Raw genomic sequence first — 57671 nt, forward strand, 5'->3', positions numbered from 1 at the left:
CTTTGGATGTGAAACTACTCGTCCTTCTTCATCTATAACAAATACTATATTCTTTAATTTTTTACCTCCGTTGTTTAAAAAATTAAAGAACAATACTCTCTCATCCACATTTACCCGTAATTCACCTAGGGATTCTTCATGATTAAAATTCTTAATTTGTTTTGAGATGGTAAAAAAATTTTTCTCATGGGAAAAAAAATCATCTTTTATATTTAATATAGATATCCAATTATTAGGATTTGTCTTGCCTTTTTTTATTAACCTTAGCCACTTAAAATTCTCATCATCCTTAACTGAGATTATATTTTTCATACCATAGGTAGTCATTACAGTTTTTATCTTTGGAATATATATATAAATAGAGTCTATGTATCTATATTTCTTAGCCGTTCTAGAATATTCAGAAGACATATTCATTAATTCCTTTTTACGCGTTTCTTTATCAGCTTCTATAACAGTTTGGATTTCTTCTATGGTTTCATTACTAGAACTCAATCTAATGGCCAGATAATAAGTTTCTGTTAAACAATTTTCCACAGCTTTAACATCTTGTTTTAAATTAGTTATCATTATTTGGCCAGTCTTTTCTTGTAATATATTTACAGATTTTATATATAATACACTGCCTATAATAGTAGATGGGCAAATTATAAGTATTACAAAGGCTAAAATAAGCTTACTTCTAACACTTTTAAAATTCACCATTAAAAGCTCCTTTCTTTTTATTAGAACTTAAATATCTCACTAATTAATTTCTATAAAAATTCATAAAAATCCTTTTAAAATACAATAAGTGATGTATATTCTGTCTAGAATTCTACACCACTTATTGTATTTAAATTTATTAAAGAGCTAATATTACATCTATAGCATTCTTCGACGAGTTAATAGGTTCTAACTCAAATCCTATAATTCCTTTGTATTCTAACTCCCTAAGGGACTTAAATATATTATTATAGTTAAGTTCTCCTGTTCCAGGTTCGTGCCTACCAGGAGCATCCGCCACATGAATATAGCCTATTTCATTTATATGTTTTTTAATATTATCTATTACATTCCCCTCATTTATTTGCATGTGATATACATCATATAATATCTTTATGTAAGGAGAATTTACTGCCTTTATTAAGTTTGCACTATCCTCTGTATAAGCCAAGAAATTTCCCACATGGTCTACTATGATATTTAAAGCCTCTAAAACTAGAGTTACCTCATTTTCTTCTGCGAATGCTTTTAACTCATTTAAAAGCATTCGCATATTATCATATTTCACCTTATGATCTATTTCCTTATAATCATTTATTACTATTCCACCTTCCCCTAGGGCATTTGAATGAATGACTAAATTGTCACACTCTAAAAACTTTGCTGCTTTTATAGATTTTTTTATAAAATCTATATAATCGGCATTTTCTCTCTCATCTACCATGGAAAAGGCCTTATCTCCTGAAAAACTACCTATTTTAAGATTATACTTATTGCATAAATCCTTTATTTTATCTAGGTCCTTATCATCCCAAGACCAAAACTCCACATATTCAAAGCCAGCTTCCCTTGCTAGCTTAAATCTTTCATAAAATGGTGCTTCTGTAAATATCATTTCTATACATGCAGATTTTTTCATATTTCCCACCTCCAATTAAAAAAGTTCTGATAACTTAACTGTCCTTTTTTCCTTCATGGATTTATAAGCTGCCATTCCTATTAATACAGGTTGTAATCCATCTATACCCACTACAGGTGGGGTTTTATCCTCCGCTAAGGCATTTACAAAGGATTTAAACTCTTGAACGTAAGAATCATAATATCTCTCCAAGAAGAAAAATAGAGGTTTATCAGTGGATACATTTTCATCTGTACTAAGTCTTACTGTGTCAGGATAGTCATTATTAGCTACAGCACAACCCTTTGATCCAAATACCTCCACCCTTTGGTCATATCCATAAACAGCTTGCCTGCTATTATCAATTATTCCTATGGCTCCATTTTCAAATTTAAGGGTAATTACAGCCGTATCTATATCTCCTGCTTCTCCTATCTTTTCATCTACTAATACAGTTCCCACAGCATGCACTTCCTCTACTTCACTACCTGATAAATAGCGTGCCATATCAAAATCATGTATAGTCATGTCAAAGAATAGTCCACCAGATACTTTAATATACTCAATTGGAGGAGGAGCTGGGTCCCTTGAAGTGATTTTTACAATATGTACATCTCCAACCTTATTTCCGTCTACTAATTCTCTTACCCTTCTAAAATTGTGATCAAATCTTCTATTAAATCCAATTTGTAATTTTACACCTGCATCTTCCACAGCCTTGAGGGCTTCTTTTATTTTGTCTATGTTAAAATCTATAGGTTTTTCACAGAATATGTCCTTCCCTGCCTTAGCAGACTCTATTATTAAATCAGCATGAGTATCTGTAGATGACGCTATAATTACACCTTTAATTTCATCATCCTTAAGTATTTCCTTATAGTCTTTAGTAACATTTTCAATAGCAAGTGAACTTGCCCACTCTATAGTTTTTTCATCTGCATATACCTCTGCCACTGTTTTTATCTCTGCCTTTGGCACATGATAAGTTATTATTTCACCATGAAGTCTTCCTATTCTTCCTGCACCTATTAGTCCAAGTTTCATAATCTATACCACCTTTCATTAAATTCTGTATTAAGGGTGTCTTAAGATTAGTCTCAAGACACCCCCTTTAGGGAATTTTCTATGTATTTCCGTAATTTGCTTATTTTAAATATTCATTTACATTTTCTTCTGTTATTAAATCTGTTCCTGTATCAACTACCTTAGGAACATCTTCTTCATTAATATGTTTAACTGCATTTTTAACAGCTTCATATCCCATATTATATGGACTTTGAGCAACTACAGAGTCCATCTTCCCGTCTTTTATTGCATTTAGTACATCTGTCTGAGTGTCAAAGGCTATTATCTTTATATCTCCAAGTTTCCCCTTTGCATCAATAGCCTCCATGGCACCTAATCCCATTAAAGCATTTGTACAAAATACTGCTTTTAAATCTGGATTTGATTGAAGTATATTTTCCATAACTGTCATAGCTAGGGCAGATTCACTATTAGCTGGTTGTTCTGCCACTAATTCTATATTAGTTCCCTTTAAAGCTTCTTTAAATCCAGCATTTCTATCTCTGTGCGTTTGTTGACCAGGAACACCTGTTATTAAGGCAACCTTACCTTCTCCACCAATTATTTCAACGATTCTTTCACCAGCCATCTTTCCGCCTAGAGTATTGTTTGTACCTACAAATGCTACCACATTAGCATCTGCATTTGTATCAACTGTTAATACGGGTATTCCATTAGAATTTGCTTCCTCAATGAAAGGAACTATCCCTTCAGAATCGCAAGGTGCTACTGCCAGAGCATCTACCTTTTGTTGAATCAAGTCTTCAATTATTCTAAATTGTTGTTCCACATTCGACTCTTTGTCTGGTGCTAATACAACTACATCAACTCCCGTTTCTGCTGCTGCATCTTCTGCTCCCTTTTTAACAGTTAGCCAGTGCTCACTATCAAGGGCCTTTACTACTACTCCTATCTTTGACTTTTTCTCCACATCATTGGAAGTCTCTTGAGTTTGTGTTTCCTTTGCACCACATCCCACTACCAATGTTACCATCATAGCAATGACGAGCATAAGAGCCATAATTTTTTTTAGTTTTTTCATTTTTCATCCTCCCTTATTTTTTATTTTGCAACTTGTCAATGGCAACTGCTCCTATAACAACACATCCTATAACAACCTGTTGCCAAAATGAAGACACATTAAGAAGATTTAAACCATTTCTTAAGACACCAATTATTAAAGCACCTAGTAAAGTACCTTGTGCTGTTCCTTCTCCTCCTGAGAGACTAACCCCTCCAATAACAGCTGCAGCAATGGCATCAAGTTCATATCCTAATCCTGCTATTGGTTGAGCCGAATTCAATCTAGCCGTCAGTATTATTCCAGCTAGTCCAGCCATAGTTCCACACCAAGTATACACTAAAAGTTTTGTTCTTTTTACATTTATCCCTGAAAGTCTTGTAGCTTCTTCATTTCCTCCTATGGCATATACATATCTCCCGAATTTTGTATATTTGAGTAAAATATAGGCTATTACAAAGACTATAAGAGTTATAAGAACCGGTACTGGCATACCCATAAACTTACCTCTGCCTAAAATTCTTAAAGATTTAGGCATTCCAGATATGGGATATCCCTTAGTGATAACTAAGGACATTCCCCTTGCTATACTCATCATTCCTAAAGTTACTATAAATGGTGCCAAGTCTAATTTTGTAATTAAAAATCCATTCATTGCTCCTGCTAAAGTTCCTATTAATAATCCCAGTAACACTGCTGGAATAAGGTCTATACCGTTGCTAATGGCTAAACCCATAGATACAGAAGATAAGGCCAATATGGAGCCTACAGATAAGTCAATGCCTGATGTTATTATGGCAAAAGTTATACCAAATGCCAAAATGGCATTTATTGATGACTGTAGTGCAATATTTAAAGCATTACTTAAAGTTAGAAAATACGGTGACATGAAACTTAAAAATATACACATTATTAGTAACCCTAGTAATGTACCTGCCGTCCTTAAGAATCCCTTAATTTGAAAGGATTTTTTATTTGTAATTGCTTCCATTTTAATCCCCCTTAAAGTTATACTCCAATTTTTCTGTTATGGCTTTATTATGTTAAATTAATACTTAAGCTAGGCTATTCACTTCATTTAATGTTCCTGTAGCATACTTGAGTATTTTGTCTTGGGTAGCTTCACCTCGATCTAACTCACCTGTTATATGCCCTTCATGCATCACATATATACGATCACTCATTCCAAGTATTTCCGGTAATTCTGAAGAAATCATAATAATAGCCACACCCTGTGATACTAATTCATTCATAAGTTTATATATTTCAACCTTTGCCCCCACATCAATTCCCCTAGTTGGTTCATCAAATATGAGTATCTTGCAATTTCTGTTAAGCCATTTTGCTAAAACTACCTTTTGTTGGTTTCCTCCACTTAAAAACTTTACCTTTTGACTTATGGTAGGTGTTTTAACCTTTAAATCTTCCACATACTTATGACAAATGTTTTTTTCATCATTTAGGTTTATCAGTTTAAATTTGTTTAACACCTTATCTAGGTTAGTTAAACTAATATTATCTCTAACGGACAACTCTAAAACCAACCCCTGATTTTTTCTGTCTTCTGTTAAAAAACCTATACCTAAGTTGATAGCTTCTCCAGTTTTGTTAATTTGTACCAATTCGTTTTCTATATAAATTTCTCCATCCTCTATTGGATCTGCTCCAAATACAGCTTTCATAGTTTCTGATCTGCCCGCCCCCATTAAGCCTGCAAAACCTACTATTTCACCTTTTTTTACATGAAAATCTACACCTTTGACCATTTTTCCTGCTTTTAAATTTTTCACTTCCAGTATGGTTTCACCTTTTTTTACATATTTTTTAGGAAATTTATCGTTAAGCGTCCTTCCAACCATCATTTCTATCATTTCATCCACCGTCGTATCTTTGACATTCACTGTTCCTATATATTCACCATCTCTCATGATAGTTACACGATCACCAATGCGTTTAATCTCCTCTAACCTGTGGGATATATAGACGATTGATACGCCCTGACGTTTCAGGTTTTCTATAGTTTTAAACAGCTCATCTATTTCCCGGCTAGTTAAGGCAGCGGTTGGTTCATCCATAACTATAATATCCGCATCCACAGATAGGGCCTTAGCTATTTCTACCATCTGTTGTTGTGCCACTCCTAAATCTTTAACGTTCATTTTAGGATCTAAGTTAACCCTTAATCCTTCTAATATTTTCTTCGTATCATTTTTCATTTTCTTCCACTGGACTATTCCACCTTTGACAGGTTCCCTCCCCAAAAAAACGTTTTCCATAATGCTCAAGTGAGGAATTAAGTTAAATTCTTGATAAATTATGCTTACTCCACTTAACTGAGCTTCTTTAGGGGTTCTGAATTCCACTTCTTCATCCTTATATATAATTGTCCCTTTATCCTTTTCATATATTCCCGTCAAAATTTTCATTAAGGTAGATTTACCTGCCCCATTTTCTCCTAGCAAGATATGTACTTCTCCCTTTTTAAGATTTAAGTTTGCCTTATTAAGTGCCTTAACCCCAGGAAAAGACTTTTCAATGTTTATCATTTTTAAAACAGAATTCATATGCCTCACTCCATTATTCTAAATCTTTTTTAACAATACTTAACCACCTCTTCTTCTTTGTAATAATTTTCTCATAGACAAGGCACTAGTATAAGGGGGAAAGATTTTAGATAAGGTGTATATTTTTTGGAATTTTCTGTTTATTTTTCGCAATAAAAAACCTAAAGCTAAAATTAGCTTTAGGTTTTTGGTGATTTTTTGCTATTTCTACCCTGTTTGCTTGAAAACTTTTTGCTTACCGACATTTATTATATACAAATATTTATTATCTTTCAAGCGTTTAATTATTTTTTATTATTTTGATTTCATTTTAAATAGTAAAAAAAGCATAATAAAGAGTATTAATCTCTTTATTATGCCTATTATTTTTTAATTTTAATTAAGCTTTAATTACGTTTGCAGCTTGAGGTCCTTTTTGTCCTTCAACTACTTCGAATTCAACTTCTTGACCTTCTTCTAAACTCTTATATCCATCAGTTTGAATAGCTGAGAAATGTACGAATACATCATCTTCACCTTCTACTGAGATAAATCCAAATCCTTTTTCAGCGTTAAACCATTTTACAATACCTTTTTTCATGTTGTTTCCTCCTAAAATCAATAATTAAAAGACGACCCCTATACAAACATCGAAAAGATAACTCAAGAGCCTTTTTCTTGATTCCGTATTCTTAATCTTTGTTCCTTTGGAAAAGTAACTAGACTTTTCAGTATAGTTAAATCACCCTTCTTGATAACAATACTATAAGTTTACATAGTTGTCAACTACTAACAGTAATTCTACTTTTCTTTATATTTTAGTATATCTTTTATTATACTATTTCTTAGTTTATCTATTTTTTCAAAATCCACATTAGAAACATAGAATTCCTCTAATTCATCATGTTTTGCCTTAGCTCCTTCTATACATTTAGTACCTTTATTTAAAAGAGTTTCAATTAATTTAGTATCCTCTTTAATCTTTCCATTTTCATCCTTTAAAATTTTCTTATCCATATAAATCATAATATCGATTTTCTTAAAGTGACTCTCCTTATATTTAATATGAGAGGTCATGGAAATATTTAATTTTGGTATTACAATTGTTTCTATATTCTTTTCATCTAATGGTTCATAGTATACTTCCACATCGTAAGATTTCATTATTGCTTCCTCTACTATTTTTTCCATGAAATATGACGATTTATTCACACTTTTGCTATTTATATAATATGTTTTATGTTTATTTTCTATTATAGTATTGTAATAATCTATTAAGCCATTAGGAGTTAATGCACTTCCAAATAAATGTCTAACCTTTCCCATATGACCATTTCCTTTTTTGCCTTTAAATATTTCATTTTTTATAAGTTCAATTTCTTCTAATAATTTAAATTCATAAGTAGATTTATCATAAATATATTCTAAGTCGTCTCTTAAGATTTTAGCAGCCTTAAAAAACTTATAGGCTCTTTTAAAGCTTTCCCCAATAAATTTAGTCATTTTAATAATTTCTTCTTTACTTTTTTCTAAATTATTACGATTCCAAAACTCTCCAAAATTTAAAATTTCGTCATAGGCACCAGGATATATAGGATCAACAACATGGCCTGATGTGGCATTAAACTAATTTTTATTTTCAAAGTAATATTTAACCATTAGTATCATATCTTTTTATTAATGCTTTTTTATTTCTTAAAGTTTCTTTAAGTAAATATTTTTTAAAAAAGTAGTAATTTTAATCAAGCTTCGTGCATATTATTGAAAATGTGAACTGAAAGAGTGAACTAAATTTTATTAATACTACTTTTATTTCTCAAGATTTTTTCAGCAAATAATTTTTTTAAAAAGTAGTAATTTTAATTAACCTTCGTGCATATTATTGAAAATGTGAACTAAAAGAGTGAACTAAATTTTATTAATGCATATTTTATTTCTTAAAATTTTCTTAGCAAATAATTTTTTTTTAAAAGTAGTAATTTTAATTCATCTTCGTGCATATTATTCAAAATATGAACTAAAAAAGTAAACTAAAAATTTATTTATTATTATAAAGGAGGACACACAATTGATAAAAGACATAAAATTTGAGGACATAACCATAGGGCTTAATGATAGCTTAACTAAAACTATTTCAGAAGATGACATTTCCACTTTTGCACAAGTATCAGGTGATTTTAATCCTATACATTTAGATGAAAATTTTGCATCTAAAAGTATATTTAAGAAAAAAATCGCCCATGGTATGTTGACTAGTTCTTTAATCTCATCTGTATTAGGCACTAAATTACCGGGGGCTAATACTCTTTATTTATCTCAAAGCTTAAAGTTTTTAGCACCGGTTTATATTAACGATACTATCACTGCCACCGTTACAGTTATTGACAAAAGAGAAGACAAGCGACTTTTAACACTAGAAACTAACATCTTTAAATCAGATGGTACTAAAGTAGTAAGCGGCAGTGCCATAGTAAAAAAAATGTAAAAAAACTAAGGGGGATTCTCATGTATACACAAAAACACTATGAAAATTTTATGGAAAATGTATTTGACTCTCAAAAGAAAATGTTTGATATGTGGAAAAACACTGTAGTACCTTGCTCTACGGAAAAAGAAAGTTTAAAAGATCCTAGTTTTATTGACTCTTCTTTAGAAATGATGAATAAGTGGAACGAAGTTAATTCTAAGTTCTTTGAAAATATAATGGATTTTTCTAAAGAAAATCCTGTTTACAGTACTTATGACAAAATGTTCTCAAGTATGAACTCATACAATACTCTATTTAACATGTGGAAAGATTTTCAGGATAAGGCCTTTAACACTAATCCATTTGACATGAATTCTTTCATGGACTCTTGGAAAAAGCAATATTTTGATATGGTAGGTACTACTTTTTCTCCTGTATTACCACAAAAGGTTCAAAAATTGTATAAAGATAGCATAGATATCTATAAGTCACACATGACTAATGCTAGTAACTTATTTAAGCCTTGGACTGATAATTCTGCCCCACTTAATGAACTTTACACAAAGACACTTATGGGGGATGCCAATGCCTTTGTAGAGTTTACAAAACTTTTGAAAGAAAATTATGAAAGTAGCTATGGTAAATTCTTTGACATACCTACTTTAGGTCTTAATCGCAACTATTTTGAAGTAAATTTAAAGAGTATGGAATCTTATATTAACTACATTAATACTACAAATGAATTTACTTCTACTTTATATAAAGTAGCCTATGAAACAATGGAGAATATAATCTCTGAATCTTTAAATATGGGTAAAGAAAATAAAGAACCACAATCTTTTAGAGAATTTTATGAATACTGGTGGAGAAAGAATGAAGAAGCTTATAATAACTTGTTCAATACAGACGATTTTGCTAAATTATTATCCCATGTAGTAGATTCAGGAGTTAATTTTAAAAAGGATTTTGATAATGTATTAGAACAACAATTTAGTTTTTTACCCTTTCCGTTAAAAAGTGATTTAAACAGTTTATATAAAACTGTTTATGACTTAAAAAAACAAGTAAGAGACTTATCTAAAAAAATAGATTAATAACTTAAGAAAATTAGGAGGTAAAAATATGTTCCCTTATTTAAATATTGATGTGGAGAAATCTATTGATGAATTTATTGAGACAAATAAAAAACTATCAAATGGTGTAAAATACATGATGGATATAAAGGATCTAGAATCTGATTCTACACCTAAGGATATATCCTATACAGAAGATAAGATGAAATTATATCATTATAAATCCCAGTGTGAAAAAGTTAGTAAAACACCTACATTAATAGTTTACGCTTTAGTAAATCGCCAATACATGATGGATATTCAACCTGATAGAAGTGTTATTAAAAAGCTTCTAGAAAGTGGATTAGATATATATATTATAGATTGGGGATATCCAAAGCAAGAAGATATGTATCTTACTATGGACGATTATATTAATGGATATATTAATAACGCAGTAGATCATATATTAAAAACTAATAATGTGGATAAGGTAAATCTTATGGGTATTTGTCAGGGAGGTACTTTCTCTAGTATTTATTCTTCCCTATATCCAGAAAAGGTTAAAAATCTAGTTACTATGGTAACTCCTATCGATTTTGGTGTGGATGAAGGACTACTTTTCAAGTGGGGAAAACACTTAAATATAGATAATATGGTAGATGCCTATGGAGTATTACCTGGTGACCTGATGAATAGTGGATATTTAATGTTAAAGCCTTTCCAATTGATGCTAGATAAATATGTAAATCTTGTAGATAATATTCATAAACCTGATATTATGACCAACTTCATCAGAATGGAAAAATGGATATTTGATAGTCCTGGCCAAGTTGGTGAAACCTTAAGACAATTCGTTAATGATCTTTATAAAGGTAATAAATTGGTAAAGGGTGAACTAAAACTTGGAGATAAAGAAGTTAATCTTAAAAATATCACCATGCCTCTTTTAAATATTTACGCTGAATATGATCATTTGGTTCCACCTAGTTCTAGTGCAGCATTAAATGATTTAGTTTCTAGTACAGATAAAGAACTTGCTTCTTTCTCTGTAGGACATATAGGTATGTACGTTAGTTCTAAATCTCAAAAGGAAATTGCTCCTAAATTAGCTAATTGGTTGTTAGAAAGAGACTAAGTAAAAGGGCTATGAAAATTCATAGCCCTTTTAATTCATTTACTATATCTTCTCTTAAATTAGCTAGCTTGTCAAAATCCATACTTTCCACATAAAACTTTTCTAAGCTCTTATGTAGCCTTTTAGCAGCCTTAAGTTCTTCTATACCAACTTCAATTAAGTCCTTTACATAGGATCTGTCTTCTTTTAATTGATTTTTATGTCTTTTTAATATATCTTTATCTAAAAATTTATCTAAATTTATAGTCTCATGATTTTCCTTTTGAAATTTATGGCTAATGGTAAAAGCCATATTCATATTTTCTATTATTATAGTTTGTACTAGATTTGGATTTAATGGATTATGATAAAATACTACTCCATATCCCTTTCTTTTAGCAACTCTCCCTATTTCCTTCATATAATTACTAGAAGCCTCTGATAAATGACTTTTAATATATGTTACCCTTGTACCTTTTAGGAGATTATCATAAAAATCTACTATTCCTTCTGATGACAAAGCACTGCCAAAATAGTGTTTTTCTTCTCCCTTCTCATCTAGATTAGAGGTCATGATTTCTTCAATTTTATCATCTAAATTCTTATAAAAATCCTTGTGCTTAAAATATCTCTTTAAAATCTCTTCACTGGAAAGACTTATTGTTTTAGCTCCATTAAAGTACTTGTATGCCCTTTTAATTGAGGATGATATTTCATTTTTAGTACTGATAATTTCATTTTGTGATCTTTGAATTTCATCTTCACTCCAAAATTCACCAAAATTTAATATTCGCCCCACTATGCCAGGATACATGGGTTCTACTGCATGTACTCCTGTTCCATCTAAAAACACGATTTTTAATTTTGGGATTACTAGTCCATCTAGGGAGTCTTTGTCAAAAGAACAGTGGTGATATTCCACATCATATTCCATATCTATCATAGCCTGTCCAATTTTTTTCATAAAGGATGATTTACCAGTTCCTGGCCCACCCTTTATTATATACACTCTTTTAGGATCTTTACCTATCATATAATCAAAATATGAGTAAAATCCGTCACCTGAATTAGCAGCTGGAAATATATGCTTAATTTTTACTTCTTTCATATTCTAGTTCTCCTTTTTAATCATCTCCTTTTATTTTTTACAAAATTTCCTTTATATATTAGGCTTTTCATTAATTATTCTATAAAGTTCCATTTAATTTCTATTACCTGTTTTTTATTTGTTTTATCTACTTTATATATTTTTATAAAATCTATCAATTCATTAATAATAAAATGATTTAACTTTTTAATTTCTTCATTAAAAGTTCCATTATGATTTTCTTTTACATCTTTAATTTCTTTAATCTTATATTCAATATTTTCCACATGGTTTAATAACTTATTCCTATCATCCATAATCACTTCTTTTATGATACTGAATTCTCTTTCATCTATTCTCTCCTCTATTTTATCTATATAGAGTTTTTTCAAATTCATTTTAGTTTTATTTAATTCAACCATAATATTTTTATATTTTTTTTCTAATATTTTCAACTCTAATTCTTTTTTTTCATTGTTATTGCAAATAAAAAAAAGTCTATCCCTATCTACTTTCCTTAAATGAAAGTTTATTCTATCTAGTATTATTTTTTTTAACTTATCAACTCTTATACTAGTACTTTTCTTTTCATTTAAGCATCTTAAGTATTCTTTTTCACCAACTTTAACATAAGTTAGTTTCCCACCACATTCACCACATATTACTTTTGAAAAAAACATATGGCTTTTACCCGTCTTAGTTATCCTACTTTTTTCATCTAATTTTTTTTGTACAAATTGAAAATGATTTTTGTCTACAATAGGTTCATGTACATTTTTTACTACTACCCAGTTTTCTCTTGGTATATTAATGACTTTACTATCCTTATAATTAATTTTCTTCCGTTTCCCCTGTACCATATTTCCTATATATACTTGGTTTCTCAAAATTCTCTTTACAGTAGTCTTATTCCACTTACTAACTTTTGAAGGATTCCTATAGTTGTATCCACATTTTATTTTGTACCTACTAGGGCTTAGTATATTTTTTTCATTTAATATTTTTGCAATTTTATTTGTACTATTACCTTCCATATATAATGTAAATATATTTTTAACGGTCTGTGCTGCCTCCTCATCAATTATCAACTTATTTTTGTCCTTCATGTCCTTTTTATATCCAAAGGGCGCAAATGCCCCTATAAACTTCCCATCCCTTTGTTTTACATGAAGGGTTGCTTTAATAGCTTCACTAATATCTTCTGAATACCATTCGTTCATTAAACTATTTATTTGCCTTGTTTTCTTATTTTTTTTATCCCTTGTATCCACATTATCAGTCACACTTACAAATCTTATATTCCACTGTATGAACTTGTTATGAAGATATTTTTCTATAGTCTCTATATTTCTAGAAAATCTTGATTGATGTTTGCAAAGGATTATATTAAAATTTCCTCTCTTTCCATCTTCAATCATTCTAATAAAATTAGGCCTATGATCATTAAGGCCTGAATAGTCATCATCTATGTAAATTTTATATATTGACCAATTTTTATCTGTAGCATATTGAATTAATAGTTTTTTCTGATTCTCTATACTTTCACTAAATAGGCCAAATTTATGATTATCTTCATCACTTAATCTACAATATATGGCAACCCTATCCATAAAATCACTCTGACTCTCCCATCTTTTCTCTCTCTATCCTTTCTAAAATTACTGCAAAGACTTCTTCCTTAATTCTTTCTTCACCATATTTATCCACTACTATATATTTTATATCTTTCATATAATCCCCCTCATAAATTATATGAAAGATACATTTTGTCCTAGAAGAAATGAAAACATAAAAAAGTTACCTGAAAATAGATGATTTCCATGTTGTTAACAAAATATATAAATTTATAACTATAAAAAAGTCATGCGACCTATGATTCGTTATGGAACCCTATGTTTCCCTTCGACGATTGGTATCGCAATCTGAACACCCTCCTTTAAAGAGGCAGGGGATGTTCCCCTACAACCCCTTCTTTTTTTACTTATCCACAGTTTTTAAAATTTATAATTTCCTAGTAAGTAAAAAAATGGCTAAGTTCATAGAACCTAGCCATCTTAAATATAATTCTTTCCAGTAAAATTATTAAATTTTAAATTCCTCTAAAAGGTTTTCCAATTCATGTGCCAATTGTGATAACTCTCCACTAGAGATTGCCATTCCTTGTACAGATGTACTTTGCTCTTCTATAGATGCAGATGCTTCCTGTGTTGAAGCAGCATTTTCTTCAGCTATGATAACTAAGTTATCCATTATAGTTAAAATTGTATTTTTCCCGCCTTCTAAGGTCTGTCCGGAATCATTTAATCCCTGAATTGCTCCTTTAGATGTTTCTACACCAGATGTTATTTTATCATATCTTTCTTCTATATTTTTCACACTTTCAGATTGCTTTTTAACTATTTCATTTACAACCTCAACTGATTCAGAAACAATCTCAAAATTAATCATAAGCTCCTTTATTACATTATCTATTTCTTTAGTAGAACTTGTAGACTGTTCTGCTAATTTTCTAATTTCTTCAGCCACTACAGCAAATCCCCTACCATGTTCTCCTGCACGAGCCGCTTCTATAGCTGCATTTAATGCTAATAAATTAGTTTGTTCTGCTATTTGAGCAATAACGGCACTAGCTGCCCCTATTTTCGTGGAGCTCTTATTAGTTTCTATACTAGCTTTATGTATATCATGTGCTGCTTCCCTTGTGGCTTTAGTTTTTTGAACTAAATCATTTAATGCTTCTAATCCTTCTTCTACATTTTTATCTATCTGGTTAGAACTCCTATTTAATTCATCTAAATAACTTTGATTCATACTTACAATATTTCCTAAGATAGATGCATTTTCTGTACCCATTTGAGTATCTTCCGCCTGACTATTTGCATTAGATGCAATACCTTCTATAGTTTTAGCAATTTCTTCTGTCATAGATGAAGTTTCCTGTGATGAGTTTGATAGTTCTTTAGATGATTGGATCACTTTAGAAGAACTTTGTTCTATTTCTTTTAAAATTGTTCTTAGGTTATCTGTTATAGATTGAACTGCCCGTCCTATTTCACCAATCTCATCTTTCCTATTAGTTAATTTTATATGTACATTTTCTCTGATATCTAAATTAGCAACTCTATTTGCCGCTTTAGATACTTGTATCATAGGTGATTGTATATGCTTTGCCATTAAAAATGTTATCATAAGGCCAAATATTAATGATGAAGGTATAATTATAACCATCCTCTTCTCTATCTTCTTTAATAGTAAGAGGCCTTCTGACTCCTCTACTATATCAGAATCCCCATTTTTATCTATATCCTCATGGACTACTTCATTTAGTTTATTTTCATTTATTACGTCCTTTTTAATGGTATAGTAAAAAAATCCAGATATTAATATTATTGGTATTAGTCCTGTGACTATAAACAATGTTATTAACTTATATTTCATTTTAAAATTTTGCACCATATCACTCCTTAAATTTAAATACATAATGCATAAATAATGAGGATTTTCAAATTCCCCTTATTCTTTTCCTCTTAGCTGACTAATCTACAGTATTTTTTAAGATAAAATTTCCGGCAATTGTAATTAGAAGATATACATACGCCATTGCCATGTTGATAATGATTATCATTTCCGCATTTTATTATATACCTATACTTTTATTTTGTAAATATCAAATTGTAATTTATTTCTATTTTTTGTAATCTTTATTAAAATTATAGATTAAATAATCATAAATTTACTACCCCACACTTATATAAATGTATACTTATTAGTTATTTTTTTAAGTTCCATTTAATCTCTATTTCCTATTTTTTATTTATTCTATGGAAAAAGAAATAAAAACTGCTTCCTTTACATTAGAAGCAGTTTTATAGTTTTAAATAAATTTATTTTTCTATTGGTGTCATTATATTGAAGTCTGGATCAATTTTATCTTGTACCCATAAGAATAGGAGCCACTTACAAATATCTCCCTTTACTATAATTGATGAACTATCTGGTTTGTTATTTGTTGTTGCTAGTTCATATAATGTGTCCTTTGACATTGTAACTGTTACATCAGCATCCTGAGCAAGCTCATTACTTAAATATCTAAAAATTCCTCGTTTAACTTCAGTAGATGCCACTTCTTTTCTATCTGGAATTATGAAGTTTATTTTGTAATCAAAGTCTCCAGCCTTTAATCCATCTATTCTAATAGACAGTAAATACAAAACGTTCTCAAGGGGTAATGCATTTAAAACATCATCTGTTATAAAAGTACCTGCCATTGGAATCTTGCCAAAACGTAGTTCCCAAGCTCCCATTAAATATTCATTTCTCCAAGGTCCTGATTCAGCTATATATCCAAGTTGCTCTAATGCATCAGCACACAAAAGCTTTGCATCCCTATTATTAGGATTTGCATAAATAACTTGTTTTGTTACTTCTGCCACCCATTGATATTCTCCATCCTGGAATGATTTCTTTGCCTTTTCTATAACAGAATCTTCTCCTCCCATATATTCTACGTATTTTTTTGCTGAGTCCTCTGGAAAAAGTTTATTTAAATCTACTGGATTTCCATTATACCAACCTATATACCTTTGGTAAATAGCCGTTACATTATGATTCACCGTTCCATAAAATGGACTATTGTACCATTCCTCACTTAAAGTCTTTGGAAATTTAACCATTCTTCCAACATCATCTATAGTATACCCTTGATTTATCAATCTTAAGGTTTGATCGTTCATGTATTGATATAAATCCCTTTGTTTTTCTAAATAGTCTATACAGTACTTATTCCCATGTCTAGGCCAGTTATGGACTTCAAATACGGATTCTAGACTACTTCCAAATAAATCTATTGCCTGTTGTATATACTTAGCCCAGGCAACTGGATCCCTAACCTTTGCTCCCCTTAGTGTGTATATATTATGAAGGGTTGCAGTACAATTTTCTGCAATACATAGAGATTTTTTACTTGGAATATATATATTCATTTCTGCTGGTGCTTCCGTATTTGGAGTTAATTGAAATTGCATAGTTACTCCATCAATTGTTTTCTCTACATATTCTTCATTTCCCTTTAATGTTATCTCTTCAACGTTCTTTGTAAGGGTATATGTTCCTAAAGAGGCATATTTACCAATTCCACAATCGATTTGGCCTTTTTTGTCCCGTGGCAATATTTCACCATACATATATATGCCACGACGTGACATGGCAACTCCAGCATTAACATTTTCTTCTATTACTGCATCGGAAAATCCACTTGGTACATATACTTTTATATCTTCTTTTGTGCAACTATCTAATACACCTAAGACTCCTCCGTAATGGTCCACATGGGAATGGGTAATTATTATGGCACTAATAGGTATATCTCCAAAGTGTTTATTAACCAAACTTATAGCAGCTTCTGCCGTTTGCATTGAAGTTAAACATCCAATTACAATCCATCCTGTACTTCCCTTAACTAAACTCATATTGGCAAGGTCAAAACCTCTAACCTGATATATACCATCTGTAACTTTAAATATTCCTGAATTTAAGTTTAACTTTCCCTGCTCCCAAAGCTTTGGATTAGCAGTATAAGGCATTTTATCCTTAAGTAAAAAAGCATACCTCTCTAAATCCCATACAGGTATCGGACTATCATCTCTTCGGATTACAGGTAACCCGGCATTAACAACTACATTTTCTTTTGCCAGCTCTTCCTCTATTTTTAATTTATCAAAATCTATATTCTTATATACCTCTTCATTTATTAACATGGTTTTGAGAGTAGCATCTTTTCTAGAAGGGTTAAGCTTTTTATTTTTATCCATAATGTTACCTCCTTTATTCCATTACTTTAGTTTATGTCCATGTCCTAGTACATGTTCCTACTTTTAAAATATATAAATATATCGCTTCTAATTTAAACATACATAGCCTATTACCTATGAGGTGAAATAAATTGAAAATACTTGAGAGTGTGGAACATGACAACATACTATGATGCAAACAGCTGTGAATCTTCTACCCTAAATATAATCTACATAGTTTATAAAGTCATAGTGACTTCACTCGAAAGATTTTTTGATTTATTGAACTGAAATAGGTCCACAAAAGTTAATTTTACACATAGCTTTTCTATATTTATCTAATAAAAAAACTATGTTGCTGGAAGAATGATTTTAACCAAATCTTCCAGTAACATAGTCCTTAGTTTTTTCATTTGTTGGATTATTAAATACCTCTTTTGTATCTCCGTATTCGATTAGTTCTCCCATTAAAAAGAATGCCGTATTGTCAGATATTCGTGTAGCTTGAGCCATGTTATGAGTAACTATTACTATGGTGTAGTTTTTTTTCAGCTCTTTAATAAGTTCTTCTATCTTTAAAGTGGCAATAGGATCTAATGCAGATGTAGGTTCATCCATTAACAACACATCAGGTTCCACAGCTAGAGCTCTAGCTATACATATACGCTGTTGTTGTCCTCCTGATAGTCCTAATGCATTTTTATTTAATCTATCCTTTACTTCATCCCATATTGCTGCCCCTCTTAATGACTTTTCCACTATTTTATCTAATTCTTTTTTGTTTGTGATTCCATGTATTCTAGGTCCATATGCTATATTGTCATATATGCTCATTGGAAATAAATTGGATTTTTGAAATACCATTCCAACCCTTTTTCTCAGATCTGTAATGTCAATATCACTAGCATATATATTTTCTTTCTCTAATAAAATTTCTCCATCTATTTTCACATTATTAACTAGGTCATTCATTCTATTTAAAGTCTTTAAAAAAGTAGACTTTCCACAACCTGAAGGACCAATTAACGCAGTTACCTTATTTTCAGGTATTTCTATATTTATATCTTTTAATGCTTTAAAGCTACCATAATGTAAATTTAAATCTTTTATAGAAAATTTAGTATTCATGAAAATCCCTCCCTTTACTTAGCATATTTAAACACTTTAGTTATTTTATGTGCCATTATGTTAATAAGCACTACTAGCATTATTAATAGAGTTGCCGTAGCAAATGATTCCTCAAAGGAAACTCCTTCTTTAGCTAGAACATATAGGTGAACAGAAAGACTTCTTCCAGAACTAAATATGCCCTCTGGTACCCTAGGAACCATTCCTGCTGTTAAGTATACAGCTGCCGTCTCACCTACAATTCTTCCTATAGTTAAAATTACAGCTCCCATGATTCCAGGTATTGCACTTGGTAGCACAACCTTTCTTATGGTAGTTAATTTAGTTGCACCTAATGCTAGAGATCCTTCTCTATAAGCCATAGGTACAGATTTTAAAGCTTCTTCTGAAGTTCTTATTATGGTAGGTAATACCATAATACTTAAGGTTATGGATCCTGCTAATATGGAAAATCCAAACTTTAAAAAAGTTACGAAAAATATCATACCAAACAATCCAAATATTATGGATGGTATCCCTGCTAAAGACTCTACTGCAAATCTAATAAACTTAATAAATTTTCCTTCTTTAGCATACTCTACTAGATATATGGCAGCACATATTCCTATAGGAACAGATATGCTTATGGATGATAAAATAATATAACACGTACTAATTACCATTGGAAAGATGCCACTTAAAAAGTGTAAGTTTATGGCTCCTATCCCCTTTGATACTATATAACCTATTATTGAAAGAAATATTGCACTAGTTAGCAAAGCTCCTCCAATCACCACATTTTTCAATATTTTATCCTTAACTTTTTTCATTACGCTTCACTCCTATATACAGTAAAAGTAATTAAACAATTCAGTAACATTATGAACATGAAAAGTACAGCTCCTGTAGCAAATAAGGCTTCTTGATGTAATCCAAAGGCATATCCCATTTCTATGGCTATATTAGCCGTTAGTGTACGAACTGGTGCCACTATGGATTTAGGAATAAGAGGTGTATTTCCAGCTACTAGGATTATTGCCATAGTTTCACCTACTGCTCTTCCTATACCTAGTATTACAGATGTTAATATTCCTGACTTTGCCGCTGGTAGTATAACTTTAAAGACAGTCTCCATATAAGATGCTCCCAATGCAAGTGATCCTTCTTTATAAGCTTTTGGCACTGCTTTTATACTACTCTCAGAAATACGAGTAACAGTTGGAAGTATCATAATCCCTAGCACTATACCACCTGCTAATAAACTATTTCCTCCTCCAGGACCACCTAATGTATCGTTGATGAAAGGAACTATAACCATCAGACCGAAAAATCCATATACAACAGATGGAATAGCACTTAATAACTCTACTATGTTTTCAACTACTTTAGCATACTTCTTATTTCCCACTTCTCCTATATAAACAGCTGTACACACTCCAATTGGAACTCCTATTACAATTGCTAATATAGTTACTAATATAGAACCTATAATCATAGGAAATATTCCGTATAAATCTGCCGATGGCATCCACTCTCCACCTATGAAGAAGTTTTTCACTCCAATTTCATAAATTGCCGGTAGACCTTCTACAAAGATATAGGCACTTATAATGAAGACCCATAGAATACTTACTACTGCACTGAATTTAAATAAATTTGTAAATACATATTCTATAATATCTTCCTTTTTAATCGAAAGTCTTTTTCCTTTTATTGTTTTTCTATCCACTAATCTGCCTATAAACTCAGACATTTTAATCAGCTCCTTTATTTTCTTGACCTAGTTTTATTTTAGACCCTTTTTATTATGTTATATTAAATTCAATGTAAAGTTTTTGTTAAGTTTTGTAGTATTTTTAATAAAAAAACATAATATAGCTTTGGAAATTTATAGTCTTCTAGTAATTAAAAAACACTATTAAAGGTTTTTCTACCTTTAATAGTGTTTTTTACTTCACAGAAAGTTTGTATCCTACTCCCCTTAAAGTTCTAATATAAGAGGAAACCTTACTACCTTCTAATTTTTTTCTTAAATTTCTAATATGTACATCTACTGTTCTAGTTTCGCCATAATAGTCATAACCCCATATTTTCTCTAAAAGACTCTCCCTAGTAAATACTTTTTCCTTGTTTTTAACTAATAATAGTAGTAATTCAAATTCCTTCTTTGGAAGATCTATCTTCTTATCATCTATACTCACTTCACGAGATTCTTCATTTATTTTTATATCTTCTATAATTATTTCCCCAGTTTCCTCTTTCTTTTCCTCATACGATTCACTTCTTCTTAAGACGGCTTTTATCCTAGCTATTAATTCTCTAATCCTAAAGGGTTTAGTTATGTAATCATCTGCCCCCACTTCCAGTCCAATAACTGTGTCAATTTCTTCTCCTTTTGCCGTAACCATTATAACTGGAAGATTTTTTTTCTTCTCTTTAATTATTTTTAAGGTCTCTATTCCATCTAAAATAGGTAACATTACATCTAAAAGGACTAAATCTATATTTTGATCTAATTTTCCTATGGCCTCTTGCCCATCTTCTGCAGTAACAACTGAAAATCCATTGCTTTCTAAATTATATTTTAAAAGTTCTAGTATATGAATTTCATCATCAACAACTAATATATTTTTTTCTTTCATGTTCTCACCGCCTCTATATTATTAATTCCCACTTACTATAATAATATAATAATATTAAATCCATGTTAAATTCCGGTATTTTTAAAGAAGGTTCAACCCTATTAGGGTTGAACCTTCTTTTATCTATTTATTCACAGATATATATTTTTTAGCCACTATTTCTTGTCCCTTTTGGCTCATGATAAAGTCTAAATAAGCTTTTACTTCTTCACTAACTTCTCCGTTAGTTAACATAAGTAGTGGTCTAGATATTGTATATTCTCCACTTTTAATAGTTTCAACAGAAGGCTCTACACCATCAACATTAACAACTGAGATACTTTCATCTACATATCCTAGTGAAACATATCCTATAGCATATTCTTTGCTAGCCACGTTTGCCTTTACTGCACCATTACCTTCTGCTACTAGGGCGTCCCTCTTTACGATACTTACTTTTTTACCTTCTGCATTTTTTTCTTGTAACTTAGCTAATTCTTCAAAGGCACCTCTAGTACCAGATCCAGCTTCTCTACTTACAACAATGATGTTAGCATCGTCTCCACCAACTTCACTCCAGTTAGTGATCTTTCCTGTAAATATATCCTTCACTTGATCCTTCGTTAACTCAACCTTATTTTTAGGATTAGTTACAACGGCAATTCCATCATATGCAATAACATGTTCTGTTAAATTCCATTCTTTTTCCTTTTCTTTTAATTGTCTTGATGCCATACCTATATCTGCACTTTTATCATACGCTGCCTTTACTCCTGCTGATGAACCTATTCCCTGTACATTTATTTTAATATTAGGATTTTCCTTTTCAAATTCATCTGCCACACTTTGTGCTACAACTGTTACTGTAGTAGACCCTATTACTTCTACTTCTTTATTTTCCACTCCTGCTTCCTTCTTAGATCCACATCCTACTAATGTTGCCATTAAAAGGCCTATAATTAATACTGACTTCATTATTTTTTTCATTTCTTATTTTCCTCCCTTTATTTAAAGCTTTTATTTGCAACTTTTTTTTACTACACTAATAAATTAACATCCTATTGTTAGGCTAAAATAAAGGAAATGTAAATTCTATGTTAAGATGAAGATTAATTTTAAGAAACACTAGCATGTGGTGCTGTTCCATCTAAAAACGCAACCTTTAACTTTGGAATAACTAGACCATCTAAAGAATTGTTGTCTGAAGAACACTGATGAAACTCCACATCATATCCTAGGTCTACCATCTCATATCCTAATTTCTTCATAAAAGATGACTTGCCAACACCAGGCCCACCTTTAATAACATATTTTCTATTAGCAGATGTATCTATTATATGGTCATAATATGAGTAAAAACCCTTTCCTGTATTGCCCCCTGGAAACACACGCTTTATATGGCCTTTTTTTACCATAATACTACCTCCTTAATAATATATTTTTCCTCATACTAATCAGATTATTTAGTTTCATATAGTATGGTGCAAGTCCTGTCATAAAAATATATAAAATACCAAATAGTTTCCTATATATATGCTTTTTTATTTGACAAAGGACAATAATAGTAATAATATCATTTACAGACTACTATTATTAGTACATTTTAATAGGAAAAGGAGTTTATTTATGAATTGTAAATTTCTAATAATTCAAGAAAATATAAATACTATTAATTTTTTAAAATCCATAATATTAGATGAAACTTTAGGAAACATTGTAGAAATACTACAAAAGGGCAAATATGCTTCTGAAGAAATATTATTTTATAAACCAGATATAGTAATCATTGATTATCGGATAGGTAAAAAAAATGCTCTCGAGATAGTAAAGGAAGTCCATTCACAAGAAAAAAATATTACCTTTGTATTATTTTCCTACGAACATGATGAAGAGATCATTTCAAAATCCTTTAAATCAGGAATCAGATTTTTCATTAGGAATCCTATAACTTATACGGAAATGTACTATACCTTAAAAGAAATATGCAATCACATACAATTGGAAAAAACTTTGTCCATAATTAAGGGAGCCCTTTCTAATACTACAGAAAAACCGCCTACTCCAGTTTTAGATTTACCAACACAAATTTCTAATATCTTAACCGATTTAGGAATAATTAGTGAAACTGGCACTAGGGATCTTATTCGTACTATAGAAATAATCTGTGAACATAAAAGGCATGGTTCTAGCATTAAATATCAACTACAAGATATATACCTGGAACTAGCTAAAGAAAAGTCCGAGGCAAATAGTCAATCTATAAATACCAAATCAATAGAACAACGAATTAGGAGATCTGTCTTAAAAGCTCTCCATTCCATAGCTCAATTGGGAATTGATGACTATTATAATGCCAAATTCAATGAATATGCCACAAGATTATTTGACTTCAAACAAGTAAAACAGGAAATGTTACATATAAATGATTCTAATCAAAGTCGTGGAAAAGTGAATATCAAAAAATTTATTGAAGGAATTATATCTTGTTTGAATTTTTAGATAATTGAATGCACTTATTCATCTTCCCACTTTCTATTGAATAATTTAAATTTTATGTGTCAGAAAGTGTAGGATTTTGTTATTTTACGTATATTTCCAATATAATAGGATATGTAAGTAACAACAAAATTCAAGGAGGTTGACAAAATGATATTTGAACTAGATATGATACAAACTACGGCACTAGCTGTTGTTGTATTACTTGTAGGACAGTTTATAAGAAAAAGAGTTAGTTCTCTAGAAAAATTCTGTATTCCTGCCCCTGTTATAGGTGGACTTATTTTCGCAATACTTTCTTTAGTTTTAAAACAAGCTGGTATTTTAGAATTTAACTTTGATGGTACTCTTAAAAAAGTACTAATGACTGCATTCTTCACTACAGTAGGTTTTACTGCTAGTTTTAAATTATTAAAAAAGGGTGGAGTTCAAGTTCTTATGTTTTTAGGACTAGCAACTGTACTAGTTACACTTCAAAACATCGTTGGTGTTAGTTTAGCTAAGGTTTTCGGACTTAACCAATTATTAGGTCTTTCTACAGGTTCTGTTCCAATGACTGGAGGACACGGAACATCAGGTGCATTTGCTCCTTTATTTGAAAATGCAGGTGCAAGTGGTGCTACCACTGTAGCCATGGCTTCAGCTACTTTCGGACTTATCTGTGGTAGTATGCTTGGAGGACCAATTGCAAAGAGATTAATCGAAAAGAACAATTTACTTAAAGCCTGTAAAAATTCAGATGGAAATGAAAAGGTTTCCACAACTGAAAAAGTGGCATCAACACTTATTCCAGAAAATTTATTCTCTGCAGCAATGCAAATTATAATAGCAATGGGATTAGGTACAGTATTATCATCTTTATTACAAAAGACTGGTATGACATTCCCATCTTATATAGGTGCCATGTTCGCAGCAGCTATAATGAGAAATATTTCAGATGCAGTAGCTTCATATGAATTACCATCTGAAGAAATTGATATACTTGGAAACATATCTTTATCATTATTCTTAGCAATGGCTCTTATGGGATTAAAATTATGGCAATTAGCTGACTTAGCAGGCCCAATGCTTGCAATGTTAGTAGCTCAAGCAGTACTTATGGCTACATTTGCATACTTCGTTACATTCAACTTAATGGGTAGAAACTACGATGCTGCCGTATTAGCTGGTGGTCACTGTGGTTTCGGAATGGGTGCTACTCCAAATGCAATAGCAAACATGGAAGCTATTTCATCTAAGTATGGACCAGCTCCAGCAGCATTCTTTATTATCCCTCTAGTAGGAAGTTTGTTCATAGATTTCTTCAATGCAGGTATAATAACATTCTTTATGAATTTAGTTAGATAATTTCAAAAAAAATTTTAAAAAAGCTTTGTCTAATTAGACAAAGCTTTTTTTAGTATGGTTTTTTTCACCTTCGGAAATACTATTTTTGAGGTGATTATATGTTTAAAAGCAAAAACTTTTTTGTTTTCATATTAATAACTGCCATGTTATTCACATCAACAGCTTGTACTAAAAAGGCCAAGAAACCTAGTCCCGAAGAAGAAGAAGCAAAAAAAATACCTGAAATTATAAAGGAACTAGAAAAACAAATTTTGACAGTTACATATATGGCAGATTTAGTGCCATATTATGAAAGGTCAGTTAAACAAAGGGAGGAATTAGCAAAAAAAGAACTGCAGGAAGAAATTTTAAAAAAGGGTTCTACCTCTAAAGAATCTAATTCTAAATCTTCCGAAGAATCTGGTGATAGTAAGGAATCTGGCGGCTCTGAAGAAGGCGGTAAAGAGGGAGGAAAATCACCTAATCAAGTCCAAGATAAACCTGATCCTTTAATGTTTCAGGAAATGCTATTAGCTGATGTAATAAAAGAAGAAAAAGTTTTAGAAGAAGATAAAGATGCTAAAAAAGTTCCTCAAGATTTAAATGAAGTTTGGAAGAAAATAAGTGATACGGTTATAAAGCTTCATCAAACTTGGAATACCTTAGAACCTATGCTATTATCAAAAAATGCCGCTTCTGTGTCTATACTTGAGTTTGATAAGAATCTGGAGTTATTAACTAAACATTCATTGAACCATGATTATTTTAATACTATTTTACTATCTAACAGATTGACTTATTGTCTTGCTGAATTTACGGCCTATGGTAAAGCTAAAATTCCACCAACCGTATATTCTCTTAAATATTTTTTACGTGATTCCATCTTAAAGGCTGCTAAGGGAGATTTTGCAGGGTCTAAAGAGGATCTAGCAATCATAGAAGCTCAAAGCGTTAATGTGAAAAATAAACTAAAGGGAAAAAATGCTAAGATAATCATTGAAAAGTTTGAAGCTTCTATAAAAAATTTAAACGATGCCATTGATCAAAAGGATGTTAATCTAATCAAAATAAACGCCAGTATAGTAATGAAAAATGTAATTTCCATGGCTAATGATATAGAATCTCAAATTTAAAAAAGTCTTCCAAAAGGAAGACTTTTTTACTTACTAGGGAACCATAAGGTCGCATATGAAGTATGCTTTTTTATTTTTCTGGTGCAGGTGGCATTTTTCTTTTATGTTCTGTTTTTCTATGTAGATTTTCTATAACTTCTCTGTCCTTTTGTGGAATTTCTTTTCCTTCTATTAAATCATCTATCATATCGTACGTTGTACCCATTTCCTTTTCGTCTGTTTGTCCTTCCCATAGGCCAGCTGATGGGGCTCTATCTAATACACTCTTAGGTACGCCCAATACTCTAGCCCACTCATATACGTCTCTTTTTAATAGGTTAGCAATCGGTAGTATATCTACTCCACCATCTCCATATTTAGTAAAATATCCTGTATATACTTCAGCAGCATTATCAGTTCCTGCCACTAAATAATTTTTAGTATTAGCAATAGCATATATAGTACTCATTCTAAGTCTAGCTCTTAAATTAGCATCACTTAATCTTGCTGGTGTTTTATCATCTATAAGATTTTTGTCCATTAAATTATTTGTAATTTGGTCGAATAAACTTTCATGAATTTGAGTTAAGTCCACTTCTACAGAGTCAATGCCACAACCATTAACCACAGCTAATGCATCTTCTTTGTCTTTAGGATTACTTTTACAAGGCAGTATTACTCCTATAGAATTATTAGGGCATGCCTTTTTAATTAAATAAGCCACTACTGCAGAATCTATACCACCAGAGACCCCTACTATTAACCCTTTAGTCCCCGATTCATTAACCATTTTTCTAAGCCACTGTACTACTTTATCAATATCTTTTTCTATATGTTTTTTCATCATGAATCTTTCCTTTCTTTTTTCCTATATGTTGAATTATACCATACAAAAAAGATTTTTTAATAGGGTTTTTAGTTATTATAAGAGAAAAAGCATGGGCCTATTCACCATGCTTTTTCTCTTATTATCCTTCATATAACGATGTACTTAAATATCTTTCCCCATAATCAGGTGCTATTACTACTACTTTTTCTTCTTTCTTCATGTCCTTAGCAACTTTAATAGCGGCAGCTATGGCTGCTCCTGAAGAAATCCCTACTAATAGACCCTCTTCTTTCGCAACTCTTCTTGCCATTTCTATAGCTTCTTCATCTCCTATCTTAACGATGGAGTCGATGACAGACATATCAAGTATTTTAGGGATGAAACCTGCCCCTATTCCCTGAATCTTGTGTGGTCCTGGCTTTTCTCCTGATAGCACTGCTGAAGCAGATGGTTCTACTGCTACTACGTTTAACTCTTTTATTTTTTCTTTTAAAGTCCTACCTAGACCTGTTACAGTTCCACCAGTTCCTACCGCTGATACTAAGGCGTCCACTTTCCCCTCCATCTGTTCATATATCTCAAGGGCCGTAGTTAAAGAATGAGCTTCTGGATTTCCAATATTCTCAAATTGCTGTGGCATGTAATAATTTTCATTTTCCCTTACTAACTCTCTAGCTTTGCTTATAGCTCCATTCATTCCAAGAGCTCCTTCTGTAAGAACCAATTTAGCCCCAAAGGCCTTAAGTAACTTTCTTCTTTCTATACTCATGGTATCAGGCATAACTAATATTACCTCATAACCCTTTGCAGCTCCAATCATGGCTATACCTATACCTGTATTTCCACTAGTAGGTTCTACTATTACAGCACCTTCCTTTAAATGACCTTCTTTTTCTGCTCTTAATATCATATTTAAAGCTACTCTGTCTTTTACACTACTTCCTGGATTGAAAGATTCTAGTTTTACATATATATTTGCACCATTATTATCTACTATATTGTTTAATTTTACTATTGGTGTCTTTCCTATTAATTCTGTAACATCTTTTACTACTCTCATATTATACACCCCTTTTTATTTCATTGTATTCCTATCGGAATTATTGTATTTATTTTATACTATTTTCTTTTTTAGGTCAATATACTCATAAAAATATTTTAATAGTTTAGACTAATATTAACCCTAGATTATTCATAAAAAGTTCAAAACTCTGCTACGTCCTTTTGATTCTAATGCATTCATCAAATTCTCCACGTACTGTCTTTATATGCCTTCGAACTTGATAAAAGCCTTATAAACCAAAACTACTTGCATATTTTCAAACTTTCTACAAATAATCTAGGTTAAACATTTGTATAGGAGATCATATGAAAAAAAACATATTATTTAGATTAATATTATTAGGATTTTTTGCTGGTTTAGTAAACGGCCTCTTTGGTTCTGGAGGAGGAACCATATTAGTGCCAGGCATGTTTTTCTTAACAGATATGGGACAACACAAATCTCATGCCACAGCCATATCTATTATTCTTCCTCTAACCATATTAAGTACATACATATATATGCAAAATGGAGACATAAACTGGCCTATTGCAATTAAAATTATATGCGGAAGTGTCATTGGAGCATATATAGGTGCAAAATTATTAAATCATATTCCTGGTAAAATACTCAGAAAATCCTTTGCCCTATTTATGTTAATTGCAGCCATAAGGATGGTGTTTTAATTGTTTTATATTGTAGTAGGTTTATTCTCTGGAATAATGGGAGGAATGGGAATAGGCGGAGGTACCATATTAATTCCTGCCCTCATAATATTTACAACTTTAAATCAGCAACAATCTCAAGGGCTAAATTTACTTTGCTTTATTCCTGCAGCCATAGTAGCCTTCATAACCCATTTAAAAGGTGGAAATATAGAAACTAAGTTCTGCATACCATTAATAATAGCAGGCCTTCTAGGAGCTTTTTTAGGGGCTAATATGGCCATTAGAATCTCATCTGATCTCCTAAGAAGATTATTTGGAATTTTTTTATTTCTCATGGCCCTTTATGAGTTTTTTTACAAAGGAAAAAAATAAAGGGGCTATCTCAGAACAATTTAGTTACATGAATAAATAGAACCAACAAAAAAGAGCTTTAAAGCTCTTTTTTCTGTAATGTTATATCATCTTTATCTTCTTTAACAGAAATTTCGAGTCCTCCAAATTTACCTGCTAACGCATTATATAGTACTGCAAATAAAGCTCCAAAAACACCATATATAATAGCCATAAATACAGACATAATAATGTATGCAATACCAAAAAATGAAACTCCACTTTCACCTATTGCGGCACCCACTATGCTTGCACCAATTCCAACTATTAGCATAATTATAATAGGTATAATAGCAAAGTATAAAGTCGTTTTAAAAGCACTTTTAGGTTCAACTCTTTTAATTTCTAAATGTTTCATTTCTATTCCTCCTAACTAATTATTATTACTATATGCAATCCAATGATTTTAAATTCTGAAAAAGCTATCTCAAAATAGAAATTACTTTCTATTTTGAGATAGCTTTTTTATAATTTATGGTAATTCAACTAATACACACTTATCATATACAAAATTTAGTTTCAATTCTTTAGCTATTTCTTTAGTTTCTTCATTAAAGGCGCCAGGCTGTGCCCATATGTAATCAATATCCATGTCCTTAATATTTTCAAGGGATTTATTAGTTATTTTAGGATTAACTATGATACTTACACATTCTACCTTCTCAGGAAGAGAATCTATAGAATCATAACACTTATTTCCTTCTATTTCATTACAATTAGGGTTTACACCATATACCTCATACCCCTTGTCCTTTAATCTTTTGTACACCTTATATCCAAATTTGTTCACATTGTCAGAAGCTCCTATTACTGCCCAACTTTTCTTACCTAGCATAGTATTAACTAACTTTTCCATAATATAACCTTCCTTCTCATTTTTTTATGTAATACCCCTGTTCTTTAAATTTAATCTCATCTTGTAGTTTATCTAAATATAAAGTATCTAATATCTGAGTTTTAGTTTTTCCATTTGTAACATTTTTTACTATATTATCTAATTTTTCTGTTTCGTCTACTTTAGAATATACATATATGTTCACACCATCATCAAATTCTGTATCTTTTATAATATAGTTATTGTTCATAATCTCATTTTGCATTTTACCTAAAAGAGTATATTCTATTCTTATCTTTACAAAGTCATGTAACACCTTATTGATCACTTGACTCTTGTTTATCCCTAATTTAGCAGTACTAGTATAAGCTCTTACTAGCCCCCCTGTACCTAATTTAGTTCCTCCATAGTACCTCGTTACTACAATGGCCATATCTTTTATTTCTTCCCTTTTTATCATATCCAAAATAGGAAGTCCTGCCGTACCTGATGGTTCTCCATCGTCACTATATCTCTGTACTTCATAATTTTGTCCTAGTACGTATACGGGCACATTGTGAGTTGCAGTTTTATGTTGTTCCTTTATGCTATTTATAAAGGTGATGGCTTCTTCTTCAGTCTTTACAGGTTTTGCATAGGCTATAAACCTTGATTTTTGTATTATTTGTTCATCTTCTCCATATTCATATATGGTTTTATATTCGTTTATCAAAGCAAAATCCTCCTTGCATCTTTCTACATATAAATTAGTAAAAAGAGTAGTTTTCACTACTCTTTTACAATTATACCATCATTTCTTCTACAACTAAGGATTTAAATTTATTATATGATAAATGAACTAATGATTTATCTTGACTATACGTAATCATATCCAATGCTTTATCTATCTTAAAAAAACCTACATCTATAAAATCTAGTTCTTCATTCAAAACACAATCTTCATGTAGCGCTTTCATCAAATACCAATTAATTTCATTGCAAACGGGCTTTTGTCGCGAAATAGAAAAAAATTCGTAACAAGTATCTCCCACTGATGATACTATTTCCGCGTCTATTCCAGTTTCCTCTTTAACACGGTCAATAGCAACATCACAGGAAAGATCCCTATTACGAATTACACCTTTTGGAAGTATCCATTCACTTTTTTCATTTCTCAATAGAAGCACCTTATCATCTGAAAATACAACTCCACCAGCACAATTTCTAAACAGCATTGGAAACGCCTCCTTTTTATTTTATTATATAATATTATTGACAGAATTGATATAATTTTCTCAATTTTCTTTCAATTTTGTTATATTTATATTATATAATCTTTCTCTTCTTTATTTATATTATTAACTCTTTACAAAAAAAAATACCAAAAAACGGCTTAATATTTATTAAGCCGTTTCTATTTATTGGAATTTATTCACTTATCCTTTCTTTTCTTATTCTTTGGTCTATTTGTTGCACTGACTCTAATATGGCTCTTTTTACATAATTCTTCTCTTTGGCATTTTTTAGAATCTCATTTAATACTTCTTTTGATCTTCCATCTCCTATATGAGCTAATCCTTTCACCGCATATTGTCTTACTTGAGGATTAGAATCCCTTAAAAATTTCATTAAATAGGGTCTACTTTTTTCATGTTTTAACTTGCCCATGGCAGAACATGTAACTCTCCTAATATTCACAAAGGGATGATTTATCTCTCCATATATTAATGGAAGTAATTTTTTTATTCCAAGTTCTCCTATTATCCAGATTAAAGTCAATTTATCATCATAATTCTTAATATTAGGATAAGCCATATATATATCCTTTGCTAAGGATTTCTTTTCTTCCTTTGAAAGATTTAAAATTATTTTTTGCCTTTCATCCTTAGACATTTCAAGTAAATAATCTAATAATTTTTTCTCTTCCCTTTTATTGGAGCGAAATCTGGCCTTTGCATTTACTAGTTGTTTTTTCACTTCATTTAATCCAATATTTCTTATGCGACCTATGAGTTCTAAACTTTTGCCTTCCTTGTATAATAAATATGTTATAGTATCATCATCTAAATCTTGTATATTAGACCAGGAAAATTTTATTTTTTCCATTGTTACTCTCCTAACCTTCTATGATGTATTGGTTATATTTATTATAATCTATATTATCAAGTCTCGTCTTTACTAAAGTGCCATTTTCCACGTACTCTTGATTAGAAACATTAGTCTTATCGCATAAATAAGAAAGTACATTTCCCTTATCATAAGGTATTAATAAAGTTACTTCCTTCATATGTGAAAATATCTTTTCTTTTATCTTTTCTATTAGCTTATCTAATCCAATTTCTTTTGTCGCAGATATTTCTAGTGTATCATCATTGTCCTTTAAGATGTTATTATGCTCTAGTCTGTCTATCTTATTATAAGCTAATATAGTAGACTTATCTTCCACATCTAATTCCTTTAATACGGAATTAGTTACTCTCATTTGACCCTCATAATCTTCATTTGTACTATCTACCACATGGATTAATAAATCTGAATCTTGAACCTCTTCTAATGTAGCCTTAAATGCATCCACTAAGTCATGGGGTAATTTACTTACAAAGCCTACCGTATCAATTAAAATGAACTCATCCTTAGAAGGTAAGGTAATCTTTCTATGGGTAGTATCTAGTGTGGCAAATAGCATATCCTTTGCAAAAACACTTTTTTCAATATCCTGTTCACAAATTTCTAATATTTTGTTCATTAAAGTTGATTTCCCTGCATTAGTATATCCTACTAGGGCCACTACAGGAATTTCATTTTTTTGTCTTTGTTTCCTTTGAACTTCTCTATTCTTTTTAACTTCATCAATTTGCCTTCTTATATCAGTTATTCTTTCTAATATATGCCTTCTATCTAATTCTAATTTCGTTTCTCCAGGGCCCCTAGCACCTATACCAGCACCTGTTCTAGAAAGGGATCTTCCAAGTCCTACTAATCTTGGCAACCTATATTTTAATTGGGCTAATTCTACTTGTAGTTTACCCTCTTTGGATTTTGCCCTTTGAGCAAATATATCTAATATAAGGGCCGTTCTATCTAATACAGTAACTTCCATTCTTTCTTCTAAATTTCTAATTTGAGCTCCTGATAATTCTTCATTAAATATTACTAAATTGGCATCTAGCATATCACATAGTACTTTTATTTCATCAGCTTTTCCCTTTCCAATATAAAATGTACTATCTACTTTAGGCCTTTTTTGTATGATAGTATCTATTACTTCACCACCTGCTGCTTTAGTCAATTCCTTTAATTCTTCTAAGGAATTTTCCATAGTAAGTATTTCATTTCTTTTTCCCGTATCTAATCCTACTAATATGGCCCTTTGCTTCACTTCTAAAATAACTTCATTATTTTCATTAAATTGCATACGTTCACCAACCTCAACTATTAAATTGTGAATAGATTATTTAATAATCCAATAATATTATTATAATCAAAAAAAGATTAATAAAAAGCAAAAAATAAAAAAATCGGGAAAATTTCCCGATTTTTTTTATGTTAATGAACGTACAAACACTACTAAGATAGCTACAGGTCCTACATATTTAATTAGAAATACCCATAAGCCTCGAAGTTTAAATTCTAATGTTCCATTATTAGTAACTTCTTTTATAGCTGCATCTGTTCCCCAAATCCAACCTACAAAGATACATAGTAATAATCCACCTAATGGAAGTAACCAGTTACTTACTATATAGTCATAAGTATCAAAGAATCCTCTATCTCCTAATAGATGTATATCTGCCCAAGGACCCATTGATAATGATGCTGGCACTCCAATTGCGAAGATAAGTCCTGCAAGTGTCCATGTAGTCAATTTACGATTCCATCCCCATTCATCCACTACGTATGCAACACATACTTCAAGTAATGAAATAGACGATGTTAATGCGGCAAATAAAACCAATATGAAAAACATTATTGCAAATAAATTACCTAAAGGCATTTGAGAAAATACTGCTGGTAATGTAACGAATATAAGACCTGGCCCTGCTGCTGGTTCGAAACCAAATGCAAACACTGCTGGTAATACAGCTAAACCTGCTAAAAGAGCTATAGCCGTATCACAAAGTGGTATTATAACGGCACTCTCTGGAATATTTGTATCCTTTCCTAAATAACTTCCATAAGTTATCATACATCCCATTCCTAAACTCAATGAGAAGAATACTTGTCCTAGTGCACTTAAAATAACCTCCATATTAATTTTGGAAAAATCTGGAACTAATAAATACTTAACTCCTTCTATTCCGCCTGGCAATGTTACAGCTCTCACAGCTAATAGAATAATGAATCCAAATAGAGCTGGCATCATTATCTTACTTGCTTTCTCAATACCTCCACCAACTCCACCAAGTACTATTAGTAAAGTTAATAACATGAATATGGCATGGTATATAATAGGTGTCCATCGGTTTGCCACAAACTCACCAAACATATTCCCAAGTACTTCAGGATCACTTACATTTAATCCTCCTGTTACAGACTTAATTACATAGTTTATTACCCAACCTCCAACAACACTGTAAAATGATAATAACATAAATGCGGCTAATACTCCTAATCCACCTACAAATGCCCATTTTTCTCTAAGTTTTCTATAAGCGCCTATGGCATTTAATTGGGTGTGACGGCCTAAAGCAATTTCTGCTAACATCAATGTAAAACCTACTAAAAATAAAATGATGAAATATACTAGTACAAATGCACCTCCACCATTTTTACCTGCCACATATGGAAACTTCCATAAGTTACCTAAACCTACTGCTGATCCAGCGGCTGCTAAAATAAATCCTACTTTTGATCCCCATTGTTCTCTTTCTTGATTTACGTCTTTCACAATTATGCCCTCCTTGGTTCCACCAATTGATGTTTATGTAGTTTTTTACAAACTACTATCCTTATTGAGGTTGTATTTAGACATTTTAATTCACATATTCAAAAAACATTTGTATGAACAATCCAAGAGCTTTCATTTATTACACATAATTTATTAGCAAAATGGCCTGTTATATATATGATTGTCTACTTTGCCTTTTAATATAAATTTTTTATTTTGAAATTTCCACATATTTTTCCATAGATTTTTCTTATATTTTAACTACAATTATATAAAAATAAAAAAGTAACAAAGACGAAAATCTTTGTTACTTTTTTATTTTTATTTTTGAAGTTCTAAGTCAGTTGGAATTAAGTTGGTTGCCTCGTCTTTAGGTATTCTAATATAATTTTGAGGCACCTTTCCAACTATTACAGTTTCTGCTATTGGGATTTCGCTTTGTACCTTAGCAGCTTCTGATGAAAATGGTATTATAATCCTCACTTGAGTAGTAACTACTAAATATATTTTATGTCTAGTTTGATTTATACCCGACTCTTCAAACTCAGTTTTGAAATTTACACTAGACATACCTATGGGAGTAACATTAATATTTATTCTAGGACCATATTTGGCTAATAATTGACTCTTAAACACAGTTCCTAAAGGAACGCTTACAGAAGATGTTTTAATTTTTTTAATATTGTCTTGAATGGACAAAGCCACTTCAGAAGCAACCTGATTCATCATTACTGTATTTGCCTGCATCATAGTTATATTTCCATCTATATCCGTTCTTATAAATATTAAATCTTCATATTTAATATTCTTATTTATATTTTGATGTACAGATTCATTTATGGCTCTTGTGGCTATTTCTCTAGCTTTTACCGTAGCAATAGTTAAAAATGCAGGTTTAACTTTTTTGTCTATAAATACAAATGCATATATACAAAATAAGAGAATTAAAGTCAGGGATATGAACACTTTAAAGCTTCGTTTTTTATGTACTTTTTTATTTCTACTCAAAAAAATCCCCCCTCTATATTCATATGCAATAATAATTTTTTTGTGAGTAATATATTAAAAATATTTATTTCTTCTCATTCCCACAAGTGTTTTTTTCCATCCAAAAGGACAGTTACTCATACATTCAATCCATATTTTTAGTTGATTTCATAACAATAATCTCATGGAAATAATGCATTATATAATTTTCCTTGTATTTATTTTTTTATTTTCTCTCTACCATCATGTGATTATTGTGGTGGTTACTATGTATGTCATAATTCGACAAGGAGATAATTATGTCTTTGTCGATAGGTTATTTTACTGGTATATTAAAGGAACAAGGCACCATAGTACTACACTTGCCACATATATCTGTATATCCAATATTACGGTGATACTCTATATTTTCTAAACATATTTCATGACACTTATGTCTATAAAAGACCTCTTCTCCTAAGGCATCATTAACACATTTCTTCACGCAAACTTTACAGCTTCCATTATGCCTATATAAGCAATATTCCCCATCTTCCCTATTAGTTTTTTCTATGTTTAAATTAGTTATTATGGTTCCTATTCTTCCGCAACACCCCTTTTGGGTAATTAACAAATTGTGTAATCCAAATTTCCCAAGTCCACAAATGTAAGCCACATGCCTTTGGGACCAATCGCTTATTAGGTTTTCTTCGTCAAAATTTAATGTGTTAGGTAATAGGATGGCTTCATATTTATACTTTTTTAATCTTTTGCTTATCATTTTATTTATTTCATATATTAATTCATTAGTTTCCACATAGGCCTTCGCCCATTCATAAGAACTTAATCTATTACCTTCATTAGTTTTTACCATATGTCTTTTAAAGGGTATGAAGTAAGAAATTACAGTTTTGGCATCAACGAGAAAATCCTGTGGCACTTTATGATTTGGCCCCACAATAGTTTTTAATGATTCAAACAGTGGATCTTTACTATCTCCATAGGCAAATATGGGTTCTTCCCACTTTGTATATGTATTTTTCTCATACTCCTTTACAAAGGATTTTATCATACTCTCAACAATATTTTTCATAATGACCCTCCCCTTTAATAAAACTATAGATAAACTACTTCATAACTCAATAAACTCTATACACCTATAAAGTGAAATAAATTAAAAATTCTTGAGAGTGCGGAACATGACAACATCCTATGCTGCAAACAATTATGAATCTTCTACACCAAATATAATATTCATAGCTTATACGGTCATAGTGACTTCACGATCAAGAATTTTTAATTTATTGAACTGAANTACACCTATAAAGTGAAATAAATTAAAAATTCTTGAGAGTGCGGAACATGACAACATCCTATGCTGCAAACAATTATGAATCTTCTACACCAAATATAATATTCATAGCTTATACGGTCATAGTGACTTCACGATCAAGAATTTTTAATTTATTGAACTGAAATAGGTGCACATAAATTAAGTTTTCAATTATCATATCTATATATCCTTAATATTAAACAAAAAAAATAATCTTCCTTCTTTGGAAGATTATCTTTAGTATTACTTATATATTTGTCTTTCTATTTCATCCACTGATCTTTTATCAAATGGATTATTCATTAAAGCCGTTGCATACATAAATGGATATTCTGTCTTTAAGTATTCCATATATACTACCCATTCATAAGTAATTAGCTTGTATATTCTTATAACATCACCTTTTAAATGTTCCTTATCTTTTTCTTTTATTTCATTCATACTTGATCTGAAATTAAGTTCTTCTTGTAGATGAAATACTGCCTTTAATAAATCTGTAAAAGTATCATGTTCTAGCAAATAGGGATTTTGCATCATACCCATTAAAAAATTTCTATGGGAATTTAAAAATTCCTTTAACTCCAAAAAATTAATTTTTTCTACGTCCACATCATATTCATAATCATCTGCTAAAGTTTTTAATTCTTTAAAAATCTCATCTTCACTGTCTTTATAAATTATTAAACGCTCTCTTATCTTATCTATATTAGGATCTGCACTTATAAAATCCTTTAATACTTTTAATCCTAATTCACTAAAAAACAATCCTATTAGGGTATTTAATTTTTCCATTATCTTCATTTTTTCTTTTCTTTCAATGGCACCTTCAATTATTAATGTTACTAACAATACCTCTATTGGTATAAAAGCTACATGCTCAAAACTAAATACTAATATATGGTGCATATCTCTAAATGCTAAATAATGAAGAGTATATAAAATTAGAGATAGTCCTAGTAAACCAAATCCTAGTAAAACTTTTTCCTTATATTTTTCAAACACATTATCCCTCCTCTATTGAAATTACCTATGTTAGTATAGCATGAAATTATTCACAAAGGCAAAAATTTAATTTTTAACTAAAAAATAGATTGCATTCCTTGCCATACATCTAAATGAAATGGGGTTTTCACAGGGCTATAAAACTCTGGTATATTACCTATTCTCCAAATAGAGATTCCTCCTAAATCAAATTCATTTACTAGATTTATTTTTTCAAATACACTTCTCTTATCTTCATACCAAATTATATTTTTAGTTGAATCTTCCTTATTATAATAACTTATATATGGACATTTAGCTTTCATATCATAAAAGATTATATTATCTAAGGAATTTCCCTTTTCAATTTCCTTCTCTATTCTTTCATAAATTTTTTCATAAGTAGGTTTAGATGAATAGGCTATATTATCATTTGTCTGTGTATATATATATCCATCTTTTATCTTCCATTGACTAGTACCAAAGTTTATTTGTAAAAGTACTTTCTTTTTATCCTTTATTCCAGTTTCTTCATTTGTAATATACTCTAATGTTTTTCTTATATTCTCTATAGGAGCAAGGGCAGAATAAACCATCTCAGCCCTTTGTACCTGAATATTTTTAAAATCGTAATCATGGGCCATTACTATTACTTTGTCTGCTATTTCTCCTATAGTTTTATAATCATAGGACTCATACCAATCACTTGAGGGCACCATCACATACAATTCCTTATTACTCTCAACTAATTTTGTTTTTAAATTTCTTAAAAAATTACAAAAGTTATCTTTTTCACTTTCTCTTAAATTTTCAAAATCTATTATTATACTACTAAAATTAATATTCTTCCCAGAAATATCATTTAAATTAATCTCACTAATAAGAATTTCTATAAGCTCATCTTCCTTTTCTAAAATTTTATCTAAATTACTCTGAGCATACACATTAAGGCCAGTACTTATTTCATATTTACTAGCTATCTTTAAAGGCTCATCATAGCCATATGGAATATAAAAATCATTATTATTTGTAGGTTTCATATTTAAGATTATGGAATCTGTTTCTTCATCATATGTTAATCTGCTCCATCCAAATCCTATGGAGTCCATATTTTTAATAGATTTATTCTTTTCCATGCTACTAAATTGATCATATGAATTTATAGCATAAAATCCATGAACGAACATATTTTCTTCCCCATAGGAAAAATTAATGGATAGTCCAAAAACTAAAATAGTTATTAACATTATTTTTTTAATCATAGCATCCCCTACCTTCTTTTATTTTTCACATATAATAATACCATTTTTTAACAAGTTCAAAACAATTTTTTCTTTAAATTAGTTCAGTTTTAGAATTGTACAGTCACCTAGTTTTTTTAATTGTCACAAGCACAATTTGTAAAAGATATTATGGTATAAATACTTTTTTTATAGGAGGTAAGTATTATTATGTTCCACTATAGTAACTCTCCCTATTGGAGGGCTTATAATAACCGTAACATAACTAAAGCTGCAGTGTATGAAGATAATTTTTATTCCTTAGAAAACAATTGGGAAAAATGGAATCCTACTATGGCCTATCATGCCGGTTCTAAAGTAACCTACAAGGGTAAAGTATATGAAGCTAAGTGGTGGACTAAAGGTGATATGCCCGATAAAAAAGTGGTTAATCCTTGGGAAACTCCTTGGCAATTAGTTAGTGAGGACTCTATCACTCCTGGTGAAGACAAAGGGAGCACAGGCACTGCCCAGTGGAATATTTCTCAAATTTACGTAGCAGGTGATAGAGCAACTTATAATGGTAAAGTGTATGAGGCTAAATGGTGGACTCAAGGTGATGTGCCAGATAAAAAAGTTGCTAATCCTTGGGAAACTCCTTGGAAATTAGTTAATGGTGACTCTATCGCTCCTGATGAAAAGGTTGGCCCAGGCCCTGCCAAGTGGGATAGTTCCCAAATTTACGTAGGTGGAGATAAAGTAGCTTATAATGGTAAAGTGTATGAGGCTAAATGGTGGACTCAAGGTGATGTGCCAGATAAAAAAGTTGCTAATCCTTGGGAAACTCCTTGGAAATTAGTAAAATAGATAAAAGGATGTGAAAAATTCACATCCTTTTATCTATTTTACTAAAGGACTTTTCCGTTTTTATTACAGTAAAGAACATTTTTCATGTGAAAAGAATAAAATATCTTATGTATAAGGTGAAACTTAATTGTAATAGAACTTTTTATAATTCCAACTTACTATAAAGGAGGTTTCCTTATGGAGTTTATTAGAGATAATATAGCTGACAGATTTAGAGATAAAAGCTTTGATATAGCTAAGAGAGACTATAAGTTTATGAAGATAAAAAAAGCTAAAGCAGATATGAAAATGAAATACCCTAATATACCAATAATTGATATGGGAGTAGGAGAGCCTGATAAACCAGCTCATAAAAGTATATGTGACATACTTTCTTTAGAATGTCCCAAAAGTGAAAATAGATTTTATTCAGATAATGGTATACCAGAGTTTCAAAGAGCTGCTGCAAATTATTTGAATAATTTGTTTGGAATTAAAAACATTGATCCCAAAAGGGAAATACTACACGGTATAGGTGCAAAGTCTATTTTGTCCATACTCCCCTTATGTTTTATTAATCCAGGAGATATAACTATTACTACTATTCCTAGTTATCCTATTATTTCCACTCACACTAAATATTTAGGAGGAGTTGTATACGGTCTTCCCTTAACTCGTGGAAATAATTTTTATCCAGATTTTTCAAATATTCCAAACATAATTCTTCATAGGTCTAAGCTCTTATATATTAACTACCCTAACAATCCTACAGGTCAAGTTCCCACAGAAGAATTTTATAAAAGGGTCATTGATTTTGCCCATAGGTACAAAATAATAGTAGTTGCAGATTCTACTTATGCTCCCCTTACCTTTGATGGAGAAAAGCCCCTTAGCTTCTTATCATTAGATGGTGCAAAGGAAGTTGGAGTGGAAATTCACTCTTTATCTAAAGCTTTCAATATGACTGGTTGGAGACTGGCATTTTTAGCTGGTAATAAACAAATTATAGATATATACGCTAATGTAAAAGCAAATTCAGATTCAGGTCAATTTAGGGCAATTCAAAAGGCAGGAGTTTATGCACTAAATAATTATCACCTTATAGATGAAAATTCTAAGCGTTACTCTAGACGATTTGATTTACTTGTAAATGCTCTAGATGAAATAGGATTTCCAGTAAGCAAGCCTAAAGCAACCTTCTATCTATATGTGCCTATTCCAAAGGGAACTGCCGATGGAAAAATATTTAAAGACGCAGAAGATTTCTCATTGTATCTATTAGAAAAAAGCATGATATGTACTGTTCCTTGGAATATACCAGAACCCTATGTAAGATTTTCTGTAACCTTTGAAGCCGACAATGAAGAGGAAGAAATAAATACTATTAATGAGTTGAAAAATAGATTAAAAAAATTGAAATTAGTATTCTAATAATATGGGAATGTGGACCAAGTCCACATCCCTATTTTTTACGAATGACCCCTTGACAAAAGATCATATATGATTTTTACTTATTAAGTAACTAGTTTATGAGGAGGTTAAAACATGGATCCTAAAATAATATTTGAAGATAAGAATATAATAGTAGCTGAAAAACCACCTAAAGTACCTTGTCAAGATGATAAGAGTATGGACGAAAGTCTTCTTTCCATACTTAGAGAACACATAAAGAAAAATAATCCCCAACTAAAGAAAGTTTATTTAGAAATTGTCCATAGATTAGACAGGCCTGTAGGTGGAATTATGGTCTTTCCAAAGACGAGGGAATCTAATCAAAATTTATCTAGACAAATTTCAGGTAGATCCTTTAGAAAAGATTATTTAGCCATAGTTTGTGGAAATCCAGCTGAAGAATCTAATGAATTAATAGATTATCTTAAAAAATTAAAAACTACTAATATGAGTAAGGTCACTAAGGAAGATGATCCTAATGGTAAAAAGGCCGTATTGGAATACAAGGTAATTGACACAATGGATACAGAAGAATTTGGTCCTTTAAGTTTATTACATATAAAATTAAAGACAGGTCGACATCATCAAATAAGAGTTCAATTATCCCACGCAGGTTTTCCACTTTGGGGAGATACTAAGTATAATAAGGAATTTGTGAAAAGAAAAGATTGGTCTCAAATCGCCCTATGGGCTTACAAGCTAAATTTTAAACATCCTGTTAAAAAGGGGTTTGTAAATGTGAGTACACTACCAGGAGATGTTTATCCATGGAATATATTTGATATTGAAAAAAAGTTATCTTAATCTAGATAACTTTTTTGTGTTCTTCATTATATTTATAGATATTATACATTTATCATATGCGTAGTTTGTCTATATTATATAACCTCTTTCATTTCTAAATCTTCATACTCATCTAAAATGAATTTATTTAATGCCTTTGCCAATCCGTCCTCACCATTTGTATCCGTAGTAAAATTAGCCACTTTTTTAACTTTTTCTACACCATTTTCCATGGCAATTCCTAAGCCTGCAAATTCAATCATTCTCAAATGAAAAAATTTCTTATATTATACTTTCCATTGATATCATTTTTAAATGAATTTCATATAATTTAATAACTAGTAAAAGTAAAATACTCATTTTTAATATTTAGAGGTAGATTTTTCACACGCTACCCCCAAAATAATACTTATCTTCACTATCAATTAAAGAGGCGGTTTACTATGAATTTTAAGCTTATAAAAAAATCTATTATAAATAATCTCCTTATTATTTTAGGTATCTTTATGCTTATTATTTCTTTTTGCCATTTAAACAAATGGCGATTTTCCCAAAATGAATTTGTTGCTAAAAATGAAAAGAAAGACAGTGAGAATATACCCACAATCCAACCTGTAAAGGATGAAAGTTCTATAAATATTCATGAAAAAACTATGATTGATCATGAGACAGATCATAACATTTCCCCTATAAAAAGAGACAACTATGAAGATGGTATGATGATTATTCATATTCCAAAACTCAATATTCGCGCAGGCGTCATAAAAGGCACTTCAAAACCCCAATTAAAAAAAGGTCCAGGACTATATGAAAAAAGTCCTCTTGTCACTGAAGAAAATGGAAACATATGTATTGCTGGTCATAGAACAACCTATGGTGCTTGGTTTAGAAATATAGATAAGCTTGACAAAGAGGACGAAATCCATATTGACTTTAATGGTTTTACATACCTTTATAAAGTTGAAAAGGTATTTTCAGTAAATAAGAAAGAATGGTCAATTACTGAACCAACTGGATATTCTGCACTTACACTTACAACATGTCATCCTCCAGGTTCTGCAAGAGAACGGCTAGTTGTTAGAGGCAAACTTGAAAAAATCCATAAGATATACGAATGATTCTATATTTGATTGTTATTGAGCGGGGGTGTATAAGGTTAATGGGGTAGATAGTGTATTTATGATTATGATTTCTTAGAAAAGATGGAGGTGTCGGATTGAAGAATTTTCTAAAAAGGACAGGAGTTTTATTCCTAATCTTTGCACTAATGTTTGTAGGGGTTTTTACAAGTAACAATTTTAAGGTTTTTGCAAATGATGAAGAAACAGTATCGCAATTCGTTTATGAAGAACCAGAAGAACCGGAACCAGAAGACCCAAACCCATCAATAGAATTAATAAAGGAAGTAAATGCTAGTGTAGCTAAGCCAGGTGAAACTGTAACGTATACATTTATAGTAAGGAATACAGGGAATATGGATTTGATTGAATTAGAGCTAGAAGATAGTATGGTTCAAAATGAACTAGGAACTAAAGCTCAAATAGGAGATTTAGGAGTAGGTAAAGAAAAAACTATAACCGCTGACTATACAATACCAGATTATTGGTCAGGAAAACTTACAAATACAGCTACCGTAACAGGTAAAGATGAATTCCGTGATTTTGATGTGAAAGATGAATACACAGCAGAATTGACAGTAGAAGTAATCAAGTTAACAAAAACAGTAAATACTAGTGAAGTTAAACCAGGAGAAACAGTAACTTATACATTTGTTATTAAAAATCTAGGACAATATGAAATATGGAATGTAAAACTCACAGACCCTATGTTACAAAACGAAATAGATGAAAAAATAGGTTCTCAGACCAATTGTAGTATAGAAAAGCAAGGCCAAAAAACCATAGAAGTTCAATATAAAGTACCAGAAAATACCCCAACAGGAAAAATCCCAAATACAGCCACAGTAACAGGATATTACTATGAGGGCGACGAAGTAACAGCTGAAGACACAGCTGAATTAACAGTACTAGAAATACATCCAGAAATAAAATTAACAAAAACAGTAGATCCTAGTGAAGCTAAGGTAGAGGCTACAGTAACATATGAATTTTTAGTAGAAAATATAGGAGATGTCCCATTAGATAATGTTGTTGTAACAGATCCAATGTTTGGAGACAACTGGTGTTACTCAGTAGGTTCGTTGGGATTAGATGGAAGTGATGACTTTACACAGTCATATACTATACCAACAGGTACACAGGCAGGCACAATTACCAATACAGCCACAGCTAAAGGATCCTATGGAGGTCGTGATGCAGAAGCTACTGCCACAACAGACTTAACAATAATAGAGGAACATCCGGCAATAGAATTAATAAAGACAGTAGATCCTAGTGAAGCTGAGGCAGGGGATAAAGTAACTTATAACTTTGTAGTAAAAAATATAGGAGATATATCATTAATGGATGTAGTAGTAACAGACCCAATGTTTGGCGCTGATTGGGAACATCCAGTAGGCATACTAGGCTTAGGAGAAAATAAAACCTATGAGTTTACACATAAATATACTATACCAGCAGGTACACAGGACGGCCAACTTCCCAATACAGCCACAGCAAAGGGCTGGTATGGAGAAAGTGATACTGATGTGGTAGCTGATGATGATGATGCAGTATTAACTATAAAAGTAGATAATCCCCCTCCTCCTAAAAAGAAACGTAAGCCTCGTATAGAGTTAACAAAGGATGTAACACCAAATAAAGCTAAGGCAGGAGCAGAAGTAACATACAAATTTACAGTAAAAAATTCAGGAAATGTATCATTAACAGATGTAGTAGTAACAGATCCAATGTTTGGAGAAAACTGGAGTTATGAAATAGACAGCCTTGAAAGATATGAGAAAAAAGAATTCACAATACCATATACAGTCCCTGAAGATGCTAAGGCAGGCAAAATTGAAAATACTGCTCTAGTAGAGAGTCTATATAAAAGTAGGATAATAACAGATACAGCATCAGCTGAATTAATTGTATATGAAGAAATTATTGAACCTGTACCAGAGCCTATACCTGAACCTACACCAGAACCTGTACCTGAACCTATACCTGAACCTACACCAGAACCTGTACCTGAACCTATACCTGAACCTATACCTGATTTGCCATTTACAGGTGGATTGGTGGAACCTGAATTATTCGGTGCCAGTATAGGGGGATTATTAATACTATATAGTATACTAAGACGCAAAAAATAGTCATGAAATTTAAAAACTTCTGATGTTTTTCATCAGAAGTTTTTATTCTTTTTATGTATCAATACTGTGGCAAGTTATTCCCAATTCTCTGATTTTATAATTATAGAGCAAAAAAATACCACCCTCTTAGGTGGCTTATCCTTTACCTTCTTATTTTATCTATTATACCTTTAAATGACAAAGCTATTCTATCATATTTATTTTCTACAAATATTACATATAAAATAAGAACTATCATAGCTGATATTTTATATGCATCTACACCGTCCATTATCAGACTCACCAATATTATAGGTAATAATATAAGGGTTAGTAAATTTACAAATATTTTCATTACTACAATCCCCCTTTATACTTATTACTTCATTATATGCATCGAAATGAAAAAAGTCTTCCCTTAGGAAGACTTTTTTCTATATTTCAAATTTATTTACCATTTCATTCAATTCTTTTACTGCTTTTAGTTGTGTGTAAGCTGCATTAGATATTTCCTCTACTGCTCCAGTTACATCTCCAATACTTACTGCTATGTTTTGAGAACCAGCAGCAGATTGTTCTATAGAAACAGATACTCCTGACACAGCCCTATTCATTTCATCCATGGCTGTAGAAATTTCCACAGTAGATTTTGAGAAATCTTCTAATAATTCTTTTACTGACTCTGAGTCCCTATAGTATTGTTCTCCTGACTCTTCTAAAGTATCATAGTCCTTCATTATATCATTGTTTATAAAGTCTAATATATCAGTAGCATTATTAGTAAGTTCTTTTACTGCTATTTGTACTTCTTCTATTACACTTTCAATTTCTCCAACACTATTTGAAGACTCTTCTGCTAATTTTCTTACCTCTTCAGCAACTACAGCAAAACCTCTTCCCTGTTCTCCTGCTCTTGCAGCCTCTATGGCTGCATTTAATGCAAGTAAGTTAATTTGTTCTGATATGGAAGATATGGCATTTGACATATCCTTAATGTTCTCAACTACTTTACTTCTTTCAACTGCATTAATAATCTTTTCTTGCTTATCCTTATACATGCGAGTGGTTACTTCTTTAGAATTTACTGCATTAGCCTTCATTTGTGAGGCTCTAATATCTATCTCTTTTGCAATATTATTTCCTTCTTTAGCCTTATCAGACAAACTTATGGAAGCCTGTGTTATTTCATCTATAGATGCTACTACTTCTTCTATGGCAGCACTACTTTCTTCCATTCCAGCTGCTATTTCTTCTGTAGTTACTCCTACATTTTGAATTTGGGCCGTTATCTTTTCTGCTGCATTTGAAAGTTCTTCACTGGATTTATTTACTTCATTTGAATTATTTAGTATTCCATTTATCATATTTCTAATACTTTCTATCATATCACCAAAGGCTTTACCTAAGAAACCTATTTCATCATTTCTTTCAATTTTTACCTTAACCTTTAAATCTCCTTGAGAAGCCTTTTCAGCTGCCTTTGATAGTTGACCTAATGGTTTAGTTAATTTCTTAATATATATATATATACCAAATCCACATAATACAAATAATCCTAAACTACTAATTATACTTTTCGTTACAACTTCTCTTATGGTATTTTTCACAGGTTCTAATGAAACTCCTACATTTATGGCCCCCACATGTTCTCCATTAATATTTAGGGGTAATAATACATCATAAGTTTCTATTACATTCCCCTGTTCATCATCATATGGATATGTATTTGTATATTCTTTCTTATCTATAACTGCCGTTCTAGTTCCTGCATCTTCACTTAAATCTTTTCCAACTCTTTCTGCATTACTATGGGCTATTGCCTTTAAATTTTTATCAATTATAAGAGCATATACAATATCATCACCTTTAGCTAGTTCTTCCACAATTTTTTGTTTACTAAAAGCCTCTTCTATTGCCCTTATCTTACCTGCAGATATTCCTACTTGTATTACCCTTCCATCATCCGTTTTGATAGCTCCAAATTTATATTCCTTATCAGATTCCGTATCCTTTCTTATAGGCTCCATAATTTCTTTTTTCTCACCTTTAAATACTTTATCTGCAGGATGGTCTTCTCCATATACATATCCTACGTACTCATCATGGGTAGAACTGACTATTGTCCTATTTACAGACACATTTATTTGATCAATACCTGCTTTTTTAGATATCTCTTGTAAATATTTATTAGATACGTTATCACTTACCTCTATGGTCTTGGCTGCAATTCTAATTTTATCTTCTAATTGCTTTTCAAGGTTCATGACAGCTATTTCACTAACCTGAATCTTTTGTGATGTTTCCTCAATTAATCTAAGTGCATTATCTCCCATTTGCTTTTTCATATACTTATCAATCATAAAACCTGATAATGTAGTAGATATTACCATTATTATAAGAAGTGTTACGAAAAATGCCACCAAGGTTTTAGCACCTATTGATGATTTATTTTTTTTACTCATCTACATATCTCCTCCTTTTTTTACATAAATTTCTCTTCTAATACATTTTACCAGCATATCCAGTATTTTTCAAAAACAAACTTCAATTTTTGGATTCTTTTGAAACATTTTTAATTTATATTTTTTACATTTCAAGTTTTTGTAATAAACAAAACGGTATATTAATATCCTTATAGTAGAAACACGTTGTTGAAAATTTAATTGTACAACAACTTATATAAAGCTTGAATATGGAGGAAATGTATATGCATCCTAATGATTCTCTGAACAAGGAATGTGTCAATGTAATACTTACCAGATTAAACGAAGGAATTACCTTAAGAAAACTATATTTTGAACTACGAAAAAACAGATTATATAGTAATTCATTAGGATCTTTGAAATCCCAAATATCTAAAAATTTCAAACGTACTCGGGATGGAGATATTATCAAATGGACCTATACCACCACTAGAACTTCTCCTAATTTAAAGGGATTACTAGAAAAAGCCACCTTAGAAATTAATCAAATACAGAAATCAGATGTTAATGAAGAAGAAAAGGAAGTAGTTATAGAAAATATAGATGAACTTCTTGAAAAACTAGTAAGGTTTAGAAACTCTCTAGAATGATTTATAAATTAAAAGATGCCCATGAAAACTCATAGGCATCTTTTAATTTATCTTATTTGTCCTTCTCCATATATGGTGTATTTAAACGTTGTAAGTTCCTTTAATCCCATTGGGCCCCTTGCATGGAGTTTTTGAGTGCTTATTCCTATTTCAGCTCCAAATCCAAATTCTTCTCCATCTGTAAATCTAGTTGATGCATTTACATAAACGGCAGCTGCATCTACCTCTTGTAAAAACCTTTGTGAATTGTTGTAATCATTAGTAAGTATGGATTCAGAATGTTTAGTTCCATACACATGTATATGTTCTAACGCTTCATCCATATTATTAACTACCCTAATGGCTAGTATTAAATCTAAGTACTCAGTACTCCAATCTTCTTCCTTTGCTAATACTATATTTTTTAATATATTATTAGTCTTTTCACAACCCCTTATTTCCACATTTAATTCCTCTAGTTTGTCTTGTAATTTTGGTAAAAACTCATTGGCTACTTTTTCATGGACTAATAAAGTCTCTAGTGCATTACATACAGCTGGTCTTTGAGTTTTAGCATTAATTATTATGTCAATGGCCCTTTCTCTGTCAGCTGATTCATCCACATATATATGGCAATTACCTACTCCTGTTTCAATTACTGGAACAGATGCATTTTTAACTACGGCTTGAATAAGGCCAGCTCCCCCCCTTGGAATTAATACATCTATATATCCATTTAGTTTCATCATTTCATTTGCAGCTTCCCTATCTGTTATTTCTATTAGATTTATACAACCCTCTGGTAATCCAGCTTCTGTGGCAGCCTTAGAAATGACTTTAACTAATGCCATATTAGAATTAATAGCTTCTTTACCACCTCGTAATATGGCAACATTTCCTGATTTAATACAAAGTCCTGCTGCATCTACAGTTACATTTGGTCTTGCTTCATATATTATACCCACAACACCTAGTGGCACTCTCATCTTTCCTATTCTTAAATTATTAGGTCTCTTTATCATAGACACCACTTCTCCAATAGGATCATCTAGGGCTGCCACTTGTTTAAGCCCTCCTGCCATAGCATTCAATCTGTCTTCTGTTAATAGGAGTCTATCTAGTAAAGCCTTTGTAAATCCCTTAGCTTCCCCATTTTCCATATCCTTTTTATTCTCATTCAAAATATATTCTTTATTTTCTATTAATGATTCTGCCATCTTTATTAAGGCTTCGTTTTTAGTTATTGTATCTATGTTTATCATATTTCTAGATGCTTTTTTTGCAATTTCTCCTATACTTAATACATAATTTTTAATATCCATATTATCCCCCTACTTTCTCAATACAACTAAATTGTTAGCATGGATTACTTCATCATAATCCTTATATCCAAGTATTCTTTCTATTTCACTACTATCAATGCCCTTTATCATATCTATATGAGTAGAGTTATAATTAGTAACTCCATGGGCTATCTCTTCATTATTCATATTAAAAATTGCTAAGACTTCTCCCTTTCCAAATTGGCCATCAACTTTTACTATACCAGCTGGCAATAAACTCTTTCTATTTTCTAGTAGGGCCCTTTGTGCCCCATCATCTATGTATATTTTATTTGTTGGGTTTGTAACAAAGGCCATCCAGTGTTTTTTAGCCTTAAGGGTTTCTTCTGTCTTTTGAAAAAATGTACCTACCTCTTCACCATCCATTATTTTATTTAGTATATTATCCTCACTACCATTGGCTATGACAGTACATACCCCAGAAAAGGATGCTATTTTACAAGCTTTTATTTTGGTTATCATACCACCAGTTCCTAATTTAGATCCTGCTCCCTTTGCCATATGGTCTATAGACTCATCAATCTTTCCTACATATTCTATACGCTTAGCATCTTTATTTTCCTTTGGATTAGAATCATAAAGGCCATCTATATCTGTTAATAATACTAATAAATCTGCATTTACTAAACTAGCCACCATAGCAGATAAAGTGTCATTATCACCAAATTTTATTTCATCAACTACAGTTGCATCATTTTCATTAACTACGGGAATTACACCCTTATCTAATAGGGCAGTAAAGGTGTTACTTGCATTTAAAAATCTATTTCTATCTGCCATATCATCTCTTGTCAAAAGAATTTGTCCTGTTATTTTTCCATATTCGGAGAAAAATTTACTATACATATGAAGCAATACACCTTGACCTATTGCTGCAGCTGCTTGCTTTTCGGGGATGGTCTTGGGTCTTTCATCTAATCCTAATTTTCCTACACCAGCACCTATAGCACCTGATGTAACTAATACTACTTCCACCCCTCTATTGTGTATGTCTGCTAATTGTCTAACTATATTTTCTATTCTAGACAAATTTAACAGTCCAGTAGAGTGAGTCAATGTAGAAGTTCCAACTTTCACTACAATTCTTTTAATATTGCTTATGTGCAGTTCTTTACTTTTAACTTCACTTTCTGTCATATGACCACATCCCTCTTTTAATAAATTTTTCAAATTATAACATATAAAAGCCCATTTGTCCAAGGAAAAGTTTCATTATATGAACCCCTAGTCCATTTCACCTGGTATTTTTATCATATAATATAGTATTATAAATAAAAAAGGCATACTACCTACATGTTTTGTGTCAATTAACTTTCCTAGACAATAAAAAAGAATATGATTTAATCATATCCTATTTTTCTCCATCCCATTCTTTATAAAATTGTTCTAAGAAGTTTTCCATGAACTCATGTCTTTCTTTGGCCATCTTTTTTCCCGTTTGCGTATTCATTTTATCTTTTAGCAATAATAATTTCTCGTAAAAATGATTTATAGTATGTCCCTTACTATTTTTATATTCTTCTAAATTAGAATATTTCATAGGAGCCATATTAGGATTGTACATTTCTCTATTTTTATGGCCTCCATATGCGAATGCCCTTCCTATGCCTATGGCACCTAATGCATCTAATCTATCTGCATCTTGTACAATTTTCCCCTCTAGAGTATTTTGTTTTGCAGAAGCTGTTCCTCCCTTAAAGGAAATGTTCATTATAATATCCATAATAATTTCAATTTCCTTTTCATCTTCTATAAATTCATTTAATAACTTTCCTGTTTTTCTAATTTGTCCTTCTTCACCGTAAAATTTCCAATCATATAAATCATGAATAAGGGCTGAAATTTCCACTATAAACATATTGGCTTTTTCTTGTGTAGCCATATTCTTAGCCATATTGTAAACTCTTAAAGTATGCCACCAATCATGGCCTGTACCTTCTCCCATCAATTGTTTTTTTACTATATCTTTTATCGATTCAATAATTTTTTGTCTTTCCATAATAAATTTCCTCCATAATTTGTATACAAAAATTATAACAGGACATTGAATTTTTTCAATGCCCTGTAAGATTTTATTTAATTTTCAAATATGCTTTTTTCACTTGTATACCAAGGGGCAAAGCTATTAATATGCCTATGGTTGTAGTTAATATGGACCCTGGTATTTTACTTATAGGTCCTATAAAGCTTCCTGTAAAAAATACATTGGTAAAATAATAACCTACTAAGGATACAATTCCTCCTATTATATATGCTCCTAGATTTACTTTCATACTAAGGCCATCCCCTGACTTATGGGCCAATTTAGATACTATATAGGCCATAAGACCTTTAATCACTAAAGTAAATGGGGCATAGCTAACGTATCCTCCAAATATATCAAACAAAAACATACCTCCGCCAGATGCAATGGCCGAATCTACTGGATTTAAAATTAAAGCTGTTATAAAAAGAGCTGTGGTGCCTAAGTGCATCATGCTACCACCCACAGGTACATGAATATAGGTAGCAACCATATTAAATGCCATGAGCAATCCTAACAATACAATTCTTCTAATATCCCATTTATTTTTTTCCATTTCCATTATGATCTCCCCTTTATCCCAATTTTTAACATCATGGATACAATTCAATTATTCCACATTTTTTGTACCTAGTCAACAGTACATTTTGAAATTGTATCTTTATAATTCATTATATTGTAATAGACATTAAAAGAGATATAGTTTTTTAAACTATATCTCTTTTCTCTTAAAATCCCTTTATAGCCGCCCCTAATGCTCCCACTATTTGAGAGTCATTAGGTACATATATTTCTTTTTTCACTTTTTTCTCTATTATATTTTTTACTAAATTACTTCTAGCTATGCCACCACTAAAACCTATGGTTTCATTTGAATTTACCTTATGTAATATGGAAAAGGCCCTATTTCCTATAGACTCTAATATACCCAAGAATATGCTTTTTTTATCTATCCCCTTTGCGAGTAAACTTATAATTTCTGATTCTGCAAAAACAGTACACATGCTACTTATCTTTTGAGGTGTCAATTCTTCATTTAATTCTTCATCTATATTCTCTATATCCATATTTAAAGTTACAGCCATAACCTGTAGAAAACGTCCTGTTCCAGCTGCACATTTATCATTCATAAAAAAATCCAGCACATTTCCATTCTCATCTATACTTATTACTTTGCTATCTTGACCACCTATATCTAGTATGGTTCTTATATTAGGATTTAAAAAATGCATCCCTTTAGCATGACAAGTTATTTCTGTTATGGCCTTATCTATAAAATCCATAGATATTCTACCATAACCTGTGCCTATTACCTTTTTTACTTGACTCTTATCCACATTATTTCTCTCTATTATTTTATTATAGGCTTCCTTAGCACTTTCCTTAGGACTCCATCCAGTGGGAATTATAATTGAATCTACAATCTCTCCGTTAAATAATACAGCCTTTGTAGCTACTGACCCTGAATCTATTCCTATAGAGTACACTACTATCTCCCTCCATTTATATATTAATAAACTTTTTCCTTTTCTTTTTTAATTCATGGATTCCTTCTATCTTCAAATTACTCTCTTCTTCAATAAGTTCTTCAACTAATTGTCTATCTTCTTTATTTATTATTATTGATATACCACAACAGATACTTAATTCTCGTGGAGTTGGGGAAATAGTGTATTTAATATTATTCTCAATTAAAATATTCTCCATGAGCATGCCATTGGAATGATTTGGAAATAGTATATATAAACTCATGTATGCTCACCTATTTATCTAGCATTTCTAAAAAGGCCTCTAATCTAGTTTTAATTTGGCCTGCATCTTCCAATCCATATCCCGTTTCTATCATAATAACTGGAATACCCTCTTTTTCCAACGCTTCCTTTACGCTCATATATTCTGCTGCGTAGCAAGTACAAAACGGTAGTGAATAATATATTACACCATCGGCCTTATATTCCTTATACATATTTATAATATCATCTATTCTATTTTTATTAGGAGTAAATACGGCACAATTAGTCTTCATATATCTACTAGCAAGGTTTTTAATCATACCCTCCATGTCCTTTTCTTCTTCAGAAACTAAATTTTTAAAATATTTAGTTCCAGTACAAGTTTCTTCTGCAACTACAGCAGCATTACTAGTTTCTATTATATGATGCATCTTCCAATTTGGTATGGCCATCGGTGTTCCCGTTATTAAAAGCCTTGGGGCATCCTTCTCATACACTCCACTATTTTCTTTAACTCTCTCTTCTAATTCGTCACATAGTTTATTAGTCATTTCAATGAACCTCTTAGGATCATCATAAAAGGCAATTTGAGTTATTAATAATACATCCTTTCCACTTATAGGTGGATTGTCTACTTTCCTAAAATCGTATAATCTCTTTAATACACTTCTCTTTTCATTATGTAATTTTATTCTCTCGTATAATTCTTCTTCTGTAATTGTATGGCCTGTCACTTCTTCTATTTTTTCTTTAAATAATGCAACTTCTTCTTCCCAATGTCTTTCATTTTTCTCCCTTTTCATCTGTGGTAATTCCATCACGTGAGTATCTATTTCTTTACTGAAGATTTCCCATGCCTTTTTCTTAGCATCACAAGTTGTCTCTCCTACTATTAGGTTACAGGATTGAAAATAGGGACAGGTTTTACCAAAGTATGCTCCAACTGCGGCCTTTACTAGGGGACAGGTATTTTTAGGCACTATTTTTTCTCCATCTGGATGCCAAAAATCAGACCCTGCACATAATCCTACACTTACAGCTCCAGCTGCTGTTATTATTTCATCAGGTACAAAGACACAAAATGTTCCCACTACCTTTTTGCCATCTTTTTTTCCGTCATTTAACTCCTTAACCCTAAGACCATGGATTTCAGAAACAACCATATTAAAATAATTCATACCCTCTGGTCTATTTTTCTGATCCATGTATATTTCTCCATAAAACTCAGGTAATACTGCACATAATTCATCATGCTTCTCCAAATCCATATCTAATAAACTCCACATTTCTCTGTAATCAGCCATAACATAACTCCCTCTCTTCAAATTTATAAGCTAAAATTATTTTAATTGAATAAATAGGATTTTTTTACAAATATTAGAAAAATCTATGGACAAATAATATTTATAAAATTTATTTATAGTGAACATAAGGAGAAATATGTAATTTACCAAAGATAAACAAACACAAGATTTCTTTCTTAAATTTAATACCTAAGTCACCATTAAACTCCCTGTCCCATAATATATATTAACTTTTACTGTTATTTTCATAATAAAAAACAAAAGGAGATGTATGAATGTTAACCTACTATAATGATTATAAAAAGTATTCTTCTAATATAAAGAAAGAAAAAGACTCTACACTCACTTTACAATGTGGAAGAATATTTGATCCAAGTTTACCACCTAGGCTAAATGATGATCCCAACAATCCACTGATGCCTCCAGTTAAATTGGCTTCTGTTACGGTAGACACTAGATCTTTCCATAAACCATGTGTAAATATTGAATATTCATCTATTATCAATCTTGTAGCTGTTGGTCGGAGTGGTGACGGCAATGAATCAATAACTTTAAAATTTAGATTAAGTAAAAATTGTAAAAATAGAAAAAAAGAAATATTACAGGAATGGATCTATACAGAATCTGATCTGGAAGATCTTGATAGAGAGAGGGAATCTAAAGAGTCCTTTACAGTTACTTTCTGTGAATGTTTAAATTGCTTTGACCATGATTGTTGCACCTATACCATTGAACTTATAGAAGTTGCACCTTTTATTGACCAAAATAATAATCCTACAATTGCATATAGCATTACCCATAAGGATATTTTGGCTCTTATATCTTGTGAAGATCATTTACAATGTGGAAGAATATTTGATCCAAGTTTACCACCTAGGCTAAATGATGATTCCAATGACCCAATGATGCCTCCAGTAAAGTTAGCTTCTGTTACGGTGGATACTAAATCTTTAAAAAAGCCTTGTGTGAATATTAAATACTCTTCTATTATTGATACTTTAGCTGCTATTAACCCTGATGATCCCGATGTTGATATAACTCTAAAATTTAGATTGATCAGGAATTGTAAAAATAGAAAAAAAGAAATATTACAAGAATGGACCTATCTACAATCTAATCTTGAAGATAATGATGGAGAGAGAGAATCTAAGGATGCCTTTACAGTGACTTTTTGTGATTGTTTAGATTGTTTTGCTGAAGATTGTTGCACCTATACTATGGAACTTATACAGGCTGCTCCAACTCTTGTTAATAGTGATATCGGAGTTTTATATAACATTACCAATAAAAATATTTTGGCCATTGTATCTTGTGAAAAGGATTTACAATGTGGAAGAATATTTGATCCAAGTTTGCCACCTAGACTTAATGACGATACCAACGACCCAATGATGCCTCCTATAAAACTAGCTTCTGTTACGGTGGATACTAGATCTTTAAAAAAGCCATGTATAAACATTGAATATTCTTCTATTATTCATGTTTCAGCTGCTAATAATCCTGATAATCCAAATGTTGAAATAACCCTAAAATTTAGATTGATTAGGAAATGTAAAAATAGAAAAAAAGAAATATTACAAGAATGGACCTATCTAAAGTCTGATCTTCAAGATACAGATACAGAGAGGGAATCTAAAGATGCCTTTACAATTGCCTTCTGTGAGTGTTTAGATTGTTTCGATGGAGATTGTTGCACCTATACTATGGAACTTATACAGGCTGCTCCTTCTATTATTAGTAATAATATAGAAACCTTATATAACATTACCAATAAAAGTATTTCAGCAATCATAGGTCCTAAAAATCACTAATTATATAATCCTATTCTTTTTTCATAAAAATAGAAAAGCTGATGAATTTTTCATCAGCTTAAATTCTATTTAGCAATGAGATTTACAAGCAGCAAATGCTGAAATGTCCCTATTGGTAATATCGTATGAAACTACTGGTTCACTACTAACAATAGTTGGGGTAACTTCAATTAGCTCTATTGTATATTGGCAGCAATCCTCATCAAAACAATCTAAACACTCACAGAAAGTAACTGTAAATGATTCTTTCCATGTATCATTTGCGTCCACGTTATTATGTCTATATTCCCACCTTTGTAGTTCTTCCTTTTGACCTTTTTTGCACTTTTTACACAATCTAAATTTTAAATCTATGGAAGCATCAGAAGCACCAGTAAGGCCCATAAGGGTAATAATTGAAGAATACTCAATTTTTACACATGGCTTACATAGACATTTAGTATCAATAGTAACAGTTGCTAATGGTACTGGGGGATCGGTAAGGGCTAGTTGATCTGGTAATTGTCGATCTACCGGTCTTCCACATTCTAAAATTGCAATACAATTTTTACCTTT

General features: G+C 31.1%; 57 protein-coding genes (2 of these 57 cut by a window edge). 15 read left to right on the plus strand and 42 right to left on the minus strand.

Annotated elements, in window-relative coordinates:
* The 8 genes from CCE28_RS12315 to CCE28_RS12350 form a co-directional block, all read right to left on the minus strand.
* Positions 1-702: the beginning of a sensor histidine kinase gene (locus tag CCE28_RS12315; protein WP_176461798.1), read on the minus strand. Its footprint begins 1083 nt before the window's first position; 702 of the gene's 1785 nt are visible here — the first part of the coding sequence; its start codon is at positions 700-702; the stop codon falls past the left edge of the window.
* Between the two features lie 142 nt (positions 703-844).
* Positions 845-1624, minus strand: coding sequence for a TIM barrel protein (locus tag CCE28_RS12320; protein ID WP_095134028.1), 780 nt, complete (start codon positions 1622-1624; stop codon positions 845-847).
* 15 nt (positions 1625-1639) lie between these two features.
* Positions 1640-2647, minus strand: a complete 1008-nt coding sequence (iolG, locus tag CCE28_RS12325) for an inositol 2-dehydrogenase (protein WP_330396852.1) — start codon at positions 2645-2647, stop codon at positions 1640-1642.
* 100 nt (positions 2648-2747) lie between these two features.
* Entirely contained in the window at positions 2748-3710 is a 963-nt protein-coding gene (locus CCE28_RS12330) for a sugar ABC transporter substrate-binding protein (RefSeq protein ID WP_207652901.1), read from the minus strand.
* Positions 3711-3723: 13 nt separating this feature from the next.
* Positions 3724-4680, minus strand: coding sequence for an ABC transporter permease (locus CCE28_RS12335; protein WP_095134030.1), 957 nt, complete (start codon positions 4678-4680; stop codon positions 3724-3726).
* Positions 4681-4744: 64 nt separating this feature from the next.
* Entirely contained in the window at positions 4745-6253 is a 1509-nt protein-coding gene (locus CCE28_RS12340) for a sugar ABC transporter ATP-binding protein (protein WP_095134031.1), read from the minus strand.
* A 379-nt stretch (positions 6254-6632) separates the two neighbouring features.
* Positions 6633-6833 (minus strand): cold-shock protein, encoded by a 201-nt coding sequence (locus CCE28_RS12345; protein ID WP_095134032.1) that lies wholly within the window; start codon positions 6831-6833, stop codon positions 6633-6635.
* A 200-nt stretch (positions 6834-7033) separates the two neighbouring features.
* Positions 7034-7735 carry a hypothetical protein gene (locus CCE28_RS12350; RefSeq protein WP_095134033.1) on the minus strand — a complete coding sequence of 234 codons (702 nt, stop codon included), beginning with the start codon at positions 7733-7735 and terminating at the stop codon, positions 7034-7036.
* A gap of 565 nt (positions 7736-8300) precedes the next feature.
* Here CCE28_RS12350 and CCE28_RS12355 point away from each other — a divergent pair.
* The 3 genes from CCE28_RS12355 to phaC are packed head-to-tail and all read left to right on the plus strand — an operon-like array spanning position 8301 to position 10889.
* On the plus strand, positions 8301-8717 hold the full coding sequence (locus CCE28_RS12355) for a MaoC family dehydratase (protein ID WP_141228359.1): 417 nt from the start codon (positions 8301-8303) through the stop codon (positions 8715-8717).
* 20 nt (positions 8718-8737) lie between these two features.
* Positions 8738-9793, plus strand: coding sequence for a poly(R)-hydroxyalkanoic acid synthase subunit PhaE (locus tag CCE28_RS12360; protein WP_095134034.1), 1056 nt, complete (start codon positions 8738-8740; stop codon positions 9791-9793).
* Between the two features lie 28 nt (positions 9794-9821).
* The gene (phaC, locus tag CCE28_RS12365) at positions 9822-10889 is read left to right on the plus strand and encodes a class III poly(R)-hydroxyalkanoic acid synthase subunit PhaC (protein WP_095134035.1); all 1068 of its coding nucleotides are present in this window, start codon (positions 9822-9824) and stop codon (positions 10887-10889) included.
* A gap of 19 nt (positions 10890-10908) precedes the next feature.
* On the opposite strand, the gene CCE28_RS12370 is transcribed toward phaC, so the two are convergent.
* From CCE28_RS12370 to CCE28_RS12415, 10 genes are all read right to left on the minus strand, one after another.
* The gene (locus CCE28_RS12370) at positions 10909-11976 is read right to left on the minus strand and encodes a hypothetical protein (protein ID WP_095134036.1); all 1068 of its coding nucleotides are present in this window, start codon (positions 11974-11976) and stop codon (positions 10909-10911) included.
* A 74-nt stretch (positions 11977-12050) separates the two neighbouring features.
* Positions 12051-13565 carry a recombinase family protein gene (locus CCE28_RS12375; RefSeq protein ID WP_095134037.1) on the minus strand — a complete coding sequence of 505 codons (1515 nt, stop codon included), beginning with the start codon at positions 13563-13565 and terminating at the stop codon, positions 12051-12053.
* 472 nt (positions 13566-14037) lie between these two features.
* The gene (locus CCE28_RS12380) at positions 14038-15408 is read right to left on the minus strand and encodes a methyl-accepting chemotaxis protein (protein ID WP_176461799.1); all 1371 of its coding nucleotides are present in this window, start codon (positions 15406-15408) and stop codon (positions 14038-14040) included.
* 431 nt (positions 15409-15839) lie between these two features.
* A complete protein-coding gene (locus CCE28_RS12385; protein ID WP_095134039.1) occupies positions 15840-17765 on the minus strand; it encodes an alkyl/aryl-sulfatase in 1926 nt (641 codons plus the stop codon).
* Between the two features lie 351 nt (positions 17766-18116).
* On the minus strand, positions 18117-18872 hold the full coding sequence (gene pstB / locus CCE28_RS12390; protein ID WP_095134040.1) for a phosphate ABC transporter ATP-binding protein PstB: 756 nt from the start codon (positions 18870-18872) through the stop codon (positions 18117-18119).
* 14 nt (positions 18873-18886) lie between these two features.
* Entirely contained in the window at positions 18887-19681 is a 795-nt protein-coding gene (gene pstA, locus CCE28_RS12395) for a phosphate ABC transporter permease PstA (RefSeq protein WP_095134041.1), read from the minus strand.
* Positions 19681-20604 carry a phosphate ABC transporter permease subunit PstC gene (pstC, locus tag CCE28_RS12400; protein ID WP_095134042.1) on the minus strand — a complete coding sequence of 308 codons (924 nt, stop codon included), beginning with the start codon at positions 20602-20604 and terminating at the stop codon, positions 19681-19683. Before pstC ends, pstA begins: the two co-directional genes overlap by 1 nt.
* A gap of 196 nt (positions 20605-20800) precedes the next feature.
* A complete protein-coding gene (locus tag CCE28_RS12405; RefSeq protein WP_095134043.1) occupies positions 20801-21493 on the minus strand; it encodes a response regulator in 693 nt (230 codons plus the stop codon).
* 123 nt (positions 21494-21616) lie between these two features.
* Positions 21617-22459: a phosphate ABC transporter substrate-binding protein gene (locus tag CCE28_RS12410; RefSeq protein WP_095134044.1), complete on the minus strand. Its 843-nt coding sequence runs from the start codon at positions 22457-22459 to the stop codon at positions 21617-21619.
* A gap of 128 nt (positions 22460-22587) precedes the next feature.
* Positions 22588-22887 (minus strand): ATPase, encoded by a 300-nt coding sequence (locus tag CCE28_RS12415; protein ID WP_095134045.1) that lies wholly within the window; start codon positions 22885-22887, stop codon positions 22588-22590.
* Between the two features lie 211 nt (positions 22888-23098).
* On the opposite strand from CCE28_RS12415, the gene CCE28_RS12420 reads away from it, so the two are divergent.
* The 3 genes from CCE28_RS12420 (at position 23099) to CCE28_RS12430 (ending at position 26427) form a co-directional block, all read left to right on the plus strand.
* Positions 23099-23971, plus strand: a complete 873-nt coding sequence (locus tag CCE28_RS12420) for a response regulator (protein WP_176461800.1) — start codon at positions 23099-23101, stop codon at positions 23969-23971.
* 147 nt (positions 23972-24118) lie between these two features.
* Positions 24119-25315, plus strand: a complete 1197-nt coding sequence (gene gltS / locus CCE28_RS12425; RefSeq protein WP_095134047.1) for a sodium/glutamate symporter — start codon at positions 24119-24121, stop codon at positions 25313-25315.
* A gap of 98 nt (positions 25316-25413) precedes the next feature.
* Positions 25414-26427 carry a hypothetical protein gene (locus CCE28_RS12430; RefSeq protein WP_095134048.1) on the plus strand — a complete coding sequence of 338 codons (1014 nt, stop codon included), beginning with the start codon at positions 25414-25416 and terminating at the stop codon, positions 26425-26427.
* A 70-nt stretch (positions 26428-26497) separates the two neighbouring features.
* On the opposite strand, the gene nadE is transcribed toward CCE28_RS12430, so the two are convergent.
* Positions 26498-27250, minus strand: coding sequence for an NAD(+) synthase (gene nadE / locus CCE28_RS12435; RefSeq protein WP_095134049.1), 753 nt, complete (start codon positions 27248-27250; stop codon positions 26498-26500).
* Between the two features lie 124 nt (positions 27251-27374).
* Entirely contained in the window at positions 27375-28295 is a 921-nt protein-coding gene (gene cysK, locus CCE28_RS12440; RefSeq protein WP_095134050.1) for a cysteine synthase A, read from the minus strand.
* Between the two features lie 308 nt (positions 28296-28603).
* Here cysK and CCE28_RS12445 point away from each other — a divergent pair, with 308 nt between their 5' ends.
* Positions 28604-28963 (plus strand): sulfite exporter TauE/SafE family protein, encoded by a 360-nt coding sequence (locus CCE28_RS12445; RefSeq protein WP_095134051.1) that lies wholly within the window; start codon positions 28604-28606, stop codon positions 28961-28963.
* Positions 28964-29317 (plus strand): sulfite exporter TauE/SafE family protein, encoded by a 354-nt coding sequence (locus CCE28_RS12450; protein ID WP_095134052.1) that lies wholly within the window; start codon positions 28964-28966, stop codon positions 29315-29317.
* A 58-nt stretch (positions 29318-29375) separates the two neighbouring features.
* On the opposite strand, the gene CCE28_RS12455 is transcribed toward CCE28_RS12450, so the two are convergent.
* The 11 genes from CCE28_RS12455 to CCE28_RS12505 form a co-directional block, all read right to left on the minus strand.
* On the minus strand, positions 29376-29693 hold the full coding sequence (locus CCE28_RS12455; protein WP_095134053.1) for a hypothetical protein: 318 nt from the start codon (positions 29691-29693) through the stop codon (positions 29376-29378).
* Positions 29694-29807: 114 nt separating this feature from the next.
* On the minus strand, positions 29808-30191 hold the full coding sequence (locus CCE28_RS12460; protein ID WP_095134054.1) for a CoA-binding protein: 384 nt from the start codon (positions 30189-30191) through the stop codon (positions 29808-29810).
* A 16-nt stretch (positions 30192-30207) separates the two neighbouring features.
* Positions 30208-30882 carry a YigZ family protein gene (locus CCE28_RS12465; protein WP_095134055.1) on the minus strand — a complete coding sequence of 225 codons (675 nt, stop codon included), beginning with the start codon at positions 30880-30882 and terminating at the stop codon, positions 30208-30210.
* Between the two features lie 70 nt (positions 30883-30952).
* Positions 30953-31384: an NUDIX domain-containing protein gene (locus tag CCE28_RS12470; protein WP_095134056.1), complete on the minus strand. Its 432-nt coding sequence runs from the start codon at positions 31382-31384 to the stop codon at positions 30953-30955.
* A gap of 193 nt (positions 31385-31577) precedes the next feature.
* Positions 31578-32255, minus strand: coding sequence for a HEAT repeat domain-containing protein (locus CCE28_RS12475; protein WP_095134057.1), 678 nt, complete (start codon positions 32253-32255; stop codon positions 31578-31580).
* 10 nt (positions 32256-32265) lie between these two features.
* Positions 32266-33564: a GTPase HflX gene (hflX, locus tag CCE28_RS12480; protein WP_095134058.1), complete on the minus strand. Its 1299-nt coding sequence runs from the start codon at positions 33562-33564 to the stop codon at positions 32266-32268.
* A gap of 126 nt (positions 33565-33690) precedes the next feature.
* Positions 33691-35037: a sodium-dependent transporter gene (locus tag CCE28_RS12485; RefSeq protein ID WP_242972974.1), complete on the minus strand. Its 1347-nt coding sequence runs from the start codon at positions 35035-35037 to the stop codon at positions 33691-33693.
* A gap of 321 nt (positions 35038-35358) precedes the next feature.
* Positions 35359-36045 carry a sporulation protein YunB gene (gene yunB, locus CCE28_RS12490; RefSeq protein WP_095134060.1) on the minus strand — a complete coding sequence of 229 codons (687 nt, stop codon included), beginning with the start codon at positions 36043-36045 and terminating at the stop codon, positions 35359-35361.
* A 295-nt stretch (positions 36046-36340) separates the two neighbouring features.
* Positions 36341-37096: an epoxyqueuosine reductase gene (locus CCE28_RS12495; RefSeq protein WP_095134061.1), complete on the minus strand. Its 756-nt coding sequence runs from the start codon at positions 37094-37096 to the stop codon at positions 36341-36343.
* A 483-nt stretch (positions 37097-37579) separates the two neighbouring features.
* The gene (locus CCE28_RS12500) at positions 37580-38338 is read right to left on the minus strand and encodes a hypothetical protein (protein WP_095134062.1); all 759 of its coding nucleotides are present in this window, start codon (positions 38336-38338) and stop codon (positions 37580-37582) included.
* 77 nt (positions 38339-38415) lie between these two features.
* Positions 38416-39579, minus strand: coding sequence for a glycosyl hydrolase family 18 protein (locus CCE28_RS12505; protein WP_095134063.1), 1164 nt, complete (start codon positions 39577-39579; stop codon positions 38416-38418).
* Between the two features lie 189 nt (positions 39580-39768).
* Here CCE28_RS12505 and CCE28_RS12510 point away from each other — a divergent pair, with 189 nt between their 5' ends.
* The 3 genes from CCE28_RS12510 (at position 39769) to CCE28_RS12520 (ending at position 42639) form a co-directional block, all read left to right on the plus strand.
* The gene (locus tag CCE28_RS12510; RefSeq protein ID WP_095134064.1) at positions 39769-40404 is read left to right on the plus strand and encodes a carbohydrate-binding protein; all 636 of its coding nucleotides are present in this window, start codon (positions 39769-39771) and stop codon (positions 40402-40404) included.
* 177 nt (positions 40405-40581) lie between these two features.
* Complete coding sequence (locus CCE28_RS12515; protein ID WP_095134065.1) at positions 40582-41814, plus strand: LL-diaminopimelate aminotransferase; 1233 nt, start codon at positions 40582-40584, stop codon at positions 41812-41814.
* A 114-nt stretch (positions 41815-41928) separates the two neighbouring features.
* On the plus strand, positions 41929-42639 hold the full coding sequence (locus CCE28_RS12520) for an RluA family pseudouridine synthase (protein ID WP_095134066.1): 711 nt from the start codon (positions 41929-41931) through the stop codon (positions 42637-42639).
* Between the two features lie 74 nt (positions 42640-42713).
* Here CCE28_RS12520 and CCE28_RS12525 read toward each other — a convergent pair whose 3' ends face one another.
* On the minus strand, positions 42714-42881 hold the full coding sequence (locus CCE28_RS12525) for an HAD hydrolase family protein (RefSeq protein ID WP_095134130.1): 168 nt from the start codon (positions 42879-42881) through the stop codon (positions 42714-42716).
* A gap of 180 nt (positions 42882-43061) precedes the next feature.
* Here CCE28_RS12525 and CCE28_RS12530 point away from each other — a divergent pair, with 180 nt between their 5' ends.
* Complete coding sequence (locus CCE28_RS12530; protein ID WP_095134067.1) at positions 43062-43736, plus strand: sortase; 675 nt, start codon at positions 43062-43064, stop codon at positions 43734-43736.
* Between the two features lie 98 nt (positions 43737-43834).
* The gene (locus tag CCE28_RS12535; RefSeq protein WP_095134068.1) at positions 43835-45871 is read left to right on the plus strand and encodes a DUF7507 domain-containing protein; all 2037 of its coding nucleotides are present in this window, start codon (positions 43835-43837) and stop codon (positions 45869-45871) included.
* Positions 45872-46013: 142 nt separating this feature from the next.
* Here the strand turns inward: CCE28_RS12535 and CCE28_RS12540 are convergent, their stop codons facing one another.
* Together CCE28_RS12540 and CCE28_RS12545 are read right to left on the minus strand one after the other, a co-directional pair.
* Positions 46014-46205, minus strand: coding sequence for a hypothetical protein (locus CCE28_RS12540; protein ID WP_095134069.1), 192 nt, complete (start codon positions 46203-46205; stop codon positions 46014-46016).
* A gap of 79 nt (positions 46206-46284) precedes the next feature.
* A complete protein-coding gene (locus CCE28_RS12545; protein ID WP_095134070.1) occupies positions 46285-48312 on the minus strand; it encodes a methyl-accepting chemotaxis protein in 2028 nt (675 codons plus the stop codon).
* Between the two features lie 245 nt (positions 48313-48557).
* Between CCE28_RS12545 and CCE28_RS12550 the strand changes: the two genes are divergently transcribed.
* The gene (locus CCE28_RS12550) at positions 48558-48923 is read left to right on the plus strand and encodes a hypothetical protein (RefSeq protein ID WP_095134071.1); all 366 of its coding nucleotides are present in this window, start codon (positions 48558-48560) and stop codon (positions 48921-48923) included.
* A gap of 47 nt (positions 48924-48970) precedes the next feature.
* On the opposite strand, the gene CCE28_RS12555 is transcribed toward CCE28_RS12550, so the two are convergent.
* From CCE28_RS12555 to CCE28_RS12585, 7 genes are all read right to left on the minus strand, one after another.
* A complete protein-coding gene (locus tag CCE28_RS12555) occupies positions 48971-50224 on the minus strand; it encodes a glutamate-5-semialdehyde dehydrogenase (protein WP_095134072.1) in 1254 nt (417 codons plus the stop codon).
* Positions 50225-50233: 9 nt separating this feature from the next.
* Complete coding sequence (gene proB, locus CCE28_RS12560; RefSeq protein ID WP_330396854.1) at positions 50234-51415, minus strand: glutamate 5-kinase; 1182 nt, start codon at positions 51413-51415, stop codon at positions 50234-50236.
* A gap of 181 nt (positions 51416-51596) precedes the next feature.
* Complete coding sequence (locus CCE28_RS12565; RefSeq protein ID WP_095134074.1) at positions 51597-52244, minus strand: HD domain-containing protein; 648 nt, start codon at positions 52242-52244, stop codon at positions 51597-51599.
* Between the two features lie 73 nt (positions 52245-52317).
* Complete coding sequence (locus CCE28_RS12570; protein ID WP_095134075.1) at positions 52318-52830, minus strand: ECF transporter S component; 513 nt, start codon at positions 52828-52830, stop codon at positions 52318-52320.
* Positions 52831-52996: 166 nt separating this feature from the next.
* Positions 52997-53755: an acyl-CoA dehydratase activase gene (locus CCE28_RS12575; protein ID WP_095134076.1), complete on the minus strand. Its 759-nt coding sequence runs from the start codon at positions 53753-53755 to the stop codon at positions 52997-52999.
* Positions 53756-53771: 16 nt separating this feature from the next.
* Positions 53772-54020 carry a putative Se/S carrier-like protein gene (locus tag CCE28_RS12580; RefSeq protein WP_095134077.1) on the minus strand — a complete coding sequence of 83 codons (249 nt, stop codon included), beginning with the start codon at positions 54018-54020 and terminating at the stop codon, positions 53772-53774.
* A gap of 10 nt (positions 54021-54030) precedes the next feature.
* Complete coding sequence (locus tag CCE28_RS12585) at positions 54031-55305, minus strand: double-cubane-cluster-containing anaerobic reductase (RefSeq protein WP_095134078.1); 1275 nt, start codon at positions 55303-55305, stop codon at positions 54031-54033.
* A 275-nt stretch (positions 55306-55580) separates the two neighbouring features.
* On the opposite strand from CCE28_RS12585, the gene CCE28_RS12590 reads away from it, so the two are divergent.
* The gene (locus CCE28_RS12590; protein ID WP_095134079.1) at positions 55581-57116 is read left to right on the plus strand and encodes a DUF4489 domain-containing protein; all 1536 of its coding nucleotides are present in this window, start codon (positions 55581-55583) and stop codon (positions 57114-57116) included.
* Positions 57117-57185: 69 nt separating this feature from the next.
* Here CCE28_RS12590 and CCE28_RS12595 read toward each other — a convergent pair whose 3' ends face one another.
* A protein-coding gene (locus CCE28_RS12595) for a DUF4489 domain-containing protein (protein WP_176461801.1) crosses the window boundary here: on the minus strand, positions 57186-57671 show its 3' portion. 165 nt of this gene lie beyond the right edge of the window; the window shows 486 of its 651 coding nt (coding positions 166-651); its start codon lies beyond the right edge, outside the window; its stop codon occupies positions 57186-57188.

This window comes from Anaeromicrobium sediminis (assembly GCF_002270055.1).
Taxonomy (GTDB): domain Bacteria; phylum Bacillota; class Clostridia; order Peptostreptococcales; family Thermotaleaceae; genus Anaeromicrobium; species Anaeromicrobium sediminis.

Bases quoted from the DNA above. Each gene is read 5' to 3' on its own strand.
- CCE28_RS12320 (WP_095134028.1), bottom strand. From the start codon at position 1,624: ATGAAAAAATCTGCATGTATAGAAATGATATTTACAGAAGCACCATTT.
- iolG (WP_330396852.1), bottom strand. From the start codon at position 2,647: ATGAAACTTGGACTAATAGGTGCAGGAAGAATAGGAAGACTTCATGGT.
- CCE28_RS12330 (WP_207652901.1), bottom strand. From the start codon at position 3,710: ATGAAAAAACTAAAAAAAATTATGGCTCTTATGCTCGTCATTGCTATG.
- CCE28_RS12335 (WP_095134030.1), bottom strand. From the start codon at position 4,680: ATGGAAGCAATTACAAATAAAAAATCCTTTCAAATTAAGGGATTCTTA.
- CCE28_RS12340 (WP_095134031.1), bottom strand. From the start codon at position 6,253: ATGAATTCTGTTTTAAAAATGATAAACATTGAAAAGTCTTTTCCTGGG.
- CCE28_RS12345 (WP_095134032.1), bottom strand. From the start codon at position 6,833: ATGAAAAAAGGTATTGTAAAATGGTTTAACGCTGAAAAAGGATTTGGA.
- CCE28_RS12350 (WP_095134033.1), bottom strand. From the start codon at position 7,735: ATGACTAAATTTATTGGGGAAAGCTTTAAAAGAGCCTATAAGTTTTTT.
- CCE28_RS12360 (WP_095134034.1), top strand. From the start codon at position 8,738: ATGTATACACAAAAACACTATGAAAATTTTATGGAAAATGTATTTGAC.
- phaC (WP_095134035.1), top strand. From the start codon at position 9,822: ATGTTCCCTTATTTAAATATTGATGTGGAGAAATCTATTGATGAATTT.
- CCE28_RS12370 (WP_095134036.1), bottom strand. From the start codon at position 11,976: ATGAAAGAAGTAAAAATTAAGCATATATTTCCAGCTGCTAATTCAGGT.
- CCE28_RS12375 (WP_095134037.1), bottom strand. From the start codon at position 13,565: ATGGATAGGGTTGCCATATATTGTAGATTAAGTGATGAAGATAATCAT.
- CCE28_RS12385 (WP_095134039.1), bottom strand. From the start codon at position 17,765: ATGGATAAAAATAAAAAGCTTAACCCTTCTAGAAAAGATGCTACTCTC.
- pstB (WP_095134040.1), bottom strand. From the start codon at position 18,872: ATGAATACTAAATTTTCTATAAAAGATTTAAATTTACATTATGGTAGC.
- pstA (WP_095134041.1), bottom strand. From the start codon at position 19,681: ATGAAAAAAGTTAAGGATAAAATATTGAAAAATGTGGTGATTGGAGGA.
- pstC (WP_095134042.1), bottom strand. From the start codon at position 20,604: ATGTCTGAGTTTATAGGCAGATTAGTGGATAGAAAAACAATAAAAGGA.
- CCE28_RS12405 (WP_095134043.1), bottom strand. From the start codon at position 21,493: ATGAAAGAAAAAAATATATTAGTTGTTGATGATGAAATTCATATACTA.
- CCE28_RS12410 (WP_095134044.1), bottom strand. From the start codon at position 22,459: ATGAAAAAAATAATGAAGTCAGTATTAATTATAGGCCTTTTAATGGCA.
- CCE28_RS12415 (WP_095134045.1), bottom strand. From the start codon at position 22,887: ATGGTAAAAAAAGGCCATATAAAGCGTGTGTTTCCAGGGGGCAATACA.
- CCE28_RS12420 (WP_176461800.1), top strand. From the start codon at position 23,099: ATGAATTGTAAATTTCTAATAATTCAAGAAAATATAAATACTATTAAT.
- gltS (WP_095134047.1), top strand. From the start codon at position 24,119: ATGATATTTGAACTAGATATGATACAAACTACGGCACTAGCTGTTGTT.
- CCE28_RS12430 (WP_095134048.1), top strand. From the start codon at position 25,414: ATGTTTAAAAGCAAAAACTTTTTTGTTTTCATATTAATAACTGCCATG.
- nadE (WP_095134049.1), bottom strand. From the start codon at position 27,250: ATGAAAAAACATATAGAAAAAGATATTGATAAAGTAGTACAGTGGCTT.
- cysK (WP_095134050.1), bottom strand. From the start codon at position 28,295: ATGAGAGTAGTAAAAGATGTTACAGAATTAATAGGAAAGACACCAATA.
- CCE28_RS12445 (WP_095134051.1), top strand. From the start codon at position 28,604: ATGAAAAAAAACATATTATTTAGATTAATATTATTAGGATTTTTTGCT.
- CCE28_RS12455 (WP_095134053.1), bottom strand. From the start codon at position 29,693: ATGAAACATTTAGAAATTAAAAGAGTTGAACCTAAAAGTGCTTTTAAA.
- CCE28_RS12460 (WP_095134054.1), bottom strand. From the start codon at position 30,191: ATGGAAAAGTTAGTTAATACTATGCTAGGTAAGAAAAGTTGGGCAGTA.
- CCE28_RS12470 (WP_095134056.1), bottom strand. From the start codon at position 31,384: ATGCTGTTTAGAAATTGTGCTGGTGGAGTTGTATTTTCAGATGATAAG.
- CCE28_RS12475 (WP_095134057.1), bottom strand. From the start codon at position 32,255: ATGGAAAAAATAAAATTTTCCTGGTCTAATATACAAGATTTAGATGAT.
- hflX (WP_095134058.1), bottom strand. From the start codon at position 33,564: ATGCAATTTAATGAAAATAATGAAGTTATTTTAGAAGTGAAGCAAAGG.
- CCE28_RS12495 (WP_095134061.1), bottom strand. From the start codon at position 37,096: ATGAAAAATATTGTTGAGAGTATGATAAAATCCTTTGTAAAGGAGTAT.
- CCE28_RS12505 (WP_095134063.1), bottom strand. From the start codon at position 39,579: ATGATTAAAAAAATAATGTTAATAACTATTTTAGTTTTTGGACTATCC.
- CCE28_RS12510 (WP_095134064.1), top strand. From the start codon at position 39,769: ATGTTCCACTATAGTAACTCTCCCTATTGGAGGGCTTATAATAACCGT.
- CCE28_RS12515 (WP_095134065.1), top strand. From the start codon at position 40,582: ATGGAGTTTATTAGAGATAATATAGCTGACAGATTTAGAGATAAAAGC.
- CCE28_RS12520 (WP_095134066.1), top strand. From the start codon at position 41,929: ATGGATCCTAAAATAATATTTGAAGATAAGAATATAATAGTAGCTGAA.
- CCE28_RS12525 (WP_095134130.1), bottom strand. From the start codon at position 42,881: ATGATTGAATTTGCAGGCTTAGGAATTGCCATGGAAAATGGTGTAGAA.
- CCE28_RS12530 (WP_095134067.1), top strand. From the start codon at position 43,062: ATGAATTTTAAGCTTATAAAAAAATCTATTATAAATAATCTCCTTATT.
- CCE28_RS12540 (WP_095134069.1), bottom strand. From the start codon at position 46,205: ATGAAAATATTTGTAAATTTACTAACCCTTATATTATTACCTATAATA.
- CCE28_RS12545 (WP_095134070.1), bottom strand. From the start codon at position 48,312: ATGAGTAAAAAAAATAAATCATCAATAGGTGCTAAAACCTTGGTGGCA.
- CCE28_RS12550 (WP_095134071.1), top strand. From the start codon at position 48,558: ATGCATCCTAATGATTCTCTGAACAAGGAATGTGTCAATGTAATACTT.
- CCE28_RS12555 (WP_095134072.1), bottom strand. From the start codon at position 50,224: ATGGATATTAAAAATTATGTATTAAGTATAGGAGAAATTGCAAAAAAA.
- CCE28_RS12565 (WP_095134074.1), bottom strand. From the start codon at position 52,244: ATGGAAAGACAAAAAATTATTGAATCGATAAAAGATATAGTAAAAAAA.
- CCE28_RS12570 (WP_095134075.1), bottom strand. From the start codon at position 52,830: ATGGAAATGGAAAAAAATAAATGGGATATTAGAAGAATTGTATTGTTA.
- CCE28_RS12580 (WP_095134077.1), bottom strand. From the start codon at position 54,020: ATGAGTTTATATATACTATTTCCAAATCATTCCAATGGCATGCTCATG.
- CCE28_RS12585 (WP_095134078.1), bottom strand. From the start codon at position 55,305: ATGGCTGATTACAGAGAAATGTGGAGTTTATTAGATATGGATTTGGAG.
- CCE28_RS12590 (WP_095134079.1), top strand. From the start codon at position 55,581: ATGTTAACCTACTATAATGATTATAAAAAGTATTCTTCTAATATAAAG.